Consider the following 57,671-nt stretch of genomic DNA (forward strand, 5'->3'; position numbering starts at 1 on the left):
TCTCTTAAACCATCTCTAATCAAATAATGTCTGTGAATGGTATTGTTAAATCCTTCTTTTTTAATAAGTGCAGCATAAGCGTTAACCGCTCTAAATAATCCAACATTTGGTGTGAATGGAGTAGAATTTTGTTCAATAGAATCAAAGTACTTATTTAAATTTAAATAAAAACGTGGTGTTTTAACTACTTTAAATCGCTCTTGTGCACGATGATTATAAGCAACAAAAGATAGGCCAGGCGGTAACATTAAAGCTTTCTGGCTACCTGACACGAGTACATCAATATTGTCTCTTTCTAAATCGACATCAACGGCACCAATACAACTTACGCCATCGACAACGAAGTAAATGTCTTGATTGAATGCTTTAATTACTTTTCCTAATTCGTGTATAGGGTGAAGTACAGCAGTAGAAGTTTCGCAAAATTGAGTGAATACAGCAGTAATATCATGATTAAGTGAATGTAAATATGTTTCAAATGCTTCAATGTCGACAGCTTTTCCCCATTCAACATCATAAACATGTACATTCTTATAATATGTTTCCGCAATTTGTTTAAAACGATTGCCAAATGCACCTGATACAATGACTACAAAATGGTCTTCAGGATTGACTATATTTAACATACTAGCTTCTAAAACACTAGTACCGCTTGAAGTAAGGATCATTACTTTGTTTTTAGTTCCAAACATAGGTTTTAAATGATTAAATGCTTCTTCTGCGACAGCTTCAAAATCTGAAGAACTATGACCTATCATTGATAAATTAAGTGCATGTGTGATTTCATCAGGTACAGGGGTTGGTCCAGGTGTTAATAATAAAGGTTCGTAATAATACATCGTAAATCTTCCTCCTGATATAAGATTTTTTAATTTTACCAAATATTCTGAAATTTTAAAAGTCTAAATAAAAAGCGGCAGTTTAATTGACCGCTTTTAGTTCTTATCTTGAATGGTTGCTTGAATTTCTATTTTAACGTTGTTTCGAATTGAGTTAGATATCATACAATGATGATCAGCAATATCTAATAGTTTAGGAAGTCGTTTATTAAGACGCGTTTTTTCTTCTTCTGTAAGAGATATTGTTGGATAATGAGTGATTTTTTCCATTTTAAATTTTCCATTTTCAAAAACTGCACTCCCAATTGACTTAATTTCTAAATGAATATTAGTAAATTTAGCTCGTTCAAGTGTAGCAGCTAAAGAGATAATATAACATGAGGAGGCTGCTGCAACTAACATTTCATCGGGATTTGTCCCAGTTCCATTACCCCCAAGTGAAGAGGGAATAGAAATTTGCTCAGAAATTACATCGCCTTTAACTTTACCGATTTCTTCACGACCCCCACGCCATGACGTATGAACTACAAAATCGTGTTTAACCATTATTATTGACCTCCTATATCATTATGGTAATTTAAGTGTAGTTGAACATATAACTAATTTAAAGGATGGTGTTTAAAAATGAAAATACAAAAGCCTAATACATCATTTCAAATCGTTGCACATCGTGGATTATCGCAGAAATATCCTGAAAATACGTTGGAAGGTTTTAAAGCAGCCCTTATGCAACATATTGATATGTTAGAAATTGATGTACATTTTACAAAAGATAAACAATTAGTAGTCATTCATGACGACTCCATTGATCGCACATCGAATCAAAAGGGTAAAGTAAAAGATTTTACTTTAGAAGAATTAAAACAATTTGATTTTGGAATCAAACATGGTGAATCTTTTAAAAATACCTGTATTTCTACTTTTAGCGAAGTACTTTCTTTATTTAAAAAGTATTCTAAAACATTACTTATTGAAATAAAAAAACCAGAACAGTATCCTGGCATTGAAAAAGCGTTACTTGAGGAACTAGATAAATTTCAAATTCCCTCTCATAGAGTCATTATTCAGTCATTTGATGTGGAAAGTGTTAAAAAAATGTCTGAATACACAAAGAAATATGCACTAGGTGTTTTAATAAGTAAAAAACAATACTGGTACAAACAACCTGATTATGAAAATATAGCTTCTTTTGCACAATTTATAAATCCTAATTATAAATTAATAAATAAAAAATTTATCAAGCGTGCTCATGAACATCATCTTAAAGTAATACCTTATACAGTAAATAACGTGAAAGATGTGAAGAAATTGATTCATTTAGGAGTAGATGGGATTATTTCAGATATACCAGATGATATATTTAAACTATAAATAAAAAACCACCCTGACCAAAATGGAAAGGGTGGTAAAATATTAACCAACTTATCTTGAGTAGTACTCAACGATTAATTGTTCATTAATTTCAGCTGGTAATTCACTACGTTCTGGTAAGCGAACGAAAGTACCTTTTAAGCTGTCAGCATCGAAATCTAAATATTCTGGTACGAAATTGTTGATTTCAACAGATTCTTTAATGATATCTAAGTTTTGTGATTTTTCACGAACTGAGATAACTTGACCTGGTTTTAAAGCGTATGATGGGATGTCAACACGTTTACCATCAACTTCAATATGACCATGACCAACTAATTGACGAGCTTGACGACGTGTACGTGCTAAACCTAATGAGTAAACTACTGCATCTAAACGGCTAGCTAATAAAATCATGAAGTTTTCACCGTGTACACCGTGTTGTTTACCAGCAATATCAAATGTGTTACGGAATTGTCTTTCAGTTATTCCATATAAATAACGTAATTTTTGTTTTTCACGTAATTGTAAACCATATTCTGATAATTTTTTACGTTGGTTTGGACCATGTTGTCCTGGTGCGTAAGGACGTTTTTCTAATTCTTTACCAGTACCACTTAATGAGATACCTAAACGACGAGATTTTTTCCAGTTAGAACCTCTGAATCGAGCCATAATAAGACTCCTCCTTTTTCTTTTTTGTTGGAATGAATAAACAAAAAAGAGTGTTATATGCTCATTAAGATATATTGTTTTATGTGTCTTCACCTTATAGCTACAGTTACGCGACACGTCCACATCGGGAACAACATAGAGCTTAATAATATACAACTGCTATTTTCGTTAATTCACACAAAATTCATTGTACCATTATTTTTTAAAGTGTCAAGGAATCATTTAAATTTATTATTTTGATAATTGGTGTTCTAAGATAGAAACGATCTCTTCAAGTCCTTGTTGATCGTCTTTACTAAATCGTTGTGTAATAGGCGCATCTATATCTAACACGCCGATGATTTCATTATTAACATGAATTGGAACGACAATTTCAGATTTACTATTAGCATCGCAAGCGATGTGACCAGGAAATGTATTTACATCATCTACAAGTTGTGTTTGGTTATTTGCAACAGCAGTTCCACATACACCTTTTCCTATAGAGATATGCATACAAGCAGGATGGCCTTGGAAAGGACCTAAAATAAGTTCATTATTTTCAATTAAATAAAATCCTAACCAATTGATTTGATCTAAATTGTCATTGAGTAAAGCTGAAGTATTACTTAAAATTGCGATTAGATTTGTTTCATCTTCAATAAGACTTGCAAGTTGTTTACCTAATAAGTTGTAATTTGTTTCTTTAATTGTCGGCATATAAAAACCTCTCTATCAATATTTTGATTATTAGTATAAAAGTAAAAAATTTTTCAATCAATTCTTTGAATTTTATTTTAATGACGAGATAAGATACGTTATAATAATGATAATATAGGAGGAGAATGAGATGGTTTTATACATTATATTAGCAATTATTATTATTATATTGATTGCTGTCGGTATTATGTTTTATTTACGTTCTAACAAACGTAAAATAGTTGAGCAAGCAGAAGAACGTAAATTAAAAGTTCAACAGTTACCTTTTGAAGATAATTTAGAAAAGTTATCAGCTTTAAATCTTAAAGGTGAAACGAGAACAAAATATGACGCGTTAAAACAAAACACATTAGATCACACTAATAACTATTTAGCACCAGTAGAAGAAAAAATTCATGACGCTGAGCTTCAACTTGATAAATTCCAATTTGCAGGAGCTCAAACTGAAATTGATGATGCTCATGAATTAATGGATAGATATGAAGCTGGTTATCAGTCACAAGTAGATGAAGTAAATGAAATTCTTTCTCTACATAAAGACAACGAAGCAATCTATGAAAAATGTAAAACAGATTATCGTGAAATGAAGAGAGATGTTTTAGCAAATAGACATCAATTTGGAGAGGCGGCAGCTCCTCTTGAAAAACGTATTGAGGCTTTTGAACCAGAACTTGATCAGTATGACATGCTGAAAGAAGAAGGTAACTATGTACAAGCTCATAATCATATTAATGGATTAAATGAATCTATTAATGAAACAAAAGAATACATGGATGAAATTCCAGATTTAATTAGAGAAACTCAAAAAGAGTTACCCGGACAATTCCAAGATTTAAAATATGGTTGTAGAGATTTAAAAGTAAATGGTTATGACTTGGATCATGTAAAAATTGATGGTACATTACAAAGCTTAAAAACTGAATTAAATTTTGTAGAACCTATGATTAGTCGTCTTGAATTACAGGAAGCTAATGATAAATTGCAACAAATTAATGATAAGCTTGATGAAATGTATGATTTAATTGAGCATGAAGTAAAAGCTAAAAATGAAGTTGAAGAAACAAAAGAAGATATTACAAATGAATTATTCAAAGCGAGAGAAATGAATTATACGCTTAGAACAGAAATCGACTATATTCGAGAAAACTATTTCATTAATGAAAGTGATGTTCATAGTATTAGACAACATGAAAATGAAATTCAAAATCTAGTTGTAGTATATGATGATATTCTAAAAGAAATGTCTAAATCTGCTGTGAGATATAGTGAAGTAAAAGATAATTTAGAATACTTAGATGAACATGTAAAAGTGATTAATGAAGAACAAGAAAAATTACAAAATCATCTGATTCAACTTAGAGAAGATGAAGCTGAGGCTGAAGATAATCTATTAAAAATTCAATCGAAAAAAGAAGAGATTTATCGTCGACTTCTTGCTTCAAACTTAACAAGTGTTCCAGAGCGATTTGTTATTATGAAAAATGAAATCGACCATGAAGTAAGAGCGGTCAGCGAACAATTTAACGAACGTCCGCTTCATGTTAAACAACTTAAAGATAAAGTTTCAAAAATCGTAATTCAAATGAATACGTTTGAAGATGAAGCAAATGATATATTAGTCAATGCAGTCTATGCAGAACGATTAATTCAATATGGAAATAGATATCGTAAAGATCATCATACTGTAGATAAAAGCTTAAACGAAGCAGAACGTTTATTTAAAAATAACCGTTATAAACGCTCAATTGAAGTATCAGAGCAAGCACTTGAAAGTGTAGAACCTGGTATAACAAAACATATTGAAAATGAAGTAATTAAAGGATAATACATTTTTATAGTTAGAGAATGACCTAGACATCCACATATTTCTAGGTTATTCTCTTTTATTTTAAAAAAAAATAGTATAATGCTTGAGTGTCTATTTTTAAGTCGAGAAAGTTAAAATATGTTTTAGATATGTTATTGATGAAAGTGAGTGTTCTATATATATGATTTATTTAGACAATGCTGCCACAACAAAACCGAACCAAGCGGTTTTAGATTCATTTCTAAAGGTAAGTGAGAAAGCTTATTATAATGCTAATAGTCCTCATCAAATGGGTTTACAATCAGAAAAAATATTATTACAGGCTAAGTCGCGTGTAAAAGAGATGTTAAACCTCAATAAAAATACTGATATCATTTTCACAAGTGGTGCTACTGAGTCTAATAATATTGCACTCAAAGGTATTGCATTAAGAAAAAAACAGTTTGCGAATGTAATCATTACCTCAGTCTTAGAACATCCATCAGTATTAGAAGTGATGCGTTATTTAGAAACACAAGGATTTATATTGAAATATGTGAATGTGACTCCAAATGGTCAAATAGATATTAATCATTTAGAACAATTAATGACGGATAACGTGGGCTTAGTTACATGTATGTATGTCAATAATGTTATGGGACAAATACAACCGATAAAAGAAATTGGATCATTATTAAAACAATATCCTAAGGCACATTTTCACGTAGATGGCGTACAGGCTTTAGGGAAAATTCCAATGCAATTAGAGGATGTAAATAGTATTAGTTTTAGTGGTCATAAATTTAATGGTTTAAAAGGTCAAGGCATATTAATTATCGATAATAAGGAAAAAATTGAACCGACAATATTTGGCGGTGGCCAAGAATATGGAATTAGAAGTGGCACGGTAAATTTAGCAATGAATGTTTCACTTGTGAAAGCAATGGAAATTGCAATTCAAAATTTAAATGAGATTAATCATCGTCTATCACGCTATAATAAAGTAATTAGAGAATGTTTAAGTCAATATAAGGGAGTGTATATTAATTCTCCAGAAAATAGTGCTCCGCATATTTTAAATATCGCTTTTCCAGGAGTAAAAGGAGAAGTGCTTGTTAATGCATTCTCAAAATTGGATATTATGGTGTCGACTACAAGTGCATGTTCGTCTAAAAGAGAAAAATTAAATGAAGTTTTGTTAGCAATGGGTATTAAGGATAACAGAATAGAGGGAAGTGTTCGCTTATCCATGGGTGAAACGACAACAGAAAAAGATATCGAACAATTTAAAGATAAACTTGAATTAATCTATGCTCAAATAAAGGAGTTGTTGAAATAAATGAAATATGATCATATTTTGGTTAGATATGGAGAACTTACGTTAAAAGGAACAAATAGAAGAAGATTCACAAATGTATTAAAAGAAAATGTTATTCAGTCATTACGTTCATTAGAAGGTACACGAGTTAAATGTGAGAGAGATCGCATGTTTATCTCGCTTTTTGAGGACGCAAATGTTAATGAAGTCATAAATCGTTTAACAAAGATATTTGGCATAAGATCTATTAGTCCAGTATTTAAAACAACACAAAATCTTGAAGATATGAAACAACTTTGTATTTCGTTAGCTAAAGACTTTGCAAATGGAGATACTTTTAAAGTTGATGTAAAACGTGTAGATAAATCATTTTCATTAGATACGTATCAACTACAAAGAGAACTAGGTGGCGCCATTTTAAAAGCAGTTGATCATTTAAAAGTAGATGTTAAACGTCCGACACATAATATTAAAGTAGAAGTACGTAAAAAAGGCGTGTATATCTATACTAAAGTTATCAATGGTGCTGGCGGATTACCTACCGGTACAGGTGGTAAAACACTTCTTCAGTTGTCAGGTGGAATTGATTCACCAGTAGCTGGTATGGAAATTATGAAACGTGGAGTAAAAATAGAAGCTATTCATTTTCACAGTCCACCATTTACAAGTGAAAAAGCGAAAGACAAAGTGATTGAATTGACACGCATACTATCTGAACGTGTAGGACCAATTAAATTACACATTGTTTCTTTCACAGCACTTCAAAAACAAATCAATAAGTCTGTGCATCCACGATATACCATGACATCTACTAGACGCATGATGTTACGAGTGACAGATATTATCTTAGAACGTATTGGAGCGAATGCTATCGTAAATGGTGAAAATTTAGGTCAAGTAGCTAGTCAAACATTAAAGAGTATGTACGCAATCAATGATGTTACATCTACTCCTATTTTAAGACCACTTATTTCTTTAGATAAAGAAGACATTATTAAAAAAGCAAAAGAAATAGGAACATTTGAAGTTTCAATACAACCTTATGAGGATTGCTGTACGATTTTCACGCCTGAAAACCCTGTAACTGAACCAAATTTTGATAAAGTTGTTAAATATGAAAGTGTGTTTAATTTTGATGATCTTGTCCAAGAAGCAGCAGACAATGTAGAAACAATAGAGATTAATAAAGATTATAAAACTGAAAAAGATAAACATACTGATGCGCTCATTGATGAATTATTTTAATATGAAAGTATTAAAGTCATTTAATAAGAGGTGGGCGTTATAGAACTAAGTTTTCATATTATTTTCATTATTATGAGTTTTGGTTTCTTGGCAGCATTTATAGATGCCGTTGTGGGTGGCGGTGGCTTAATATCAATTCCTGCACTCTTAGCTATAGGAATGCCGCCATCATTAGCATTAGGTACAAACAAATTAGCCAGTGCGTTTGGCTCATTAACGAGTGCAATCAAATTTTTAAAATCTGGAAATGTGGATAAAAAAATAGTATTTAGATTATTTCCGTTTGTATTTATATTTGCAGTTGGTGGAGCAAGTTTAGCAACTTTCTTACCATCAGAAGTTTTGAAACCACTCGTTATAGTCATATTGACACTTGTTTTAATTTACACCATTTTTAAGAAAGATTGGGGTAATGTCAGAACGTTTTCTAAACTTACTATTAGTAAAGCGATTGCCTTTATATCACTCCTGCTTTTAATTGGATTTTATGACGGATTCTTAGGCGGTGGTACTGGATCATTTATGTTATTTGTATTATTAATGTTTGGATTTGATTTTTTAAGTGCAGCTGGAAATGCAAAAGTATTAAACTTTGCTTCAAACGTTGGTGCATTAACATTATTTATTATTCTTGGCCAAGTAAATATAGCATATGGATTAATTATGGCAGTTAGTATGGTGATTGGGTCGTATACTGGTGCACATTTTGCAATCAAAAAAGGTGTAGGATATGTCAAAATTTTATTTATAATAGTCACCATTTTACTCATTTTAAAAAATACCTTTGATTATATCATGCAAATCATTTCAAATTAAAATAATAGTTAGCGTTTTAAATGATTGAAATAAGTTTAAATACTATCGTATCATTAAACTATAATTTAAATAACTAAAGGGAGGTCATATAATATGACAGAAATTACTTTTAAAAATAACCCTATACATTTAGAAGGAACTGAGGTTTCAAAAGGAGATGTGGCTCCTAATTTTAAAGTTTTGGATAATAGTTTAAATGAAGTTACTTTAGATAATTTTAAAGGACAAAAGAAATTGATTAGCGTCGTTCCTTCTATTGATACTGGTGTATGTGATCAACAAACTCGCAAATTTAATGAAGAGGCTTCTCAAGAAAATGGTGTAGTACTTACAATTTCAGCGGATTTACCTTTCGCTCAAAAAAGATGGTGTGCATCAAATGGTCTAGAAAATGTAATTACGTTAAGTGACCATAAAGATTTATCATTTGGTGAACATTACGGTGTTGTTATGAAAGAAATGAGATTATTAGCTCGTTCTGTTTTCGTATTGGATGAAAACAATCATGTAGTTTATAAAGAGTTAGTTCAAGAAGGTACTGATTTTCCAAATTTCGAGGCTGCTTTAGAAGCATATCGTAATATTTAAGTCACTACTAAACGATTAAATTAAAGATATAATACTAATATTGTCCATATGTATTTTAAAATGAATGATTTCGTTTTAAGACATTTGCATTATGGACATTTTTTTATTGGAAAGGAATTGAATATGACAGAAGAACAAACTATTATGGAAAGATTATTCCGAACTTTAGATGATAAAGCTAAGTCGTTAAATGAAGAAAATGGTCAAAGCTTTATAGAAAATTTAGGCTTGGCAATGGAAGATGTATATCGTAATCAACGTACACTGTTAGAACAAGCAACGCTTCAAGATCGTCGAAAAGCATTTCAATTTGCTTACTTAAGCTTATTACAAGAAGAAAATATTCAAGCAAATCATCAAATTACACCAGATTCTATTGGTTTGATTTTAGGTTTTTTAGTACAAAAATTTACAGAAAATAATAAAGAATTACAGATTGTTGATATTGCAAGTGGAGCAGGTCATTTAAGCGCTACAGTGAATGAAGTATTAAAAGATAGCGAAGTTATGCATCACTTAATTGAAGTAGATCCCGTTTTATCGAGAGTTAGTGTGCATCTAGCGAATTTTTTAGAAATACCATTCGATGTGTATCCTCAAGATGCAATTATGCCATTACCATTGGAAGAAGCTGATGTTGTTATTGGAGATTTTCCTATTGGATATTATCCTTTAGATGGACGTAGTAAAGAAATGAAACTTGGATTTGAAGAAGGTCATAGTTATTCACACTTCTTACTTATCGAACAAGCTGTCCATGCTTTAAAACAAAGTGGCTATGCTTTTTTAGTAGTACCTAGTAATATTTTTGAAGATGAACATGTGAAACAGTTACAAAATTTTATTACTACAGAAACTGAAATGCAAGCATTTTTAAACCTTCCTAAAACATTGTTTAAAAATGAAAATGCACGTAAATCAATTTTAATACTACAAAAGAAAAAAGCAAATGAAACTAAGCCTGTAGAAGTGTTATTAGCTAATATTCCGGATTTTAAAAATCCTAATCAATTCCATGGTTTTATTAACAAATTAAATGAATGGATGGACGCAAATCATTCACAAAAATAAACTGTGATATTCTTGAATTACTTCTGTATTAGTGGTTAAATAGATATGGATATTTAATATATAAATTGGAGGACAATGAATCATGTCTAAATTAGTTTTAGCGATTAATGCGGGAAGTTCTTCTTTAAAGTTCCAACTTATCAGAATGCCTGAAGAAGAATTAGTTACAAAGGGCTTAATTGAGCGTATTGGTATTAAAGATTCAATATTTACTATTGAAGTAAATGGTGAAAAAATAAAAAGAGTTAAAGATATTAAAGATCATGAAGAGGCAATTAATATCATGTTAGATAGCTTCAAAGAACATGGTATTATTAATGATATTAATGATATTGCTGGTACAGGGCATCGCGTTGTTCATGGTGGGGAATTATTCCCTAAATCTGCTTTAGTCACTGATGAAGTAGAAGAAAAAATTGAGTCATTAAGTGAATTAGCGCCATTACATAATCCTGCAAACTTAATGGGAGTTCGTGCCTTTAGAAAGTTATTACCTAATATTCCACATGTTGTAGTTTTTGATACTTCATTCCATCAAACTATGCCAGAAAGTTCTTATTTGTATAGTTTACCATATAACTATTACGAAGATTTTGGTATTCGTAAATATGGTTTCCATGGTACAAGCCATAAATATGTATCACGACGTGCGGCTGATATTTTAGAAAAACCTATTGAAGAATTACGTATTATTTCTTGTCATATTGGTAATGGTGCGTCAATTGCTGCAATTGATGGTGGGAAATCTATCGATACATCAATGGGCTTCACTCCATTAGCAGGTGTAACAATGGGTACACGCTCAGGAGATATTGATCCAGCTTTAATTCCATTTATTATGGAAAAAACAGGTAAAACTGCTGATGAAGTTTTAACAGTTTTAAACAAAGAATCTGGATTATTAGGTATCTCTGGTACTTCAAGTGATTTACGTGATTTATTAGGTGAAGCTGCAAATGGCGATGAACGAGCTGAACTTGCTTTAGATATTTTTGCTTCTAGAATTCACAAATATATTGGTTCTTATGCTGCTAGAATGCATGGCGTTGATGTTATTGTCTTCACAGCAGGTGTCGGTGAAAATTCATCACCAATACGTTCTAAAATTTTAGAAGGCTTAGAGTTTATGGGTGTTTATTGGGATCCTAAGAAAAATGAATCTACTCACGGTGAAGAAGCTTTCATAAATTATCCACACTCTCCAGTTAAAGTAATTGTTGTTCCAACTAATGAAGAAGTCATGATTGCAAGAGACACAGTAAAATTCGGTGAATTATAAGATAGATTAAAAAAACGATGAGATTAAACTTATCTCATCGTTTTTTTAGAACATAGCAGGGAAATAGGACAAAAGTCATGTTGAATTTGTTGTCCTACTCTGATGATGTATCTCTAACATATTAAAGAGGTCTGAGACAATTCCTTATGTCTCAGACCTCTCTATTTAAATACATTATTTTATTAAGAAAATTGTTTTCTAAATTCAGGAGTTGCAACTTCAGGTTGGAAATCATCTGGAATTTCTTCAGTACGCACGACAAGTACGTCACACGGTGCATGACGAACGATTGCTTCTGAAACAGAACCAACGATAAATCGTTCTACTGCATTCAATCCTGAAGTACCGCACATTATTAAGTCGACACCTAATTCATTTGCTAATTTTTTAGGTATAATTGCTTTAGGTGAGCCAAATTCTAGACGAGTTTCTACATTTGTAACACCAGCACGTGAAGCAACTTCTTTATAGCCTTTTAAAAGTTCATCAGAAAAACCTTTAGATTTTTCTGTGAATTGAGCATCGTACACTTCATAAGAAGAGTAAGTTCTTGAATCGATAATATTAACAATAGTTAATTGAGCATCATTACGTTTAGCAACGTCTAAAGCTTTGTTGAAAGCCCATTCTGCTTCATGTGAACCATCAACTGCGATTAAAATATTTTTATAAGTTAACATCTTAAGTCCCCCTTAACTTTTCTTAATTCAATTTTAACATAAATTTCTGAATATTTAATATTTATAATTCAACAATTATGTGGACGTTGTGCACCTTTGATGATTGCGCTTTCATTAATTTAGCGTTACCATAAGAAGTGGAGGTGGATGGAATGAAAATCGGTATTCCAAAAGAAATAAAAAATAATGAGAACAGAGTAGGTTTATCACCAAGTGGTATACATGCATTAGTTGAACAAGGACATACAGTACTTGTTGAAACAAACGCAGGTTCTGGTTCATATTTTGAAGACGAAGATTATAAACAAGCCGGTGCAGAAATAGTTAACGATGCAAAAACAACTTGGGATGTAGACATGGTGATTAAAGTAAAAGAACCATTAGAAGAAGAATATAAATATTTCAGAGAAGGTCTTATCTTATTCACATACTTGCATCTTGCCAATGAGGAAAAACTTACTCAAGCATTAGTTGATAATAAAGTAGTAAGTATTGCCTACGAAACAGTTCAATTACCAGATCGTTCTTTACCTTTATTAACACCAATGAGTGAAGTTGCAGGACGTATGTCAGCTCAAATTGGTGCAGAATTCTTACAAAAAATTAACGGTGGAATGGGTATTCTACTTGGTGGCGTGCCAGGTGTACCAAAAGGCAAAGTTACCATTATTGGTGGCGGGCAAGCAGGTACAAATGCTGCTAAAATTGCTTTAGGATTAGGTGCAGATGTAACTATTTTAGATGTAAATCCTAAACGTTTAGCGGAATTAGAAGATTTGTTTGACGGTCGTGTTAATACAATAATGTCTAACCCACTTAATATTGAAAACGCAGTTAAAGAAAGTGACTTAGTTATTGGTGCAGTATTAATTCCTGGAGCGAAAGCACCAAGTTTAGTTACTGAAGATATGATTAAACAAATGAAAGACGGTTCAGTAGTAGTCGACATTGCTATTGACCAAGGTGGTATCTTTGAAACTACTGATAAAATAACGACACATGATGATCCAACTTATGTTAAACATGGTGTTGTACATTATGCAGTAGCGAATATGCCTGGCGCAGTTCCACGTACGTCTACTATTGCTCTTAATAATGCTACTTTACCTTATGCACAGTTACTTGCTAATAAAGGTTATAAAGAGGCATTTAAAGCAAATGAGCCTCTTTCATTAGGTTTAAATACGTATAAAGGTTATGTAACTAATAAAGGTGTTGCAGAAGCCTTTGATTTAACTTATACATCTATTGAAGATGCATTAAAAGAATAATCTAAATTAATTCAATAAAAAGCGGAATAGCATTCTTTATGAGTGTCTATTCCGCTTTTTTGATATAAAAGAGAGATTTAAATTTTAAATTACTTATTATAATGTGTAAGTACTTCAAACCCAGTATCAGTGACTAAAATATCATCTTCAATTCGGACGCCAGCGACATTAGGCACATAAATGCCAGGTTCAATTGTAATCACCATACCTGCTTCAAGTAAATTTGTATTTGTACTTGATACATCTTGATATTCATGTTCTTCTAAGCCGAGTCCATGTCCCAATCGATGAGGGAAGAAATCACCGTAACCCGCTTCTGAAATAATGTCTCTAGCAATTTTATCAATATTTTGTAAAGGGATACCTGGTTTAATTGCTTCAATAGCACTTTGTTCAGCTTTTAATACAATATCATAAATTGTTCTTGCTTCTTTACTTGGTTCACCAAATTTTACAGTTCTTGTCATGTCACTACAATAATGATTATAGACTACACCTAAATCAAATAGTACATATTCATTCTTAACTAATGTTCGATCTCCAGGTGTACCATGTGGAGATGCAGCATGGTCACCAAATAGTACCATTGTATCGAAACTCATTTCACTGACGCCATATTTTTTAATTTCATTTTCGATATGATTTACAACTTCTCTTTCAGTTACGCCTTCAGATAAAAATGAAACACCAATATCTATACATTTATCTGCAAGTTCAGCTGCTTTTTTTATATTTTTAACTTCATTTTCATCTTTAATATTTCTTAGCTTTTTAATAGTTAAATCGATATCTTCATACGCTTTAACGTTAAAGTTATTCGTAAGTTCTCTTTGACGTTTAACAGTGAGGTGTTCACTTTCAATTAATAAGGTATTAAATGTATGGGGTGCTAAATCGAAAGGACTCTCAGTATCTAAATAGCCAACAATATTTCCATTAAAAGGTGAATGCTTAACTTCTTCAACTTCCATTTTAGGACAATATAATGTGCATTCACCATTTGAAGTTATAAGTAACGCAAACAATCTTTCATGAGGTTCACTTCTATAACCTGTAAAGTAGAATATATTAAGTGGAGTAGTAATCCATGCTGCATCAGCATTTTTTTCTTTTAATGTTGCAATAATTTCATCTGTTTTAATCATAATACGTATCCTCCTATAGTTTAATCAATTTAATTTTACGTCTAAATAGAAATGAATTCAAAGTGTTTCAAGTTATAAATATAATTATCAGGGTATAATAATAATATTAAAATATAGGAGGTTCTATATATGAAACTTTCATTTCATGGACAGTCAACGATTTTTTTTGAAAGTAATGGTAAAAAAGTAATTGTTGATCCATTTATTTCTGGTAATGATAAAAGTGATTTAGATGAGCAGACATTAGATGTGGATTATATTATTTTAACGCATGGACATGGTGATCATTTTGGTGATGTAGTTGAATTAGCTAATCGTAATCATGCTACAGTGATTGGTTCTGCAGAAGTCCAAGGCTATTTAACAACGTATCATGGAATTGAACACGCACATGGTATGAATATTGGAGGTAAATACAAATTTGATTTCGGTACAGTAAAATTTGTTCAAGCCTTCCACAGTTCAAGTTATACTAATGAAGATGGAATACCTATTTATTTGGGTATGCCAATGGGTGTTATCATTGAAGCAGAAGGTAAAACGATTTACCATGCAGGAGATACTGGTTTATTTAGCGATATGAAATTAATTGCTGAACGTCATCCGGTAGATGTATGTTTTATTCCTATTGGTGATAATTTTACTATGGGTATTGAAGATGCAAGTTATGCAATAAATGAATTCATTAAACCTAAAATTTCAGTGCCTATTCATTACAATACATTCCCATTAATTGAACAAGATCCAGAGAAATTTAAAGAAGCAGTATCTCAAGGAGAAGTACAAATTTTACAACCTGGTGATGAAGTGACATTTTAATGATATATAGAAAAGACGGCAAATATAGCATTTACCGTCTTTTTTTTATAAGATTAAAATTATTTAACTATTAAAACAGGGATAGTAGCACGTTTAGTAACTTTATGACTAACACTACCTAAAACAAATTTCTTTTGTTGTTCAGCTTTACGGTTACTTAATACGACAATGTCATATTTACCACTATTTGCATGTTTCACTAATTCATCTTTTGGATTTCCACGAACGATAATTTGATTATAATTAATACCATAATCATCTAAAGTATGACGTGTGTGTTCAAGACCTTGATCACGACGATGTGTCAATTGTTCGATGTGAGTACCTCCTTTAATAGAGGCTTGGATGTCTTGTTCACCAATCGCATTCATGATTGTAACAACGGTATCTGGGCCAGCTAATTTTGAAATTTCTTTCAATGCTTTGTCATTTTTTAATTGAGTATCTACACCTAGTAATATGTTTTTATACATAGGTCATCCCTCCTTATATTTAATTATATAATTAGTGATTTAATATTTCCATCAAATTTATATTTTTATTATTTAAATTAACTTCATTTATATACATTAAAAACAAAATGATACCGATATATCAGTTTTTGATACTTTTGTTACATTCAAATCGATTTTTATAAATAAAAAAGTTATAATATATTAGACATTGTCTAAAAATGAAGAGGGTTGAAAATGACTAAACATGAACAAATTGTATCCTATATAGAATCGTTAAATATAGGACAAAAAATTTCAGTTAGAAAAATAGCCAAAGTAATGAATGTTTCTGAAGGGACTGCTTATAGAGCAATTAAAGATGCTAGTCAACTTGGCTTTGTAACTACCATCGATAGAGTAGGTACGGTTCGGATAGATAAAAAGAGTCGTGAACAAATTGAACATCTTACTTTTCAAGAAATTGTGAATATTATTGAAGGTGACATCATAAGTGGCAAAAGTGGTTTAAATAAAACTGTTAGTAAATTTGCAATAGGAGCTATGGAACTAAAAGATGTAGTAAAGTATATTGGAAATCAAGCGTTATTAATTGTAGGTAACCGTCCTGAAGTTCAGATGGAAGCATTAAAAAGAGGAAGCGGTATACTTATTACCGGTGGATTTAGTACAGCTCAAAATATTATTGATTATGCAAATAAACAAGAACTACCTATTATTTCTTCAAATTATGATACATTTTTAGTAGCTAATATCATTAATAGAGCCATGTATAATCAAATGATAAGAAAAGAAATACTTATTGTTGAAGATATCGTAAAACCTATCAATGATATGACGGTAGTGTTCGATGAAATGGGTTTAGACGACTATATTTCTCGTGCAAAAGTCACAGGGCATTCTCGTTTTCCAGTAGTAAATAAAGATTGGAAACTTGTGGGAATTGTAACGAGTAAAGAAGTTATTCATATGAACGAAAATGATAGGATTAATAAAGTCATGACAAGACGACCTATCAATGTTGAATTAACAACTACAGTAGCGAGTTGTGCTCATATAATGATTTGGGAAGGAATTGAAATTTTACCTGTCACAACAAGAAATAAAAAAGCAATAGGTGTTATTACACGAAATGATGTGTTAAAAGCAATGCAATTAATTGGAAGACAACCTCAAATTGGAGAAACCATTATCGATCAAATTGCTAAACACATCTCAATAAATCATAATGAGACGTCTGTTAAAATTTCACCAGTTTTAACCAACCAATATGGTACGTTGAGTAAAGCAATATGTGTCGCAATTATTGAAGAAACAGTTAAACATGAATTGCGTAAGTATAAAAAAGTAGATGTTATGATTGAAAGCTTGAATATTATTTATATTAAAAATGTCGCAATTGAAAGTACGCTTGATGTAAAGTATAACATGTTAGATGTAGGAAGAAATTTTGCTAAATTAGAGGTCACTATGACTTGCAAAAATGAGAAAGTTGCAAATGCAATGATCATATGTCAAATGTTTGAAGATATTTAAAATAGTTTTTGAAATTAAAGGAGAAAAGAAATGGTAGAAATTTTTAATAAAATAATGAATGAAATTGATAAATATGAAACTGTTATTATTCATAGACACGTTCGACCTGATCCAGATGCATATGGTTCACAGTTAGGCTTAAAATATTATTTGCAACGTAAATTTCCAGAAAAGTCTATTTATGCAGTTGGACAACCAGAATCTTCTTTAGCATTTATAGGAGACTTAGACAGAGTTAGAGATGATATGTATCAAAACGCTCTAGTGATTGTTTGTGACACAGCAAATGCACCTCGTATTGATGATCAGAGATTTAATCAAGGTAAAGATTTAATTAAAATTGATCACCATCCTGCTACTGATCAATATGGCAGAATAAATTGTGTCGATACCAATGCAAGTTCAACCAGTGAAATTATTTTTGATTTTATTACACATTTTAATGATATTAATATTATCGATGAATCTGTCGCACGTGTTCTATATTTAGGAATTGTCGGAGACACAGGTCGTTTTTTATTTAGTAATACCACACCACATACTATGAATGTTGCTAGTCGTTTGCTAGAATTTCCATTTAATCATAATGATGTATTAAATCAATTGGGTGAGAAAGATCCAAAACTTATGCCATTTCAAGGATATATTTTGCAAAATTTCCAATTAAGTGAAAATCATCAATATTGTCAAATAAAGATTACTAAAGATGTCCTAAACAGATTTCAAATTGCACCTAACGAAGCATCTCAGTTTGTTAACACTGTAGCGGATATCAAAGGTCTAAAAATATGGATGTTTGGTGTTGATGAAGGTGATCAAATTAGATGTCGATTACGTTCTAAAGGAATTACTATCAATGATATAGCTAATCAATTTGGCGGTGGAGGACATCCAAATGCATCTGGAGTCTCTGTTGAAAATTGGGAACAATTTGAGATTTTAGGTGAAGCCTTGCGCCAAAAACTATAAATTACGAAAGGAAGTCATACATGTTTGTACATTTGAATATTCATTCAACATATGATTTATTATATTCAAGTTTAAAAATTAACGCTGTCGTATCAAAGGCAAAAGCAAATGGATATCAAGCACTTGCAATTACGGATACGAACGTATTATATGGCTTCCCTAAGTTTTATGACGCATGTATTAATGAGGGAATTAAGCCAATATTTGGAATGACTGTAATGGTTTCTGATGAAATTAGCACAATTGAAACCGTATTATTCGCAAAGAATAATGAAGGTCTCCATGCTCTGTATCAACTTTCTTCTGCAATTAATATGAAACAAAAGACTACGATACCCCTAAAATGGCTACAAAAATATAGTTACCATCTTGCTATTGTTTTTAAAGATGCTAATGCGTCTCATCAATCGTTAATTCAAACACTAAAGAATAATGAGTCAGTATTTATAAATCATACAAGTCAATTAGATTTTTCAGACGATAAAATTGTCTTTCTTAATAATGCAAGATATTTAAATCCTGAAGATGCAGATACAATACTTGCATTAAAAGCAATAAAAAACAATACAAAATTGGATTTAGTAAATGATATCAAGGATGCTCATGAATATTTTCCAACTAGTGAAAATATTAAAGAACTTCAATTGTCTGAAAAAATAATAGCTAATACAAAGGCTTTAGCTGATGAGTGTAACGCAGAAATTCAATACCATCAAAATCTATTGCCTAACTTTAAAACGCCCAATCAACAAAGTGCTAAATCCTATCTTTTAGAAAAGTTAAAATATAAGCTTAAAGAATTTAAATTAGATAAAGATCAGCGATATATTGACCGATTACATCATGAATATTCAATAATAACGAATATGGGATTCGAAGATTATTTTTTGATAGTGAGCGACTTAATACATTTTGCTAAAACGCATGATGTGATGGTTGGACCTGGACGTGGTTCATCTGCAGGATCTTTAGTTAGTTACTTATTAGGTATCACGACTATTGATCCAATTAAATTTGATTTATTATTCGAGCGCTTTTTAAATCCAGAACGTGTCACTATGCCAGACATTGATATTGATTTTGAGGATACGAGAAGAGAAAAAGTGATTCGGTACGTACAAGAAAAGTATGGTCAATTTCACGTATCGGGCATCGTCACTTTTGGTCACTTATTAGCGAGGGCTGTAGCGAGAGATGTAGGTCGTATTATTGGTTTTGACGAAAAAACGTTAAATGAAATATCGAATTTAATCCCACATCAATTAGGTATTACACTAGAAGAAGCCTATCAAAATGAAAAATTTAAAGCATTTGTTCATAAAAGTTATCGTCATGAAAAATGGTTTGAAATTAGTAAAAAACTAGAGGGCTTACCACGTCATACATCTACCCATGCTGCAGGAATAATTATTAATGATAAACCATTGTATCATTTTGCTCCTTTAACAATGGGGGATACAGGTATATTGACTCAATGGACAATGACTGAAGCAGAACGATTAGGTTTATTAAAAATTGATTTTCTTGGGCTTAGAAATTTATCAATTATTCATCAAATTATCACTCAAGTAAAAAAAGATTTAAATATTGATATCGATATAGAACGGATCCCTTTTAATGATCAAAAAGTATTTAAATTATTGTCTCTAGGAAACACTACAGGTATATTTCAATTAGAATCAGAAGGTGTTAGAAAAGTATTGATGGAATTACAGCCTGAACACTTTGAAGATATCGTTGCTGTAACATCATTGTATAGACCTGGTCCAATGCAAGAAATACCTACATACATATCAAGAAGACATCGTCAAAGTGACATTAAATACTTACATCCTGATTTGGAGCCTATTTTAAAGAAGACATATGGCGTCATTATTTATCAAGAACAAATCATGCAAATTGCTAGTCAATTCGCTAATTTTAGTTATGGTCAAGCAGATATATTAAGACGTGCAATGAGTAAAAAAAATAGAGCTATCCTAGAAAGTGAACGTCAACACTTTATTGAAGGGGCTGTAAGTAATAATTATGATGCATCAATTAGTGAACGTATTTTCGAACTAATATTAAAATTTGCAGATTATGGTTTTCCTAGAGCTCATGCGGTGAGTTATTCTAAAATTGCATATATCATGGCTTATTTAAAAGTGCATTATCCTAATTATTTCTACGCGAATATTCTTAGTAATGTTATAGGTAATGAAACAAAAACGGCAATAATAATAGAAGAAGCTAAAACTCAAAGTTTAAATATTTTACCTCCAGATATTAATAAAAGTCATTGGTTTTACAAAGCGACAGAAAAAAATATTTATTTATCGTTGGGTGCAATAAAAGGTGTTGGATATCAAAGTGTCAAATCTATAGTAGACGAACGAATTGAAAATGGATTGTATAAAGACTTTTTCGATTTCACCAGAAGAATTCCTAAAAGAATTAAAACTAGAAAATTATTAGAAGCATTAATATGTGTGGGCGCATTTGATTCATTTGGTAAAACTAGATCAACGCTATTATCTACAATTGACGAAGTTATTGATCAAGTTTCGAATGTTGAACAAGATGAATTTTTATTTAATATGTTAACACCAAAGCAATCCTATGAAGATAAAGAAGAATTCAGTGATCAAATCATTAGTGCTTATGAAAAAGAATACTTAGGATTTTATATTTCTAACCATCCAGTTGAAAAATTATTTTATATCAAACAATATTTAGGTATTTTTACGATTAAGAATAGTTTAGATTATCAACCTATACTTGTTCAGGTTAATCAATTTAAGCAAATAAGAACAAAAACTGGACAACATATGGCTTTCTTAGTTCTAGATGATGGTAGAACCACTATTGATGGTGTTTTGTTTCCAGATAAGTACAAACAATATGAGACAATGATTCAACAACAAAATGATATTCTAGTCGTTCATGGCAAATTTGAAGAACGAAATCAAAAGAGACAAATTATCATTCAAAATATGGATACAATTAACGACTTTGAAAATAACAAATTATCTCAAGCCAAACAAATAGTGATTAGAAACGTTAATCAATTAGAAGATATTAAATCATTTTTAATAGATCAAACTACACATAACGATTTAGAAGTAGTTTTATTTAATGAAATGCAACAACAAACTCAATCTTTAGGATTTTTAAAAAAAGAAATGAAACAAGTCGAAAGGTTTATAAAGTTGTTCAAGCCAAGGGACATCAGAATTATATAACTTTTATATGCAAAAAAATTATGATATAGTTAGTTGATGGTTATAAAGAAGAATTAATAATTTTATTGATTTTTTTATCTCTTGATTTAATAATATGTAGCATATAAAAATGATGTTTAAAATTGAACTTAATTGTTACAAAAATCCCTCTTTTCAAAAGTAATTTAATTATAAATCAATTAGAAGTTGATTGAATGTCTTTAAGAGACGATGCATTACAAATGCATAAAGAGAATCAAGGTAAATTAGAAATCAAACCTGATGATGCGAAAGAAGTAGTGCTAAAGTAGTAGGAACGAGACGACCTTATTTTTCAAATCAAGTTAATAAGGTATTAGCTTTTCTAGGTATTTTTAAAGATATCTTAGATATTGAAACTACTCCTTTCGATTAAAGAGTGGCACCAGCAGTGACACGAGATTTAACACGATCTGTTATAGAATTAGGTGTTGCATGTATTGAAGTAGATTTTCAATAAGTATATGATAAAACAATAAAGTTAATAGATTTAAAATAAAGTAAGCGAATTTAAAAGTAACTATTTAAAATAACGAAATTATTGTGTGAGTTATGCGGAGGTTTACGCATGTTTAAAGATTTTTTTAATAGAAGTAGTAAAAAAAAGAAATATTTAACGGTACCGGATTCTAAACAAAATGACGTACCAGCAGGTATTATGACTAAATGTCCTAATTGTAAAAAAATAATGTATACAAAAGAACTAACTGAAAATTTAAATGTATGCTTTAATTGTGATCATCATATTGCACTTCCTGCGTACAAAAGAATAGAAGCTATTTCAGATGAAAATTCGTTCAAAGAATTCGATAAAGAAATGATTTCTTCTAATCCTTTGGATTTTCCCGGCTATCAAGAAAAAATCGAAAAAGATCAAAAGAAAACGGGTTTAAATGAAGCCATCGTAACTGGTACAGCAGAATTAGATGGCGTAAAATATGGTATTGCAGTCATGGACTCACGATTTAGAATGGGAAGTATGGGTTCAGTCGTAGGGGAAAAAATCTGTAGAATCGTTGATTATTGTACTGAACATCGGTTACCATTTGTATTATTTTCTGCAAGTGGTGGTGCCAGAATGCAAGAAGGTATTATTTCATTAATGCAAATGGGAAAAACAAGTGTATCATTAAAACGACATTCTGATGCTGGATTATTATATGTTTCATATTTAACACATCCTACTACTGGTGGTGTATCAGCTAGTTTTGCTTCTGTGGGTGATATTAACCTAAGCGAACCTAAAGCTTTAATCGGTTTTGCTGGACGTAGAGTGATAGAACAAACAATTAACGAAAAATTGCCGGAAGATTTTCAAACTGCTGAGTTTTTATTAGAACATGGTCAATTAGATAAAGTTGTGCATAGAAAAGACATGAAAGCAACACTTTCTGAAATTTTAAAACTACATCAAGAGGTGAAGACGAATGCTTGATTTCGAGAAATCTTTATATGAGATTAAAGAAAAGATTAATTCATTGAAGGAATCTCAAGAAAAAAATGACGTCGACTTACAAGATGAAATTGACTTGTTAGAAGCCTCTTTGGAAAGAGAAAGAAAAAAAATATATACCAATTTAAAACCTTGGGATCGAGTACAAATTGCAAGACTTCAAGAAAGACCTACAACACTTGATTATATTCCATATATCTTCGACTCATTCATTGAATTACATGGAGATCGTAATTTTAGAGATGACCCTGCGATGATTGGTGGAATAGGATATCTCAACAATCAACCGGTAACTATCATAGGTCAGCAACGAGGGAAAGATACTAAAGATAATATTTATCGTAATTTTGGAATGGCTCATCCTGAAGGTTACCGTAAAGCTTTACGCTTAATGAAACAAGCTGAAAAATTTAAGCGTCCTATTTTTACGTTTATTGATACGAAAGGTGCATATCCGGGGAAAGCCGCTGAAGAACGAGGACAAAGTGAATCAATTGCGAAAAATTTAATTGAGATGGCTTCGCTTAAAGTACCTGTGATTGGTGTTGTCATCGGTGAAGGTGGAAGTGGTGGTGCGCTTGGTATTGGTATAACTAATAAATTATTAATGCTTGAAAATAGTACTTATTCTGTTATTTCTCCAGAAGGGGCGGCAGCATTACTTTGGAAAGATAGCTCTTTAGCAAAAATGGCTGCTGAAACGATGAAAATTACTGCAAAAGATTTACTGGAATTAAACGTGATAGATGAAGTTATTACTGAACCACAAGGTGGCGCTCATAAAGACATCGTTTTTCAAGCAAAACAAATTAAACAATCTTTTATTCATCAGCTTAATGAATTAAATAAATTAGATGGACAAGCTTTAGCGAATCATCGATTTAATAAGTTTAGAAATATTGGTACTTTTATTAATTAACACAGAATGACTAGAAATTTTAATTAAATTTCTAGTCATTTTTTTATATAAATTAAATTAAAAATTTAAAACGTTTACATATATATAATCTATCAATATTAATGGAATAGATAATAAAATTATGGTAATTTATACATGAAGATTATTATAGTTAGGAAAGGGTATGTCGCTATGAAGAGAATTGCGGTATTAACAAGTGGTGGAGATTCACCAGGCATGAATGCTGCTGTTAGAGCAGTCGTACGAAAAGCAATTTATAATAATATCGAAGTTTTTGGTGTTTATCAGGGTTATCAAGGTTTACTTGATGATAATATCCACAAACTTGAATTAGGAAGTGTTGGAGATACGATTCAACGAGGAGGAACTTTTCTATATTCTGCTAGATGTCCTCAGTTTAAAGATGAGAGTGTAAGACAAAAAGGGATTGAGAACTTACACAAGCATGGTATTGAAGGACTTGTAGTAGTCGGTGGAGATGGCAGTTATAGAGGTGCTCAACGTATTAGCGAGGAAACAACCGATATAAAAACAATTGGTATCCCTGGAACAATTGATAATGATATTAATGGTACTGATTTCACGATTGGTTTCGATACAGCATTAAATACGATTATTGACTGTGTCGATAAAATCAGAGATACTGCTTCAAGTCATGCGAGAACTTTTGTTGTAGAAGTAATGGGACGTGATTGTGGTGATTTAGCACTGTGGGCTGGATTGTCAGTAGGTGCTGAAACAATCTTAGTTCCAGAAGTGCACACAGATATTAAAGATGTTGCTGAAAAAATTGAAAGTGGTATTAAACGTGGAAAAAAACATTCTATCGTTATGGTAGCAGAAGGTTGTATGAGTGGCCATGAATGTGCAGAACAATTAACTAAATATATCAATGTTGATGCACGTGTATCTGTTCTTGGTCACATCCAACGTGGTGGTAGTCCATCTGGTGTAGATCGAGTGCTTGCTTCAAGATTAGGCGGTTATGCTGTTGAATTGTTAATGCAAGGTCAAACAGGATTCGGTGTAGGTATACAAAATAACCAACTTACAGCAACACCATTTGATGAAATTTTCAATAATGAAAGCCATAAATTCAACACTCGTATTTATGACTTAGCAAAAGAATTATCTATTTAATTTAGGAGGCTTTTATAATGAGAAAGACTAAAATTGTATGTACTATAGGACCTGCTTCAGAGTCTGAGGAAATGTTAGAAAAATTAATGAATGCTGGAATGAACGTTGCGCGTTTAAATTTCTCTCATGGTAGTCATGAAGAACATAAAGCACGTATTGATTCAATTCGTAAAGTATCTAAAAAATTAGGTAAAACTATTGGTATTTTATTAGATACTAAAGGACCTGAAATTCGTACACATGATATGAAAGACGGCTTAATTGTACTTGAAAAAGGTAAAGAAGTTATTGTGAGTATGTCTCAAGTTGAAGGTACACCTGAGAAATTCTCAGTCACATATGAAGATTTAATTAATGATGTTCAAATTGGATCATACATTTTATTAGATGATGGTTTAGTAGAATTACAAGTTAAAGATATTGATAAAGATAAAGGCGAAGTTAAATGTGATATCTTAAACACTGGTGAATTAAAAAATAAAAAAGGTGTAAACTTACCTGGTGTTAAAGTAAACTTACCTGGTATCACTGATAAAGATGCTGCAGATATTAAATTTGGTATTAAAGAAGATATTGATTACATTGCAGCAAGCTTTGTACGTCGTCCTAGTGATGTATTAGATATTCGCGAAATTTTAGAACAAGAAAATAATGATAATATTACTATCTTCCCTAAAATTGAAAACCAAGAAGGTATTGATAATATCGAAGAAATTTTAGAAGTATCTGATGGTTTAATGGTTGCTCGTGGTGACATGGGTGTTGAAATTCCACCTGAATCTGTGCCAATCGTTCAAAAAGATTTAATTAGAAAATGTAATAAATTAGGAAAACCTGTTATTACTGCAACTCAAATGCTTGATTCAATGCAACGTAATCCACGTGCAACAAGAGCTGAAGCAAGTGACGTTGCTAATGCAATCTATGATGGTACAGATGCAGTTATGTTATCTGGTGAAACAGCTGCAGGACAATATCCTGAAGAAGCAGTTAAAACAATGAGAAATATTGCAATTTCAGCTGAAGCTGCTCAAGATTACAAAAAATTATTATCTGATCGTACTAAATTAGTAGAAACATCATTAGTAAATGCGATTGGTGTGTCTGTAGCACATACTGCTCTAAATTTAAATGTTAAAGCAATTGTAGCTGCAACTGAAAGTGGTTCAACAGCGATTACAATTTCTAAATATCGTCCACATTCAGATATTATTGCAGTAACACCTAGTGAACATACTGCAAGACAATTAGCACTAGTATGGGGTGCATATCCAGTTGTTAAAAAAGGACGTAAAACAACAGATGATTTATTAAATAATGCAGTAGCAACAGCTGTTGCTACTGAAAAAGTTGGTAATGGTGATTTAATTATCATTACTGCTGGCGTTCCAACTGGTGAAAAAGGTACGACTAATATGATGAAATTACATTTAGTAGGTGATGAAATTGCTAAAGGTCAAGGTGTTGGTCGTGGATCAACAACTGGTAAAACAGTGATTTCTAAAACTGCTAGTGATTTAGAAGGAAAAGACTTAAGTGAATCAATTATTGTGACTAATTCAGTAGACGAAAGCTATGTTCCATTTGTTGAAAAAGCTGCAGGTTTAATTACTGAAGAAAACGGTATAACATCACCAAGTGCAATCGTTGGGCTTGAACAAGGTATCCCAACTATTATTGGTGTCGAAAATGCAACAAAAGAATTGAAAAATGACTTATTAGTTACTGTTGATGCAAATCAAGGTAGAATTTTTGAAGGATATGCACATGTCCTTTAATTAAACAACTGTATAAGTATGTTTAATTAAAAAGCTAGAAGAGCGAGAATAACCACGTTAGTGGATAAAATTCTCGCTCTTTTTTATGTTATTTAAACATATTAGAAAAAAGTGGGAAAGAGCCGTATTCGTCGTCCCAACTTGCATTGAACGTAGATTTTCATTAAGAAAATCTCTATGTTGGGAATAGTAGTGTTGAAAAAGCTTGTTACAAGAGTATTTCAATTCAGACATCGACTGCATTAACATAAAAATGACTGGGACATTATTAATTGTTCCAGTCATTTTTCATATTGATATTTTAATGTTATTTTGCTACTTTTTTATATCTTAAATACATAATACCTAAAATAATAAACCAAATAGGTGTTAAGAAAATAGCGTTTCTTGTTGTTGCATTTACAAATAGTAAACAAAACACAAATAAGAAGAATGCTAAAATAATATAGGCCATATATTTTCCACCAGGAAGTTTGAATTTTGCTTTTTTATGTAATTCAGGATTTTTTCTATGATAATTAATATAAGCCCAAATAATTAAAGCCCACACGATAATAAATAATACTGTTGAAATTGTTGTAACATATGTAAATACTAGCGTTGCATTTGGAAAAATATAGTTTAATAATGCTGTCACCAATAATAACGCAGATGATACAATAATTGCGATATGTGGTACACCTTGCTTGTTAGTACTTTTAAATATAGAAGGCGCTTGTTTTTGTTCAGATAATCCAAATAACATACGACTATTTGAGAAGATACCACTATTACAAGATGAAGCAGCAGCAGTTAAAACGACAAAGTTAATTAATCCAGCTGCAAATGGAATACCAATTAATGAGAACAATCTAACAAATGGGCTCTCATTTGGATCCACTTTGTCCCAAGGAATAATAGACATAATGACTGCTAAAGCACCTACATAGAAAATTAAAATTCTAATCGGTACTGCATCTATAGCTTTAGGTATTGTTTTTTCTGGATCTTTAGTTTCACCAGCAGTTACCCCAATCATTTCAATACCAACAAATGAGAATAAAGCCATTTGGAATGACATAAAGAAACCAGAAGTTCCATTGGTAAAAATACCATGTTTATAAAGATTAGTTAAACTTGCATGTCCAAATTGAGTTTTATAAGCAAATAAAATCATTATTGCACCAATGACGATTAAAGCTATAATAGTTATAATTTTAATAATAGCAAACCAGAATTCTAATTCTCCAAATAATTTTGCACTTAATAAGTTAAAAACCATTAATATTAATACGCAAAATAAAGCAGTAATCCAGTTTGGTATAGTTGGAAACCAGAAACTAACATATTTGGCAACTGCAGTTACTTCTGCCATTCCCGTTATAATCCAGCATAACCAATATGTCCATCCAGTAACGAATCCTGCAAATGGTCCAATATACTCGTTTGTTACATCAGCAAATGATTTAAAACGAGTATTTTGAATAATGATTTCTCCAAGGCCTCTCATAAACATAAATAGCATGAATCCAATAATGATATAGGTTAATAGAATAGAAGGTCCAGTCATAGCTATAGTTTGACCTGCACCTAAGAATAATCCAGTTCCGATAGCGCCACCAAGAGCAATCAATTGTACATGACGATTACTTAATCCTCTTTGTAATTTTTCTTCTGCCATAAGACAACTCCCTTACATTTAATTAATATTAATTATGCACTTATATATTAAATTCGACAATTATTTTTCTAAATTTTTTCTAAAAATTTTATTAACATTGAGTTAATAAAAGATAATCATTATTGATAAATAATTAAAATATTCATTATTTTCACATAAGTCAACCTTGTCTTAATTCTTATAAATAGCTTTATAACAATTTTTATAATCATTATAATTAAAATTAATATATAAATAATTTACCAATGAAAATTTAAACCACATATATCATGATTCACAAAACTTATAATTTTAGATATACTATTTATGAAAGCCATTACATTATGTAAAAGAAAAGGGGAATTACTTATGGCAGAATTACAAAAAGGTTTAGAAGGGGTTATCGCAGCAGAAACTAAAATCAGTTCAATTATTGATAGTCAATTAACTTATTCAGGATATGATATTGATGATTTAGCTGAAAATGCTCAATTTGAAGAAATCATGTTCTTATTATGGAATTATAGATTACCAACACAAGAAGAACTTGAAGAATTAAAAGAGAAACTAAAACAATATATGACATTAAGTCCAAGGGTATATAAGCATTTTGAAGAATATGCTACAGATGATGTACATCCAATGACTGCATTACGTACCTCTGTTTCTTATATTGCACATTTTGATCCAGATGCTGAAGAGGAAACAGATGAAAGTCGAAAAGATCGAGCTATTCGTATCCAAGCAAAGATTGCATCATTAGTTACAGCGTTTTCACGCGTACGAGAAGGAAAGGAACCTGTTAAGCCTAACTCTGATTTAAGCTATGCAGCAAACTTCTTGTATATGTTAAAAGGGGAATTGCCATCTGATACTGAAGTTGAAGCTTTTAATAAAGCTTTAATATTACATGCCGATCATGAACTCAATGCTTCAGCATTTACAGCAAGATGTGCAGTATCATCTCTATCTGATATGTATTCAGGTATTGTAGCAGCAATTGGTTCATTAAAAGGGCCTTTACATGGTGGAGCAAATGAACAAGTAATGAAAATGTTATCAGAAGTTAAATCACTTGATGAAGTAGATAATTATTTAGATAAGAAACTTGCTAACAAAGAAAAAATCATGGGATTCGGTCATCGAGTATATAAAGAGGGAGATCCACGTGCTAAGTACTTAAAAGAAATGAGTCGAAAAATAACTTCTGAAACCGGACATAACGAATTATATGAAATTTCTCTTGCAATTGAAAAGCGTATGCACGATGAAAAAGGCTTAATTCCAAATGTAGACTTCTTTAGTGCAACTGTTTATCATAGTATGGAAATTCCACACGATATTTTTACACCTATCTTTGCTGTGAGTCGTACTGCAGGATGGACCGCGCATATTTTAGAACAATATCGTGATAATCGAATTATTCGTCCGCGTGCAAAATATGTTGGAGAAACAAATCGTAAATATGTACCAGTTGAAGAAAGATAAAATATTTTAAAATTTAATTTATGGAGGCTTTTATAATGGCAGCTGAAAAAATTACTAGAGCAAATGATGAATTATTAAATGTACCTAATGAACCAATTATTCCATTTATTATTGGGGATGGTATCGGTCCTGATATTTGGAAAGCAGCTAGTCGTGTTGTTGATGCGGCGGTTGAAAAAGCATATAACGGTGAAAAGCGTATTGAGTGGAAAGAGGTATTAGCTGGTCAAAAAGCGTACGATGAAACTGGTGAATGGTTACCACAAGAAACTTTAGATACTATCAAAGAATACTTAATCGCAATTAAAGGACCATTAACTACACCAATTGGCGGAGGCATTCGTTCTTTAAATGTAGCATTAAGACAAGAACTAGATTTATTTACTTGTCTTCGTCCAGTACGTTGGTTTAAAGGTGTACCTTCACCAGTTAAACGTCCTCAAGATGTTGATATGGTTATCTTCCGTGAAAATACTGAGGATATTTATGCAGGAATTGAATTTAAAGAAGGGACAGAAGAAGTTAAAAAAGTTATTGACTTCTTACAAAATGAAATGGGTGCTACAAATATTCGTTTTCCCGAAACTTCTGGTATTGGTATTAAACCAGTTTCTAAAGAAGGGACTGAACGTTTAGTAAGATCTGCTATTCAATATGCAATTGATAATAATCGTAAATCAGTAACATTAGTTCACAAAGGTAATATTATGAAGTTTACAGAAGGATCATTTAAACAATGGGGTTATGATTTAGCTCATAATGAATTTTCTGATAAAGTATTTACTTGGCAACAATATGATGAAATTGCTGAAAAAGATGGTAAAGATGCTGCAAATGACGCACAACAAAAAGCTGAAAAAGATGGTAAAATTATTATTAAAGATTCAATAGCAGATATTTTCTTACAACAAATTTTAACACGTCCAGCAGAACATGATGTAGTAGCTACAATGAACTTAAATGGCGACTATATCTCAGATGCACTTGCTGCACAAGTAGGAGGAATCGGTATTGCTCCTGGTGCTAATATTAACTATGAGACAGGGCATGCTATTTTTGAAGCAACACATGGTACAGCACCAAAGTATGCTAACTTAAATAAAGTGAATCCATCATCTGAATTATTAAGTTCTGTATTAATGTTAGAACATTTAGGATGGCAAGAAGCGGCTGATAAAATTACTGATGCTATTGAAGCTACAATTGCTTCTAAAATTGTAACATATGATTTTGCTCGTTTAATGGACGGGGCTACTGAAGTATCAACTTCAGAATTTGCCGATGAACTTATTAAAAACTTAAAATAAACATAATATTTATTTTGATAAAACAGTCTAAGATGGATTTTGATGTCTTAGACTGTTTTTTTGTTCATTATTAATAAATATCATAGAAAGATTAACAAAAATATCCTTAACAAATAGAAAATAATAAGTAAATGTTAAGTTTATGTAAATTCAATATGTTGTATGTTATTTTTATTTAAATTTCAGTTATAATAAAATTGAAATTGTTAATTCTATTTAGGGAGGCAAATCATGTCACAAAAAGTATTAGTGGTTGATGACGAGCAATCAATAGTAACGTTACTAAAATATAACTTAGAAACAGCAGGTTATATTGTAGAAGTAGCGTATGATGGTGAAGAAGCACTCAAAAAAGTTAAAGAGGTTAAACCTGAACTGATTGTATTAGATGTCATGTTACCTAAAAAAGATGGAATAGAAGTATGTAAAACGATTCGATCTGATAAAAATCTTGTACCTATTTTAATGTTAACAGCTAAAGATGATGAGTTTGATCGTGTGTTAGGCTTAGAATTAGGTGCTGATGATTACATGACTAAACCATTCTCTCCAAGAGAAGTTGTAGCGAGAGTAAAAGCTATTTTAAGACGCTCTCAAATTGCTAATGAGGTCGTAAAAGATGACGTGGATGATGAAGATATTGTAATTGATAATATTAGAATTCGTCCTGAATTCTTTGAAGTCTATAGAGATGATACCTTGCTTGAACTTACGCCTAAAGAATTTGAGTTACTACTTTATCTTATTGAACGTCAAGGACGCGTAATTACTAGAGAACATATGTTAAATTCAGTGTGGAATTACGAGTTTGCAGGAGATTCAAGAATTGTAGATGTTCATATTAGTCATTTAAGAGATAAATTAGAAGAAAATCCTAAACAACCTAAGTTGATAAAAACAGTGCGTGGATTGGGTTATAAATTAGAAAGACCTAAAGCTTAATGATTAAATTTCATCATAGATTATTACTTCTACTATGTACAATAACAATTATTAGTTTTATAGGTTTAGGTGCAATTCTTCATCATACGATTTATCAAATATTATCAGATACTCAAACTAGAGAATTAAATCATCTATCAGAAAATATCGTAAATTTAAATAATCGAAATAAACAAGCAGACATTCAGCGTATAGCACAAAATCAAAACTTGGTTGTTGAAATTTCTGAAAATGGACATGTGTTATATCAAACTGGTAATCAACATCAAATTAATCATACTATTGATAATGCAGCTAATCCTTCGAATATTATATATCATAAAAATAAGGATAAAGTGGATTACACATTTAAAAATACTGTAAGTAATAAAACAATATACATAAGTGGTATTAATACTGAAATTTTAAATTTACAAAAAAATATGTGGAAGTACTTATCATTAATTGGAATCATTGTGTTAATTGCTATTTATTTAGCTGTAAGAAGCATTAATCGCACCTATATAAGACCAATCAACGAAGTTACTTATGCGACATCTTTAATTGCAGATGGATATTATCATGTTAGAGTACCTGAAAGTAATGTGAAAGAAACAAAAGCATTATTTGTCACTACCAATGATTTAGCAAGACGATTGCAAAAATTAAATAATAAACAAAAAATGCAATCTAATCGTCTTAAAACAACATTAGAAAATATTCCTAGCTCGGTATTAATGATAGATAAGCAAGGTGAAATTGTTATTGCAAACCATGCTTATTACGAGGTATTCAAACCAGATAGTAAAGTCGAAAATAAAGATTATACTGTACATTTAGATAAAGAAATTCAACATCTTGTTATTGAAAGCTTTAAAACTGAAAAACCGTTGCATGAACAAATTGAGTTATACATTAATGATGTTCATCAAAAATATTTTGATGTTTCTTGTATTCCCATTTTAAGTAAAGCAAAAAAGAAACTTCAAGGTATGGTTGTAGTATTACATGATATCACTAATCTGAAAAAATTAGAAAATTTGAGACGTGAGTTTGTTGCAAATGTTTCACATGAACTTAAAACTCCAATTACTTCAATTAAAGGATTTGCAGAAACCTTAATTGAAGGTGCAAAGAATGATGAACAATCTCTTGAGGTGTTTTTAAATATTATTTTAAAAGAATCAAATCGTATAGAATCACTTGTCATGGATTTATTAGATTTATCTCATATTGAACAACAAACTGAGATTGAGACTACTTATGTTAATCTTTCAGATTTAGCACATAATACAATCCATAATCTACAAACTCAAGCTAAGTATAAAAACATCGCTATTAAATCTGAAATAGAAAATGATGTTATTATTGAAGCGCATGAAGGAAAGTTGTCTCAAGTTATCACAAATTTACTTTCAAATGCCATTAACTATTCGTACGAAAATAATAAAGTTATTGTTAGAGTTTACAGAGAAGATATAAAAGTTAATCTAGAAATCCAAGATTATGGCATTGGGATAGACAAAAAAGATCAAAAGCATATTTTTGAGAGATTTTATAGAGTAGATAAAGCAAGAAGTCGTGACTCTGGTGGAACAGGTTTAGGATTATCGATTACAAAACATATTGTAGAAGCACTTCACGGTACAATTATGGTCGAAAGTGAACTGAATAAAGGATCGCTATTTAGAGTCTCATTTATAGATAAAATCGAATAACTATTTTGTCCTACATTTTTAGGTCATCCACACTTTAAAATACTTTTTTATGTTTTTAGAATTTTAAAGGGACCTAAACTTGTAGGACTTTATTTTTTAAAATTCGTAAAATATCGTTCAGTCGTTATGACCAAAGGTTTATGCTAAAATATAATTAAACTCATTCTGGAGGTTTAAAATTTGAATAAATTAGTATTGATAGATGGCAATAGTTTAAGTTTTAGAGCTTTTTACGCATTGCCACTTTTATCTAATAAAGCAGGTATTCATACAAATGCGATTCTTGGGTTCGCCAAATTACTCGAAAAAATTATCAGAGAAGAACAACCTACACATTTCTTAGTAGCCTTTGACGCAGGTAAGACTACTTTTAGACATTCTAAATATAGTGAATACAAAGGTGGACGTCAAAAAACACCACCCGAATTAAGCGAACAATTTCCATATATTCGACAATTGTTAGATGCTTATCATATTAAACATTATGAATTAGAAAACTACGAAGCAGATGACATTATTGGTACGCTAAGTAAAGAAGCAGATCAAAATGATTTTAAAACTATTATTGTAACTGGAGATAGAGACTTAACACAGTTAGCAACTCAAAATGTGACTATTTATTATACTAAAAAAGGGGTCACAGACGTTGATCACTATACTCCAGAATTTATAGCAGAAAAATATAATGGTTTAAAACCAATACAAATTATTGATATGAAAGGTTTAATGGGAGATAGTTCAGACAATATACCCGGTGTATCTGGAGTAGGAGAAAAAACAGCAATTAAACTTTTAAATCAATTTGATTCTGTAGAAGGTGTCTATGAGAATATTGATAAAGTATCTGGTAAAAAATTAAAAGAAAAGCTCGAACTTAGTCATGAAGATGCATTAATGAGTAAAGAGCTTGCTACAATTAATCGCTATAGTCCAATAGAAGTCACTTTAAATGATACTAAATTAAGTGATATCAAGGATAATCATGAAAAAATTGAACTTTTTAAGAAATTAGAATTTAAACAATTATTAGCAGATATAGATAATAAAGCATCTGAGTTTGAGCAAGAACAAAAACAAGTTTCTTTTGATATGTTACCTACTTTTGAATATGTTGATTTTAATCATCTTGATGAAGCAGTGATTCATTTCGAAATAGATGGTTCTAATTATTTAAAAGATGATATTTTAAAGTTTGGATTTTATGATAAAGAACGTTATATCGTAGTTGATGCAGATAATATTAAAGATTATCCAGAACTTATTAAATGGTTAGAAAATGAAAATTCTAAAAAGGTAGTTTATGATGCAAAGAAAACATTTGTTATAGCACACAGATTAAATATCAACATTCAAAATATCGTTTTTGATGCGATGTTAGCAAGCTACATTATTGATCCATCACGAACGATTGATGATGTCTATTCGGTTGTAACAAATTATCATCAAACGTATGTTAAAGAAGATGTCTCTATTTATGGGAAAGGTAAAAAGCGACAAGTTCCTGATACTGAAATTTTAAATACGCATATTGCATCTATTACTAAATCTATTGATGCTGTTAAACCGTTAATGGAAAAAGAACTAGAATCACATCAACAAATGAATTTATTAAAAGATTTAGAACTTCCGCTAGCACGTATTTTAAGTAAAATGGAAGAAATTGGTATTTATACAGATGTAAATGATTTACAACGCATGCAACAAGAATTACAAGAGAAGTTAGAGTTGTTAGTTCAACGTATTCATGACGCAGCAGGTGAAGAATTTAACATTAATTCACCAAAACAACTCGGTGTGGTTTTATTTGAAACATTAAAACTACCTGTCATTAAAAAAACAAAAACTGGTTATTCTACAGCAGTCGATGTTTTAGAACAGTTACAGAATGAACATCCTATCATTAATGATATTTTAGAATATCGTCAATTAGCTAAATTACAATCTACTTATGTGGAAGGTTTACAAAAAGTCATTAGTAATGATAAGCGTATACACACTCGTTTTAATCAAACATTAGCACAAACTGGACGATTATCTTCAGTTGATCCTAATTTACAAAATATACCTATTCGACTTGAAGAAGGGCGTAAAATACGTAAAGCCTTTAAACCTTCATCTGAAGACAGTGTTATTTTATCTGCAGATTATTCTCAAATTGAATTACGTGTCTTAGCGCATATTACACAAGATGACAGTTTAAAAGAAGCCTTCATTCATGGACAGGACATTCATACTGCTACAGCACGAAAAGTATTTGGTGTTGAAGCGGAGGAAGTCACTGATTTAATGCGTAGACAAGCCAAAGCTGTAAATTTTGGAATCGTTTATGGTATTAGTGATTATGGCTTAAGTCAAAGCTTAAATATAACACGTAAAGAGGCAAAAATATTTATTGATGATTATTTAGCAAGTTTCCCTGGAGTTAAGCAATATATGAGTGACATTGTAAAGGATGCTAAAGCAAATGGCTATGTTGAAACATTATTGCATCGTAGACGTTATATTCCTGACATCACTAGTCGTAATTTTAATTTAAGAGGTTTTGCGGAACGTACAGCAATGAACACTCCAATTCAAGGAAGTGCAGCCGATATTATTAAACTTGCTATGGTGGAATTTGATAAGCAAGTTCAACATACGTCTTACAAAGCTAAATTACTTTTACAAGTACACGATGAATTAATATTTGAAGTGCCTAAGTCTGAAGTTGAAGAATTTAGTTTATTTGTTGAAGATATAATGGAGCATGCATTAGACTTAGATGTTCCATTAAAAGTAGACTCTAATTATGGTCCTACTTGGTATGATGCGAAATAGAAAGAGGAATGAATAATGCCAGAATTACCAGAAGTTGAACATGTTAAAAGGGGAATAGAACCTTTTATTGTAAATGCTACAATTAAAAGTATTTCATTTTCTAAAAAAGTAATTGAAGGTAAAAGTCAGAATAAAGAAACGATTATCAAAGGAATGAATTTAGATGGTTTTCGTTTGAATTGCGAAGGCTATAAGATAATTAAAGTCGAACGAAGAAGTAAATATATTGTTTTTCATATTGAAAAACATAATCGTAAACGTGTGTTACTTAGTCATTTAGGTATGGCTGGTGGATTTTTCATTGTCAATCACCTATCTGAGATAGCAATTCCCAACTATCGTAAACATTGGCACGTGATTTTCCATTTAAATAATGGAAAAAAATTAGTGTTTTCAGATATACGTCGATTTGGTGAGATTAGAAACCTAAATTCATTTGAAGATTATCCTTCATTTTTAGAAATAGCGCCTGAGCCTTTTGACGAAGAAGCGTTACAACATTTTAATCACTATTTATCTCAAAAAAAAGTAGCCAATAAACCTATTAAACAGATGCTACTGGATCATAAAATCATAGCAGGATGTGGAAATATCTACGCTTGTGAAGCATTGTTTAGAGCAGGTATCCACCCTGCTAGAAAAGTAAAAGATACGTCTCATCAAGAAAGACAAATGCTCTTTTATTATGTACAAGAAGTGTTAAAAGAGGGTATTGATAATGGTGGAACAAGTATTTCAGATTATCGTCATGCTGACGGAAAAACTGGAAAAATGCAATTACATTTAAATGTATACAAACAAAAGACATGTAAAGTATGTGGCCATGATATTGAACAAAAAGTTATAGCATCTAGAAACAGTCATTTTTGCCCATATTGTCAGAAATAAATAAAGTGAGCGGTGATACAAATGCCTAAAGTAATTGGATTAACAGGTGGAATAGCTACCGGAAAGTCAACAGTTTCTAAATTATTATCAGAATATGGATTTAAAATTGTCGATGCAGATATAGCTTCAAGAAAAGCAGTAGAGAAAGGATCAACTGCTTTGGAACAAATAAAAGAAACGTTTGGTGACGAAGCAATCACAAGTGACGGAGAAATGAATCGACAATACATTGGAGAATTAGTATTTAATCATCCAGAAAAACGATTAGAACTTAATGAAATTATTCATCCTATTGTAAGAACGATTATGGAACAAGAAAAACAACAGTATTTACAACAAGGGTATGATGTGATTATGGATATTCCGCTTTTGTTTGAGAATGATTTACAAGATACTGTGGATGAAGTCTGGCTGGTCTACACATCTGAAAGTGTACAAATTGAACGTTTAATGAAACGTAACAATTTAGACTTGGATCAAGCAAAAGCGAGAGTTCATAGTCAAATATCAATTGATAAAAAAAGCAGAATGGCTGATCATGTTATAGATAATTTAGGAAGTAAATCTGAATTAGAAACCCTTCTTAAACAACTATTGATTGAAAAAGGATACATTCATGAATAATATGAAAAAAAGAGTTTAGGGCTTTATTTTAAGTCTTAAACTTTTTTTATTTATATAATAAATATATTAGTTATATAAACTTAAGATGTAAAAAATATTACATTATTTTCGGTAAACGCTTTCAATCGGGCTCTATTATGTTATACTAATTTTATAAAGTATAACATATAAAACAAGGGGTGCTTTAAATGTCAACAAATATTGCAATTAATGGAATGGGTAGAATAGGAAGAATGGTTTTAAGAATTGCATTACATAATGAAAATTTTAATGTGGTTGCGATTAATGCAAGCTATCCATCTGAAACAATTGCACATCTAATTAACTATGATACAACACATGGACGTTATGATAAAAAAGTAGAACCAATTGAGGATGGTATACGTGTTGATAACCATAACATTAAGTTAGTGTCAGATAGAAATCCTGAAAATTTACCATGGAAAGATTTAAATATAGATATCGTAATTGAAGCAACTGGAAAATTTAATCATGGTGATAAAGCAGTTGGACATATTCGTGCTGGAGCTAAAAAAGTATTACTAACTGGCCCATCTAAAGGTGGAGAAGTCCAAATGATTGTAAAAGGGGTAAATGATGACAAATTAGATATTGAAAAGTATGACATTTTCAGTAATGCTTCGTGCACGACAAATTGTATAGGACCAGTTGCTAAAGTTTTAAATGATCAATTTGGTATTGTAAATGGATTAATGACTACTGTTCATGCAATTACTAATGATCAAAAAAATATTGATAATCCTCATAAAGATTTACGTAGAGCACGTTCATGTAATGAAAGTATTATTCCAACTTCTACTGGAGCAGCAAAAGCATTGAAAGAAGTTTTACCAGAACTAGAAGGTAAACTTCATGGGTTAGCTTTACGTGTGCCTACAAAAAATGTTTCTTTAGTTGATTTAGTTGTAGATTTAGAAAAACCGGTAACTGTTGACGAAATTAATAATGCATTTCGTCATTCAGATTTAGATGGTGTTTTAGAAGTGGAAAATGCACCTTTAGTATCTGTCGATTTCAATACAAATCCACATTCAGCTATTATCGATGCTGAGAATACAATTGTAATGGCTGATCATAAGGTGAAAGTGATTGCTTGGTATGATAATGAATGGGGTTATTCTAATAGAGTAGTAGAAGTAGCTGAAATGATGGGTGAACAACTAGTAGAAAAGTCTACCGTGACTGCAGTTTAAGCTTTTAATAAGTAAAAGATTGTTAATTTTAGAGTTGATATTCTAATATAATGTCATTGATTTTATAGATTAAAAAATTATAAAACATTAAATAATTTTTTTAATGAGTCATATGTAGGAAAGTGAAAAAAGAATTTATATTGAATTCTATTTCACTTTCCTTTTTATATTTTATTATAGGTTTAGACAGCTAAGTTGTATCAATTTATTATCAATGCATATGAGTTCTTTTGTCATAAATCGTTTTTATAGTATAATGAAGCATAATCTATTCAAGAGGGTGACAGATATGAAATGCCCAAAATGTAGTGCCACACATTCACGTGTGGTAGATTCAAGACATGCTGATGAAGCTAACGCAATACGTAGAAGACGTGAATGTGAGAATTGTGGGACAAGATTTACAACATTTGAACATATTGAAGTGAGTCCACTTATTGTGGTCAAAAAAGATGGCACACGTGAACAATTTTTAAGAGAAAAAATATTAAATGGTCTTGTAAGATCTTGTGAAAAAAGACCGGTTAGATATCAACAATTGGAAGACATTACTAATAAAGTAGAATGGCAATTACGCGATAAAGGTCATACAGAAATTTCATCTAGAGATATAGGTGAACATGTAATGAATTTGCTCATGCATGTAGATCAAGTCTCTTATGTACGATTTGCGTCAGTATATAAAGAGTTTAAAGATGTGGATCAATTATTAGCATCGATGCAAGGTATTTTGGATGATAACAAACGGAGTGATTCATAAATGAGTTTTAAATCTTATGAGTATGGTTTAAGTCCACACGATGGATTTAAAGTATATCGACATTTTTTCTTTAATCATCAACAATTAGAGATATTAAATCGATTGTACATACCGTTAATTGGCTTTAAAGCTATTGGTGTATATCATTTCATGAACCAATTTATCGATGAAGTTGAAGATACTATTCTCACACATTACACTATCATGAATGAGCTTAAAATAAATTTATTAGAATTCCGTGAATATATGGATTTACTTGAAGGCATTGGGTTAATTAAAACATTTGTAAAACATGATAGTAATCAGTCATTGTTTATATATGAATTGATTCAACCTCCAACGGCATACCAATTTTTTAATGATCCAATGTTATCTATATACCTATACAATGAAGTTGATAATCGAAGATATAAAGATTTAAAAGCGTATTTTGAAAAAGATGAACCAGATTTAAAAGAATTTCAGCAAGTAACGCGCAAATTTACTGATGTATTCAAAGTTCCACATAAAAATATATCTATTGATGCTTCAACAATTCAAAAGGAAAATCATTCAGCTACTATAGATTTAGATAATGAATCATTTGACTTTGATATGTTGCGAGATATGTTACAACATCATTTTATAAGTGGAGAAATTATTACTAAAGAGGCAAAACAATTAATTTTACAATTGGCTACTTTATATGGGTTAACGCCTACTTCTATGAAACGAATCATTCTTAACTCTATCACACAAAATCAAACGTTATCATTTGAAGAGATGAGAAAACAAGCAAGGTCTCATTACTTAATTGAGCATCAACAACAGCTTCCTAAGTTACAAACTAAAGCTAATCCTTCTAATCATTTAGAACAATCACAGCGTTCAAATGAGACTACTGATGATATAAAGGAAAGTGATAGTTGGTTTAAGTTATTAGAAGACACAAGTCCTATTGATATGTTAGCGTCTTGGTCAGAATCAGAACCAACTTTAAAACAAAAAAGAATGGTAGAAGAGTTAATAGAGCGTGAAAAATTGTCATTTGGTGTAATTAATATTTTATTACAATTTGTAATGCTTAAGAATGAGATGAAACTTCCTAAATCCTATATATTTGAAATCGCTTCAAATTGGAAAAAGTTAGGTATTAAAACTGCACAACAAGCATATGATTATGCGCTGAAAACAAATCAACAAATCAATGATAATATAACTAAAAAAACAAAACGTCAATATAAACAACGTGACGTTGCATCAATAGAAAAAACACCAAAATGGTTAAAAAATAAAAATCAACAAGATGAAAAACCAAACAATAATGATGCGCAATTTGAAAAAGATAGAGAAGCGTTTCGTGCTCAATTAGAACAAGATTGGGAGGATTAGATGAAACCATTTAGTAAACTTATAAAAAATCAAGATAATTTAAACAAAAGAATTGCTAAAATAAAACATCAAGTCATTAATGATTCTGATGTTAAGCAATTTTTAAATCAACACCAGTCAGAACTTACTAATGAAATGATTGATAAAGATTTAAATGTACTTCAAGAATATAAAGATCAACAAAAACACTACGATGGTCACGATTATGCACACTGTCCAAACTTTGTTAAAGGTCATATTCCAGAATTATATATAGAAAATGAGCGTATTAAAGTTCGTTATCGATTATGTCCTTGCAAAATTAAATACGATGAAGAACGTTTAAATTCACAACTCATTACTGCTCATCACATGCAACGAGATACGTTAAATGCAAAAGTTAAAGATATTTATACCAACGATAGAAGTCGACTTGAAATAGCTATGGAAGTTAACGATATTTGTAAAAAGTTAGTTAACGGTGAACGCGTTAAGGGTCTTTATATACATGGCCCTTTTGGAACAGGCAAATCTTTTATTTTAGGAGCTATCGCAAACCAGCTTAAGTCAAAACATGTGCCATCTACAATAGTATATTTACCTGAATACATTCGTATACTCAAAAGTGGTTTTAAAGATGGAAGTTATAATGAAAAGTTAGAGCGTATACGAGAAGCAAATATATTAATGTTAGATGATATCGGAGCTGAGGATGTCACAACGTGGGTAAGGGATGAGGTGATAGGTCCCTTATTACATTATCGTATGGTTCATGAATTACCAACATTCTTTAGTTCAAATCTAAATTTGGAAGAATTAGAACATCATTTATCTATATCAAACAAAGGGGCAGAAATAACGAAAGCTGCTCGAATTATCGAACGTATCAAAAGTTTAGCAAATGAATTTTATTTAGATGGAAAAAATTTACGAAATAATTGAAATTTACAATGTGTGATGTATAATAAAGATAAATCTAAATCGTTGAAATAAATGAAGATATGATAATTTAATCTCTATCATACAGCAAGCCAACAATTGATGAGAATTTGGTTGATATATTAAATTATTACTCCTTCATATTTAGATGCTGGTAATCAGTATCCGGCTCAAGACCGTTATCTTATGAAGAGATATCTAGAATACATCTAGATAACTAGGGTGGTACCGCGACGAACTCGTCCCTTTTATAGGGAGGAGTTTTTTTATTTTCTTCAGCGATCATAGAATAAAATTTATGGAGGGTTTCGATATGGAACAAATTAATATTAAGTTTCCAGATGGCAATTCAAAATCATTTGACAAAGGAACTACTACAGAAGGCATTGCACAATCAATTAGTCCTGGACTTCGAAAAAAAGCAGTAGCAGGAAAATTTAATAATCAACTCGTTGATTTAACTCGTCCACTTGAAGAAGATGGGGCAATTGAAATTGTTACACCTGGTAGTGATGAAGCTCTAGAGGTATTACGTCATTCAACTGCTCATTTAATGGCTCAAGCATTAAAACGAATTTATGGAGATGTTAAATTCGGTGTTGGTCCAGTGATTGAAGGCGGTTTTTACTACGACTTTGACATGGATAAAAAAGTATCATCAGATGACTTTGAAAAAATCGAAAAAACAATGAAACAAATTGTTAACGAAAATTATAAAATTGAACGTAAAGTGGTTTCTCGTGAAGAAGCAAAAGATTTCTTTAAAGATGATCCATATAAATTAGAATTAATAGATGCAATTCCTGAAGATGAGAATGTAACATTATATACTCAAGGTGAATTTACAGATTTATGCCGTGGTGTTCATGTGCCATCAACTTCAAAAATTAAAGAATTTAAACTTCTTTCTACTGCAGGTGCATATTGGCGTGGGGATAGCGACAATAAAATGTTACAACGTATATATGGTACTGCTTTCTTTGATAAAAAAGATTTAAAAGCACATTTAGACATGTTAGAGGAACGTCGTGAACGTGATCATCGTCGTATTGGTAAAGATTTAGAATTATTTACAAATAATCAACTTGTTGGTGCTGGTCTTCCACTATGGTTACCAAATGGTGCAACAATTCGCCGTGAAATTGAACGTTATATTGTAGATAAGGAAGTAAGCATGGGATATGATCATGTATATACTCCAGTTCTAGCTAACGTTGAACTTTATAAAACTTCAGGTCATTGGGATCACTATAGAGATGATATGTTCCCACCAATGAAATTAGATGAAACTGAAGAAATGGTATTACGTCCAATGAACTGTCCACATCATATGATGGTTTATAATAATAAACCACATTCTTATCGTGAATTACCAATTCGTATTGCTGAATTAGGTACTATGCATAGATATGAAGCAAGTGGTGCAGTATCAGGCTTACAACGTGTAAGAGGTATGACTTTAAATGATTCTCATATCTTTGTACGTCCTGACCAAATTAAAGATGAATTCAAACGCGTTGTTCATATGATACAAGATGTTTATGAAGACTTTGGTTTTGAAGATTACACATTCAGATTAAGTTACAGAGATCCTGAAGATAAAGAAAAATATATGGACGATGATGACATGTGGAATAAAGCTGAGTCTATGCTTAAAGAAGCAGTAGATGAAATGGGCTTACCATATGTTGAAGCTATTGGAGAAGCAGCATTCTATGGTCCTAAATTAGATGTTCAAGTTAAAACTGCAATGGGTAAAGAAGAAACTCTTTCAACTGCACAACTTGATTTCTTACTACCTGAACGATTTGATCTTTCTTATATTGGTAGTGATGGTGAAAATCACCGACCTGTTGTTATTCATCGTGGCGTAGTTTCAACTATGGAACGTTTTGTAGCTTTCTTAACTGAAGAAACTAAAGGTGCTTTCCCAACATGGTTAGCTCCAAAACAAGTTGAGATTATTCCAGTAAATGTAGATTTACATTACGACTATGCGAGAAATTTACAAGATGAATTAAAATCTCAAGGTGTTCGTGTAGAAATTGATGATCGTAACGAAAAAATGGGCTATAAAATTCGAGAGGCACAAATGCAAAAAATTCCTTATCAAATTGTAGTAGGAGATAAAGAAGTTGAAAACAACGAAGTAAATGTTCGTAAGTATGGCTCACAAGATCAAGAAACAATAGAAAGAGATGAATTTATCTGGAACTTAGTAGATGAAATTCGTCTAAAAAAACGTAGATAGTCTTGATAAAATAATATCCTTAATGTATATTACAAAGTAGTTAAATAAAAATGAGTTAGAGGTTGCATCTTTAAAAAGTAATACTTCAGAAGTTGATATGGAACGTATGTTGAAAGTATGAAAGGTAAAGATGCCGAAACAAATGATAACCATACTTATGATTTGTTGGGACAGTTATCGAATAGAAACTGTACTGTCACAGTTTGTGATGTGCTACCGATATAGATTAAGTAATGGGTGCATATCTTAACGGTATGTACCTATTTTTTAATTTGTAATTTGATTTACATATCATTTATAAAAATTAAATATGTTAATTATCTTCACATAACAAATAAATACTTAGCTAACCTCTACATTAAGAAAGGGAGCTTATATGAGTAAAGTTGAAAATCAAGATAGCGGCATGAAGAGAGGGTTAAAAGATCGTCATATCTCTATGATTGCAATGGGAGGCTGTATTGGTACAGGCCTATTTATGACATCAGGTGGTGCTATTCACGATGCTGGTGCATTAGGTGCGCTTATTGCATATGCAATTATTGGAGCTATGGTATTCTTTTTAATGACTTCTTTAGGAGAAATGGCTACGTATTTACCTGTTTCAGGTTCATTTAGTACCTATGCAACACGATTTGTAGATCCATCATTAGGATTCGCATTAGGTTGGAACTATTGGTTTAACTGGGTAATTACTGTAGCGGCAGATGTAACTATTGCAGCGCAAGTCATTCAGTATTGGACACCTATGGCAGGGATACCAGCATGGGTATGGAGTTGTATCTTTATAGTTATTATTTTCGCATTAAACTCTTTATCTGTAAGAGTATATGGTGAAAGTGAATATTGGTTTGCACTTATAAAAGTGATTACAGTAATTATTTTTATAATTATTGGTATTTTAACTATATTAGGAATTATGGGTGGACATTTTGTAGGATTTGAGACATTTACTAAAGGTGATGGGCCAATCCTAGGTGGAAATCTTGGCGGTAGTTTACTTTCAATCCTAGGTGTATTCTTAGTTGCTGGTTTCTCATTCCAAGGTACTGAATTAATAGGTATTACTGCTGGAGAATCTGAGAATCCAGAACGTGCTGTCCCAAAAGCAATTAAACAAGTTTTTTGGAGAATATTATTATTTTACATCTTAGCCATCTTTGTTATTGGTATGTTAATTCCTTATAATAGTAATGCTTTAATGGGTGGAGATAACGATGTTGCAACATCTCCATTTACGCTTGTCTTTAAAAATGCAGGCTTAGCATTCGCTGCTTCATTTATGAATGCAGTTATTTTAACTTCAGTATTATCAGCTGGTAATTCAGGGATGTATGCATCAACACGTATGTTATATTCAATGAGTAAAGATAAATTAGCATTCGCTTCGTTTGGTAAAACGAATAAACACGGCGTGCCATATTTATCATTGATTGCTACTGGTGTACTTGTAGTCGTTATTTTCTTAGTACAAAAATTAAGCGGAAATGCTTATGAATACATTGTAGCTGCCAGTGGTATGACAGGCTTTATTGCTTGGGTAGGTATTGCAGTAAGTCACTATCGCTTTAGACGAGCATTTAATGTTCAACATCATCGCAAATCAGAATTGAAATATAAAGCAAAATGGTTCCCATTCGGTCCAATATTTGCAGGTATATTGTGTGTGATTGTGATTGTTGGACAAGATGTGGATTTCATTAAAACAGGGCACTTTGATCTTAATCGATTTATTATTACGTATATGGGTATTCCAGTATTTTTAGTATTCTTTATTTATCATAAATTAAGATATAAAACTAAAAAAATACCTCTTGAAGAAGTTGATTTAAGCCAAGATGTCTCAATGAATGAAGTAAAACATCACTAATTTCAAAAAACAATTGACATGCTTAATAAAACTTGATATGATTAGTATCGTTGATTACGAAACGAACCAAGTAGAAACACCCGTTTCTCACCTGTAGCGACGCAAAAAGCTGTTGGCAGGTTAATCATGTCACACAATTATTGTGTATGAGTGAAGAGCGGGCAAATATTGTCCGCTCTTTTTGCTTGGGAAAATTTCGTAAAATTTTGGGAGGTGTCAACCATAGCAAAAAATCAAACGCAAGTTAACGAAAAAATTCGCGCAAAAGAATTACGTTTAATTGGCCAAAATGGTGACCAAATTGGTGTTAAATCTAAAAGAGAAGCTCTTGAGATGGCTGAAAGAGTTGAATTAGATTTAGTAGTTGTTGCACCAAATGCTAAACCGCCTGTTGCAAGAATTATGGATTATGGTAAATATAAATTCGAACAACAGAAAAAAGAAAAAGAAATGAAGAAAAAACAAAAAGTTATCAATGTTAAAGAAATTCGTTTAAGTCCAACTATTGAGGAACACGATTTCCAAACTAAGTTGAAAAATGGACGTAAATTCTTAACTAAAGGTGACAAATGTAAAGTTTCTATTCGTTTCAGAGGTCGTGCAATTACACACAAAGAAATTGGTCAACGTGTTTTAGAAAAATTTGCAGACGAATGTAAAGATATTGCCACTGTTGAACAAAAACCTAAAATGGAAGGGCGCCAAATGTTTATTATGTTAGTGCCTGTAAACGAAAAATAATTTACTTTTATTAGGAGGAAATGAATCATGCCAAAAATGAAAACTCACCGTGGAGCAGCTAAACGTGTTAAAAGAACTGGTTCAGGTCAATTAAAACGTTCTAGAGCTTTCACATCTCACTTATTTGCAAATAAAAATACTAAACAAAAACGTAAATTACGTAAAGCTAAACTAGTATCTAAAAGCGATATGAAACGCGTAAAACAATTATTAGCTTACAAAAAATAATTAATATTACTTTCGAACGATGATAAAGCGATATATTTAAGGAGGAATTTAACATGCCACGAGTTAAAGGTGGAACAGTAACAAGAGCACGTCGTAAAAAAACGATTAAATTAGCTAAAGGTTACTTCGGTTCAAAACATACATTATATAAAGTAGCAAAACAACAAGTGATGAAATCAGGTCAATACGCATTCCGTGACCGTCGTCAACGTAAACGTGATTTCCGTAAATTATGGATTACACGTATTAATGCAGCTGCACGTCAACATGACATCAGCTATTCTCGTTTAATGAACGGCTTGAAAAAGGCTGACATTAACATTAACCGTAAAATGCTTTCTGAAATTGCTATTTCAGACGATAAAGCTTTCGGTGAATTAGTATCAAAAGCTAAAGATGCTTTAAAATAATTCATATTTAAAAGCCAATAAGGTAACTATAAAACCTTATTGGTTTTTTTTATTTACTTTTATTCATCAAATATTCTTTAATAGAATTATGATAAGTAAACGAACCAGTTAAATATCATTGTGATTTAAATCATTGGTTTGTTAAACTATTAAAAAAAGAATATTAATTTCAAGGAGTTAACTATGTCTAAATTTGATGAACAAATCATCGTCGTATCAAGAGAATTATTATTTGATAATGAAAAAAATGCATTTAATGGATTCTTATCGAAAAACGATGGTCAAGGTGAAGAAATATTTAATACGTTTAAAAATTATGAAGTAAAAAGACGTGGAGATATGGAAGAAGATCCATCTTATAAACAACTTATTTCATATTGTCTTTTAGAAAATGAAAATGATGAAATCTTAGTATATCAACGTTTAAGTGGTGGCGGAGAAGAACGCTTACACGGACAGTCTTCAGTGGGTGTTGGTGGACATATGAATAATGTTGTTGGCGCAGATTCAATTAATGAAGTTTTAAGAGTGAATGCACAAAGAGAACTTAATGAAGAAGTAGGATTATCTGAAGATAGATCTCAAAATATGGAATATATTGGTTTTATTAATGATGATACTAATGCAGTAGGTAAAGTTCATATAGGTGTTGTTTTCAAAATTAAGGTGAAATCTAGTGATGTAGAAGTTAGAGAAACCGACACTTTAAAAATTAATTGGGTATCACAAGATGAAATAAATGATTTAAATCATTTTGAATCATGGAGTGCGTTAATTTTAAAAGATTTAAAATAAAGGGGGCTCAATATGTCTGATATTATCCCTTTTCCTCAATCAAAGCAAAAATTATATCATAATATTTTAAATGCACAACAACAAAATAAATATAAAGAAATGTATCAATTGTTTGATATATATGAAGCCTCATTCGAATTAGATAATCAATTATCTTTGATTAAATGTGACATGTTAAATGAATTAGGGTTATATTTAGAATTAAGAGAAGAAGCAATTATTTTCTTAAAAAAAGGTATACCTCATTACGACGAACTGATTATTTTCTATATTAAAGCATTAATAGGTTTAAATCAGAATTATGAAGCAATTGAAGTCATTAATCAAATCATTAACGAAGTGAAAGAACATAAAACTAGAATGGCACTCTTTCCATTAAAAGAATATGCACAATCTAAATTAGATGAAGACAAGAAACTTTCTAGTCAATTATTATCAGAATTTACTAGTTTAGATTTAAATTGTCAAACTAAATTAATGATTAAACTCATTGATAACGGACATTATGAATTCAGAAAGACGGTTGCTTTTTTATTATCTAATCAAGTAGAATCTTATAATTTGAAAAGTCTCATGCTTGAGTATTTACGTTTTTCAAATTATGATAGTGAAATAAAAATTGAGAAGTATGGTTATGAAGTCAACATCCTACCTACAACATTAAAAGGTTTAGAACACACAGATATGAAAACTACTGTTATTCCCAAAGTTCTCGATAGATTAGAAAATGGAGCTTTGAATATACAAAATGAAGCTCAGTATGTGATGAATAATCATTCAATAAAACTATATCCACTTGATATATTTTCACTTTTTAATGAAGAAGATTGGATAATAGCTTATGATGTTTATTTTAAGTCAATGATTGGTATAGAAGTAAGTGAAGCAAATCAAGAATTATTAGCATTAATTTATCAGTTAGATAATTAAATGTGAGCAAATCATTTTAGTTTACTTAAATGATTCTGTAAAGTTGAATTATTATTTAAAATCGCCTATAAAACATTGTTTGTGTCCATATTGGACCTATGATATAATAGGGAAGTTGAAAAAATTAAAAATGTAAGCATGGAGGTATTTATACATGACAGCAACTTGGGAAAAAAAAGAAGGTAACGAAGGTTTATTAAAAGTTACTGTTCCAGCAGAAAAGGTAAATAAAGCATTAGATCAAGCATTTAAAAAAGTGGTTAAACAAATTAACGTGCCTGGTTTCCGTAAAGGTAAAGTGCCTCGTCCAATTTTCGAACAACGTTTTGGCGTTGAAGCATTATATCAAGATGCAGTAGATATTCTTTTACCTGAAGCTTATGGTGAAGCCATTGAAGAAACTAAAATCAATCCAGTCGCTCAACCTGAAATTAATGTAACTCAAATTGAAAAAGGTAAAGATTTCGAATTTGAAGCAACAGTGACTGTTGAACCTGAAGTTAAATTAGGAGATTATAAAGGTCTTGAAATTGAAAAACAAGATTCTGAATTAACTGATAAGGATTTACAAGATGCAATTGATCATAGTTTAGGTCATTTAGCTGATATGGTTGTTAAAGAAGATGGTGCAGTTGAAGAAGGAGACACTGTAAATATTGACTTTGATGGTTATGTAGATGGCGAACAATTTGAAGGTGGCCAAGCTGATGGTTATGATTTAGAAATTGGTTCAGGTTCATTTATTCCAGGATTTGAAGATCAATTAGTAGGTGTTAAAACTGGAGAAGAAAAAGATGTTGTTGTAACATTCCCAGAAGAATATCACGCTGAAGAATTAGCTGGTAAAGAAGCTACATTCAAAACTAAAGTAAATGAAATTAAATACAAAGAAGTACCCGAATTAACTGATGAAATTGCAAATGAATTAGATTCAGATGCTAATTCAGTAGATGAGTATAAAGAAAACTTACGCAAACGTTTATCAGAAGAAAAAGCACAAGATGCTGAAAATGTGGAAAAAGAAGAAGCAATTAATAATGCAACTGAAAATACAACAATTGATATTCCACAAGCTATGATTGACACTGAATTAGATCGTATGGTTCAAGAATTTGGTCAAAGAATCCAACAACAAGGTTTAGACTTACAAACTTACTTCCAAATTTCTGGTCAAGATGAATCTCAATTAAGAGAACAAATGAAAGACGATGCAGAGCAACGTGTTAAAACAAACTTAACATTATCAGCAATTGCAGATGAAGAAAATATCGAAGTCACAGATGAAGATATTGATAAAGAATTAGAAAAAATGAGCAGTCAATTTAATATCTCAGTAGAAGATATTAAACAAACTCTTGGTAATACTGATATCATTAAAAATGATGTACGTATTCAAAAAGTAATTGATTTATTAAGAGACAATGCTAAATATGTTGATTCAGCTAAAGACGATAAAAAAGAAGACAAATAATAAACTTTTAAATTGATATAAAGTTTAAAAAATAAGTAGCAGGTGCATCATTATATGTATCTGCTACTATATGTTTTAAGCATTTTAGTTGTTAACTATCAATTTGCATTGTAGAATGCTATCTAGTACAGTCGTTTAAGGATAGAGGTGTAAATGAATGTTTAAATTTAATGAAGATGAAGAAAATTTAAAATGTTCTTTCTGTGGTAAGGACCAAGATCAAGTTAAAAAATTAGTAGCAGGCAGTGGTGTATATATTTGTAATGAATGTATCGAACTATGTTCTGAAATTGTTGAAGAAGAATTAGCTCAAGCTACTTCAGAAGAATTTACTGAATTACCGACGCCTAAAGAAATTATGGACCATTTAAATGAATATGTTATTGGCCAAGAAAAAGCTAAAAAATCTTTAGCAGTGGCAGTTTACAATCATTACAAACGTATTCAACAATTGGGCCCAAATGAAGATGATGTTGAGTTACAAAAAAGTAATATCGCCTTAATTGGACCAACGGGTAGCGGTAAAACTTTACTTGCACAAACACTTGCTAAAACATTGAATGTACCATTTGCTATTGCAGATGCAACAAGTTTAACTGAAGCAGGTTATGTTGGTGATGATGTTGAAAATATTTTACTACGTTTGATTCAAGCTGCTGATTTTGATATTGATAAAGCAGAAAAAGGAATTATTTATGTAGATGAAATTGATAAAATTGCTAGAAAATCTGAAAATACATCAATTACGCGTGATGTTTCTGGTGAAGGTGTGCAACAAGCATTACTTAAAATCTTAGAAGGTACAACAGCAAGTGTACCCCCTCAAGGTGGCCGTAAACATCCTAACCAAGAATTGATTCAAATTGACACAACTAATATTCTATTTATATTAGGTGGTGCGTTTGATGGTATTGATGAAGTAATTAAACGCCGTTTAGGTGAAAAAGTTATTGGTTTTGCTAGCAATGAAGCAGATAAGTATGATGAAGAAGCTTTATTAGCACAAATTCGTCCTGAAGATTTACAAGCATATGGTTTAATTCCAGAATTTATTGGACGTGTACCAATTGTTGCTAATTTAGAAACATTAGATGTTGAAGCGCTTAAAAATATTTTAACGCAACCTAAAAACGCGTTAGTTAAGCAATATACAAAAATGTTAGCTCTTGATAACGTTGAATTAGAATTTACTGAAGAAGCTTTGGCAGCAGTCAGTGAAAAAGCAATTGAACGAAAAACTGGAGCACGTGGATTACGATCAATTATAGAAGAATCTTTAATTGATATTATGTATGATGTACCTTCAACAAGTGATGTTGCTAAAGTTGTAGTAACTGCTCAAACAATTAATGAGGAAATCGAGCCTGAAATGTATGATTCAGAAGGGAATTTATTGAACGGTACTAAAACTTCAGCTTAATTATCAACCATATAATAAGGAAGTGGTGATAGAATTCATTTGAGTTCGAAACTGCTTCCTTATTTTTATACATATCATTTTTTTAAAATTTTAGATTTTTAAACATTTATATTATAATAAAGCAGCTATAACAATGAAGAGGTGTTTGAATATGAATATTAACCCAAATAATATAGAATTAATGATTAGTGCAGTGAAAGAAGAACAATATCCTGAAACCAATTTAACTGAAATCGCTTTAAGTGGACGTTCTAATGTGGGTAAGTCCTCTTTTATTAATAGTATGATTGGTAGAAAAAATATGGCTCGTACTTCACAACAGCCTGGAAAAACGCAAACTCTAAACTTCTATAATATTGATGAACAACTTATTTTTGTTGATGTTCCTGGATATGGATATGCAAAAGTAAGTAAATCACAGCGTGAAAAATTTGGAAAAATGATAGAAGAGTATTTAACTAAACGAGAAAATCTAGGTTTAGTCATTCAACTTGTAGATTTACGACATAATCCTACCGAAGATGATGTATTAATGTATAATTATTTAAAACATTTCGATCTGCCAACACTAGTCATTTGTACTAAGGAAGATAAAATTGCGAAAGGTAAAGTTCAAAAACATATAAAAAATATAAAACAAAAATTAGATTTAGATCCAAACGATACAATTATAAGTTACTCTTCTATTCAAAATTCTAAACAGCAATATATTTGGGATATTATTGCTAATTATATAAATTAAAAAACATATCTTATAATTAAGTGACAAAATTTTGACTTCATATTAGAATGTTTCTAATTTATTTGAGCATCAAACTTAAATTCATTCTAAAATGTGTTATACTAACGATATTGTTAGTATATGGAGGGCGTTATAAATGCATTTTATTGCTATTAGCATAAATCATCGTACTGCTGATGTAGCTTTAAGAGAGCAAGTTGCTTTTAGAGATGATGCCTTACGATTAGCCAATGAAGATTTATTCGAAACTAAAGCAATTTTAGAAAATGTAATATTATCGACATGTAATCGTACAGAAGTATATGCTGTAGTGGATCAAATTCATACAGGACGATATTATATTCAACGATTTTTAGCTCGTTCATTTGGATTTGAAGTAGATGATATTAAAGCAATATCTGAAGTTAAAGTGGGGGACGAAGCAGTAGAACATCTATTGCGTGTAACTTCAGGTTTAGATTCAATTGTGTTAGGAGAAACACAAATTTTAGGCCAAATGCGTGATGCATTTTTCTTAGCGCAAGATTTAAAAACAACTGGAACTATCTTTAATCATCTATTTAAACAAGCAATTACTTTTGCTAAAAAAGCACATAATGAAACAGATATCGCAGATAATGCTGTAAGTGTTTCATATGCTGCTGTGGAATTATCAAAAAAAGTATTAGGTAAATTAAAAAATAAACATGCTGTTATTATTGGTGCAGGCGAAATGAGTGAATTGTCGTTATTAAATTTACTCGGCTCAGGCATTAATCATATTACAATTGTAAATCGAACAGAAAGTAAAGCTAGAATTTTAGCTGAAAAACACCAAGTTAGTTATGATAAGCTAGAATCTTTACCTAGTTTATTAACTTCAACTGATATTGTTATTAGTTCTACTAGTTCACCAGATTATATTATTACTAAAAGTATGATTAATCAGGCACTATCATATAGAAAATCTAAATTATTATTATTAGACATTGCAGTACCACGAGATATTGAACCATGTCATAATTTAAGTGATGACGTATTTAATTATGATGTAGATGATTTAAAAGGTTTAGTTGATGCTAATTTAAAAGAACGACAAATAGCGGCTGAAGCTATTTCTAATGAAATTCCTACTGAAATTAAAGTACATAATGATTGGGTAAATATGTTGGGTGTAGTTCCTGTAATAAGAGCTTTACGTGAAAAAGCAATGACTATTCAAGCTGAAACAATGGATAGTATCGATAGAAAATTACCGAATCTATCTGAACGAGAACGAACAGTCATTTCTAAACATACTAAAAGTATTATTAATCAAATGTTGAAAGATCCAATTAAACAAGCTAAGGAATTGAGTAACGATAAAAAAAGTAATGAAAAATTAGAGCTATTTCAAAATATATTTGATATTGAAGCCGAAGATCCTTACAAAGCAGTGAAAGAACGTAAAAAAGAAAAGGAACTTTCAGTACGACATATCTTTAGTTTTGAATAAGCATATTAAAATGGTGATAATATGCAAGAAACGCTATTTATTAGATTTCATGAAATTATATTAATTGTATATTTAATTAGCATTCTTTGTTATTTTATAGACTTTGTTCGGAAGAGTCATAAGATTAGAGTACTTGGAATTTATGCCTTAGGGATTGTTTGGTTTTTACAAACAATCTCTTTGTCTATGTATATTACTTCGCATAGTGATGTATTGTTTAATTCCATATTTGATGTTTTTTTCTTCTTGTCATGGATGATTATTTCTATTTCTTTAGTTTTAAATATTATTAAAGTTCTAAGTTTTTCTGTGTTTTTTTTGAATGTAATTGGATTTATCTTATTAACGATGAATACATTTAGACCTGAACACTATACAAACAGTATACAAAGAGTACAAGTTATAAATGAATTATTACTTGTACATGTAGGGCTTGCAGTATTGAGTTATGCTTTTTTTGCACTTGCATTTGTAAATGCATTGCTATATATCATTCAATATAAAAACCTTAAAGAAAAAAACTTTAATCAGAAATATTTTAGAATTGGCAGTGTAGCAACTCTTGAGAAAATTATATTTTTTTCAACTTTGGGTGGTTTAGTGATATTAATATTGAGTGTAATTTTAATTGCTCAATGGGGGATCTATGCGGTTGGTGTATCAATATTTAAAGATCCGAAGGTTATGTTGTCTGTCATTATTACGCTTCTTTATACAGGATATATCGTTATGTATTTAAAAAAGAAAATCATCTCAATTAATTTAATTTATTTTAATATTATGATATTTTGCCTATGTATGGTGAATTTATTCTTCACTACTCATTTTAATTAAAAGAAAACTTATGTAGGAGGCCTTGTTTATGCGTAAATTAGTTGTGGGTTCACGTAGAAGTAAACTTGCTTTAACACAAAGTAAACAATTCATTGATAAATTAAAAGCCATTGATCCATCTTTAGAAATCGAAATTAAAGAGATTGTCACAAAAGGAGATCGAATTGTGAATCAACAACTATCTAAAGTTGGAGGAAAAGGCCTATTTGTTAAAGAGATTCAAAATGAGCTATTTAACAACGATATCGATATGGCAATACACTCATTAAAAGATGTTCCTAGTATTATTCCAGAAGGTTTAACATTAGGTTGTATTCCTGATAGAGAAATACCATTTGATGCCTATATTGCCAAAAATCATGTACCATTAGAAGAACTTCCTAAAAATAGTATAGTTGGTACAAGTTCATTAAGAAGAGGGGCACAAATATTATCTAAATATCCTCATCTAAAAATTAAATGGATTCGTGGTAATATTGATACACGTTTAAATAAATTAGAAACAGAAGATTATGATGCGATTATTTTAGCAGCAGCAGGACTCAAACGTATAGGTTGGTCTGATGACGTAGTAACAACTTATTTAGATAAAGACACATTACTACCTGCAATCGGTCAAGGTGCTCTTGGTATTGAGTGCCGTAGTAACGATATTGAACTTCTCGAGTTACTTCAAAAAGTTCACAATAATGAAGTTGCAAATTGTGTAACGGCCGAACGAACATTTTTAGCTGCTATGGATGGAAGTTGTCAAGTTCCAATTGGTGGATATGCGAATTATAACAATAACAATGAAATTGAGTTTACAGGCTTAATCATGACACCAGATGGTAAGGAACGTTATGAACATACTGAAGTAGGAACTGACCCTGTAAAATTAGGGAACAAAGTAAGTGAGATACTTAAAGAACAAGGTGCGTATGAAATTATAAGAAAATTAAACGAAGAAGCATCACATTAATACTAAATCTTAGTAGAGGTGTTACAGTTAGATGAAACCAGTGATAGTTATGACGCAAACGAGTAAAGTACAGAGTGATATGGTAGAAGTCATTCATAAGCCATTTATTAAAATTCAATCACTTGAATTTGATACTCAACTCTTGCATGATAATTATGACTGGCTTATTTTTTCTTCAAAAAATGCCGTACATTTATTTTATAAATATTTAGAGTACGTGAATGTAAAACATATTGCAGTAGTAGGCGCTAAAACTGCGCAGTTATGTAAACAATTAGGTATAAATATAGACTTTATACCTAACGATTATTCTCAAGAAGGTTTATTAGAAGGATTAAATCTAGAAAAATCTTCTATTTTAATTCCGAGCAGTGCACAGGCAAGACCAAAATTGCAACAAACACTCGCTGAACATAATAATGTAGTGAAAATTGACTTGTATACGCCTATAGCGGATAGAGAGAATATTATTGAAGTTATCAATCTAATTCAACATAATCAAGTTGAAGCATTAACATTTTCAAGTTCATCTGCAGTGCGTTATTATTTTAGTGAGGCATTTCCTAAGCATTTTAAAAATTACTATGCTATAGGTCAACAAACTGCAAATAGCATTAGAGCCTATGGTTATGAACCTTATATTGCAGATAAACAAACTTCTGAAGCATTAATAAACACATTTTTAGAAAGTAGGAATAAATAATGAAATTCGATAGACATAGAAGATTACGCTCTTCAGCTACAATGAGAAGTTTAGTAAGAGAAAATCATGTTAGAAAAGAAGATTTAATTTATCCAATCTTTGTAGT

51 protein-coding genes, 1 riboswitch and 1 other annotated feature (1 of these 53 running past the window's edge) are annotated in these 57,671 nt (G+C 30.9%); of the genes, 43 read left to right on the plus strand and 8 right to left on the minus strand.

Annotation, left to right across the window (positions count from 1 at the left end):
- A partial coding sequence (locus tag HMPREF2953_RS04915; protein ID WP_070672101.1) for a pyridoxal-phosphate-dependent aminotransferase family protein occupies positions 1-839 on the minus strand: 839 nt, incomplete at its 3' end.
- A gap of 96 nt (positions 840-935) precedes the next feature.
- A complete protein-coding gene (locus HMPREF2953_RS04920; RefSeq protein ID WP_070672103.1) occupies positions 936-1,385 on the minus strand; it encodes an OsmC family protein in 450 nt (149 codons plus the stop codon).
- Positions 1,386-1,463: 78 nt separating this feature from the next.
- On the opposite strand from HMPREF2953_RS04920, the gene HMPREF2953_RS04925 reads away from it, so the two are divergent.
- The gene (locus HMPREF2953_RS04925; protein ID WP_049335919.1) at positions 1,464-2,210 is read left to right on the plus strand and encodes a glycerophosphodiester phosphodiesterase; all 747 of its coding nucleotides are present in this window, start codon (positions 1,464-1,466) and stop codon (positions 2,208-2,210) included.
- Positions 2,211-2,261: 51 nt separating this feature from the next.
- Here HMPREF2953_RS04925 and rpsD read toward each other — a convergent pair whose 3' ends face one another.
- Both rpsD and HMPREF2953_RS04935 read right to left on the minus strand, forming a co-directional pair.
- Complete coding sequence (rpsD, locus tag HMPREF2953_RS04930) at positions 2,262-2,864, minus strand: 30S ribosomal protein S4 (RefSeq protein WP_002487986.1); 603 nt, start codon at positions 2,862-2,864, stop codon at positions 2,262-2,264.
- A 231-nt stretch (positions 2,865-3,095) separates the two neighbouring features.
- Positions 3,096-3,563, minus strand: coding sequence for a GAF domain-containing protein (locus tag HMPREF2953_RS04935; protein WP_049335921.1), 468 nt, complete (start codon positions 3,561-3,563; stop codon positions 3,096-3,098).
- Between the two features lie 130 nt (positions 3,564-3,693).
- On the opposite strand from HMPREF2953_RS04935, the gene ezrA reads away from it, so the two are divergent.
- From ezrA to HMPREF2953_RS04970, 7 genes are all read left to right on the plus strand, one after another.
- Entirely contained in the window at positions 3,694-5,388 is a 1,695-nt protein-coding gene (gene ezrA, locus HMPREF2953_RS04940; RefSeq protein WP_002448287.1) for a septation ring formation regulator EzrA, read from the plus strand.
- Between the two features lie 163 nt (positions 5,389-5,551).
- Positions 5,552-6,688, plus strand: a complete 1,137-nt coding sequence (locus HMPREF2953_RS04945) for a cysteine desulfurase family protein (protein WP_070672104.1) — start codon at positions 5,552-5,554, stop codon at positions 6,686-6,688.
- The gene (thiI, locus tag HMPREF2953_RS04950) at positions 6,689-7,912 is read left to right on the plus strand and encodes a tRNA uracil 4-sulfurtransferase ThiI (RefSeq protein WP_070672106.1); all 1,224 of its coding nucleotides are present in this window, start codon (positions 6,689-6,691) and stop codon (positions 7,910-7,912) included. It abuts the gene before it with no gap.
- A 72-nt stretch (positions 7,913-7,984) separates the two neighbouring features.
- Positions 7,985-8,728: a sulfite exporter TauE/SafE family protein gene (locus HMPREF2953_RS04955; RefSeq protein WP_371091001.1), complete on the plus strand. Its 744-nt coding sequence runs from the start codon at positions 7,985-7,987 to the stop codon at positions 8,726-8,728.
- 93 nt (positions 8,729-8,821) lie between these two features.
- Positions 8,822-9,316, plus strand: a complete 495-nt coding sequence (gene tpx, locus HMPREF2953_RS04960) for a thiol peroxidase (RefSeq protein WP_002448307.1) — start codon at positions 8,822-8,824, stop codon at positions 9,314-9,316.
- A gap of 123 nt (positions 9,317-9,439) precedes the next feature.
- Entirely contained in the window at positions 9,440-10,387 is a 948-nt protein-coding gene (locus tag HMPREF2953_RS04965) for a class I SAM-dependent methyltransferase (protein ID WP_070672108.1), read from the plus strand.
- An 82-nt stretch (positions 10,388-10,469) separates the two neighbouring features.
- Positions 10,470-11,666, plus strand: coding sequence for an acetate kinase (locus tag HMPREF2953_RS04970; RefSeq protein ID WP_070672110.1), 1,197 nt, complete (start codon positions 10,470-10,472; stop codon positions 11,664-11,666).
- A gap of 182 nt (positions 11,667-11,848) precedes the next feature.
- Here the strand turns inward: HMPREF2953_RS04970 and HMPREF2953_RS04975 are convergent, their stop codons facing one another.
- A complete protein-coding gene (locus HMPREF2953_RS04975) occupies positions 11,849-12,346 on the minus strand; it encodes a universal stress protein (RefSeq protein WP_002448964.1) in 498 nt (165 codons plus the stop codon).
- A gap of 152 nt (positions 12,347-12,498) precedes the next feature.
- Here HMPREF2953_RS04975 and ald point away from each other — a divergent pair, with 152 nt between their 5' ends.
- Complete coding sequence (gene ald, locus HMPREF2953_RS04980; protein WP_017176116.1) at positions 12,499-13,617, plus strand: alanine dehydrogenase; 1,119 nt, start codon at positions 12,499-12,501, stop codon at positions 13,615-13,617.
- 89 nt (positions 13,618-13,706) lie between these two features.
- Here ald and HMPREF2953_RS04985 read toward each other — a convergent pair whose 3' ends face one another.
- The gene (locus HMPREF2953_RS04985; protein ID WP_019835451.1) at positions 13,707-14,762 is read right to left on the minus strand and encodes a M24 family metallopeptidase; all 1,056 of its coding nucleotides are present in this window, start codon (positions 14,760-14,762) and stop codon (positions 13,707-13,709) included.
- Positions 14,763-14,891: 129 nt separating this feature from the next.
- Here HMPREF2953_RS04985 and HMPREF2953_RS04990 point away from each other — a divergent pair, with 129 nt between their 5' ends.
- On the plus strand, positions 14,892-15,581 hold the full coding sequence (locus HMPREF2953_RS04990; RefSeq protein ID WP_070672111.1) for a metal-dependent hydrolase: 690 nt from the start codon (positions 14,892-14,894) through the stop codon (positions 15,579-15,581).
- Positions 15,582-15,640: 59 nt separating this feature from the next.
- Here the strand turns inward: HMPREF2953_RS04990 and HMPREF2953_RS04995 are convergent, their stop codons facing one another.
- Complete coding sequence (locus HMPREF2953_RS04995) at positions 15,641-16,054, minus strand: universal stress protein (protein WP_049335939.1); 414 nt, start codon at positions 16,052-16,054, stop codon at positions 15,641-15,643.
- Between the two features lie 216 nt (positions 16,055-16,270).
- Between HMPREF2953_RS04995 and HMPREF2953_RS05000 the strand changes: the two genes are divergently transcribed.
- From HMPREF2953_RS05000 to pyk, 7 genes are all read left to right on the plus strand, one after another.
- Positions 16,271-17,569, plus strand: a complete 1,299-nt coding sequence (locus HMPREF2953_RS05000; RefSeq protein ID WP_070672113.1) for a DRTGG domain-containing protein — start codon at positions 16,271-16,273, stop codon at positions 17,567-17,569.
- 30 nt (positions 17,570-17,599) lie between these two features.
- On the plus strand, positions 17,600-18,538 hold the full coding sequence (locus tag HMPREF2953_RS05005) for a DHH family phosphoesterase (RefSeq protein WP_070672115.1): 939 nt from the start codon (positions 17,600-17,602) through the stop codon (positions 18,536-18,538).
- A 20-nt stretch (positions 18,539-18,558) separates the two neighbouring features.
- The gene (locus HMPREF2953_RS05010) at positions 18,559-21,762 is read left to right on the plus strand and encodes a DNA polymerase III subunit alpha (RefSeq protein ID WP_070672118.1); all 3,204 of its coding nucleotides are present in this window, start codon (positions 18,559-18,561) and stop codon (positions 21,760-21,762) included.
- 586 nt (positions 21,763-22,348) lie between these two features.
- Entirely contained in the window at positions 22,349-23,215 is an 867-nt protein-coding gene (gene accD / locus HMPREF2953_RS05015) for an acetyl-CoA carboxylase, carboxyltransferase subunit beta (RefSeq protein ID WP_070672120.1), read from the plus strand.
- Entirely contained in the window at positions 23,208-24,152 is a 945-nt protein-coding gene (locus HMPREF2953_RS05020; protein WP_002448930.1) for an acetyl-CoA carboxylase carboxyltransferase subunit alpha, read from the plus strand. The genes accD and HMPREF2953_RS05020 overlap by 8 nt, the downstream gene beginning before the upstream one ends.
- Before the next feature lie 171 nt (positions 24,153-24,323).
- Complete coding sequence (pfkA, locus tag HMPREF2953_RS05025; RefSeq protein ID WP_002448931.1) at positions 24,324-25,292, plus strand: 6-phosphofructokinase; 969 nt, start codon at positions 24,324-24,326, stop codon at positions 25,290-25,292.
- A 17-nt stretch (positions 25,293-25,309) separates the two neighbouring features.
- Complete coding sequence (pyk, locus tag HMPREF2953_RS05030) at positions 25,310-27,070, plus strand: pyruvate kinase (RefSeq protein WP_070672122.1); 1,761 nt, start codon at positions 25,310-25,312, stop codon at positions 27,068-27,070.
- 307 nt (positions 27,071-27,377) lie between these two features.
- On the opposite strand, the gene HMPREF2953_RS05035 is transcribed toward pyk, so the two are convergent.
- Entirely contained in the window at positions 27,378-28,730 is a 1,353-nt protein-coding gene (locus HMPREF2953_RS05035; RefSeq protein ID WP_049335951.1) for an amino acid permease, read from the minus strand.
- 348 nt (positions 28,731-29,078) lie between these two features.
- Here HMPREF2953_RS05035 and HMPREF2953_RS05040 point away from each other — a divergent pair, with 348 nt between their 5' ends.
- The 26 genes from HMPREF2953_RS05040 to hemB all read left to right on the plus strand — a co-directional run.
- On the plus strand, positions 29,079-30,197 hold the full coding sequence (locus HMPREF2953_RS05040; RefSeq protein WP_070672125.1) for a citrate synthase: 1,119 nt from the start codon (positions 29,079-29,081) through the stop codon (positions 30,195-30,197).
- A gap of 35 nt (positions 30,198-30,232) precedes the next feature.
- Positions 30,233-31,504, plus strand: coding sequence for an NADP-dependent isocitrate dehydrogenase (gene icd / locus HMPREF2953_RS05045; protein ID WP_002448978.1), 1,272 nt, complete (start codon positions 30,233-30,235; stop codon positions 31,502-31,504).
- A gap of 231 nt (positions 31,505-31,735) precedes the next feature.
- Positions 31,736-32,446 carry a response regulator transcription factor gene (locus HMPREF2953_RS05050; RefSeq protein WP_049335957.1) on the plus strand — a complete coding sequence of 237 codons (711 nt, stop codon included), beginning with the start codon at positions 31,736-31,738 and terminating at the stop codon, positions 32,444-32,446.
- Complete coding sequence (gene pnpS, locus HMPREF2953_RS05055; RefSeq protein WP_070672127.1) at positions 32,446-34,143, plus strand: two-component system histidine kinase PnpS; 1,698 nt, start codon at positions 32,446-32,448, stop codon at positions 34,141-34,143. Before HMPREF2953_RS05050 ends, pnpS begins: the two co-directional genes overlap by 1 nt.
- Before the next feature lie 180 nt (positions 34,144-34,323).
- Positions 34,324-36,960 (plus strand): DNA polymerase I, encoded by a 2,637-nt coding sequence (gene polA / locus HMPREF2953_RS05060; RefSeq protein WP_070672129.1) that lies wholly within the window; start codon positions 34,324-34,326, stop codon positions 36,958-36,960.
- A gap of 15 nt (positions 36,961-36,975) precedes the next feature.
- The gene (gene mutM, locus HMPREF2953_RS05065; protein WP_002449011.1) at positions 36,976-37,848 is read left to right on the plus strand and encodes a bifunctional DNA-formamidopyrimidine glycosylase/DNA-(apurinic or apyrimidinic site) lyase; all 873 of its coding nucleotides are present in this window, start codon (positions 36,976-36,978) and stop codon (positions 37,846-37,848) included.
- 21 nt (positions 37,849-37,869) lie between these two features.
- Positions 37,870-38,472 carry a dephospho-CoA kinase gene (gene coaE / locus HMPREF2953_RS05070; RefSeq protein ID WP_002487989.1) on the plus strand — a complete coding sequence of 201 codons (603 nt, stop codon included), beginning with the start codon at positions 37,870-37,872 and terminating at the stop codon, positions 38,470-38,472.
- Positions 38,473-38,660: 188 nt separating this feature from the next.
- Entirely contained in the window at positions 38,661-39,686 is a 1,026-nt protein-coding gene (gap, locus tag HMPREF2953_RS05075; RefSeq protein ID WP_070672131.1) for a type I glyceraldehyde-3-phosphate dehydrogenase, read from the plus strand.
- 289 nt (positions 39,687-39,975) lie between these two features.
- Positions 39,976-40,446 (plus strand): transcriptional regulator NrdR, encoded by a 471-nt coding sequence (nrdR, locus tag HMPREF2953_RS05080; RefSeq protein WP_017176137.1) that lies wholly within the window; start codon positions 39,976-39,978, stop codon positions 40,444-40,446.
- Positions 40,447-41,817, plus strand: a complete 1,371-nt coding sequence (locus HMPREF2953_RS05085) for a replication initiation and membrane attachment family protein (protein WP_070672133.1) — start codon at positions 40,447-40,449, stop codon at positions 41,815-41,817. It begins immediately after the preceding gene.
- A complete protein-coding gene (gene dnaI, locus HMPREF2953_RS05090) occupies positions 41,818-42,738 on the plus strand; it encodes a primosomal protein DnaI (RefSeq protein WP_070672135.1) in 921 nt (306 codons plus the stop codon). It abuts the gene before it with no gap.
- Between the two features lie 310 nt (positions 42,739-43,048).
- The gene (gene thrS, locus HMPREF2953_RS05095; protein WP_070672136.1) at positions 43,049-44,986 is read left to right on the plus strand and encodes a threonine--tRNA ligase; all 1,938 of its coding nucleotides are present in this window, start codon (positions 43,049-43,051) and stop codon (positions 44,984-44,986) included.
- Positions 44,987-45,034: 48 nt separating this feature from the next.
- A riboswitch (Lysine riboswitch) is annotated at positions 45,035-45,210 on the plus strand.
- A 152-nt stretch (positions 45,211-45,362) separates the two neighbouring features.
- On the plus strand, positions 45,363-46,856 hold the full coding sequence (locus tag HMPREF2953_RS05100; protein ID WP_002448996.1) for an amino acid permease: 1,494 nt from the start codon (positions 45,363-45,365) through the stop codon (positions 46,854-46,856).
- A gap of 62 nt (positions 46,857-46,918) precedes the next feature.
- Positions 46,919-47,046: a sequence feature (ribosomal protein L20 leader region), on the plus strand.
- Between the two features lie 23 nt (positions 47,047-47,069).
- The gene (infC, locus tag HMPREF2953_RS05105; protein WP_070672436.1) at positions 47,070-47,597 is read left to right on the plus strand and encodes a translation initiation factor IF-3; all 528 of its coding nucleotides are present in this window, start codon (positions 47,070-47,072) and stop codon (positions 47,595-47,597) included.
- Positions 47,598-47,624: 27 nt separating this feature from the next.
- On the plus strand, positions 47,625-47,825 hold the full coding sequence (rpmI, locus tag HMPREF2953_RS05110) for a 50S ribosomal protein L35 (protein WP_002448990.1): 201 nt from the start codon (positions 47,625-47,627) through the stop codon (positions 47,823-47,825).
- A gap of 53 nt (positions 47,826-47,878) precedes the next feature.
- A complete protein-coding gene (gene rplT / locus HMPREF2953_RS05115) occupies positions 47,879-48,235 on the plus strand; it encodes a 50S ribosomal protein L20 (RefSeq protein ID WP_002448983.1) in 357 nt (118 codons plus the stop codon).
- 183 nt (positions 48,236-48,418) lie between these two features.
- A complete protein-coding gene (locus tag HMPREF2953_RS05120) occupies positions 48,419-49,030 on the plus strand; it encodes an NUDIX domain-containing protein (RefSeq protein ID WP_070672138.1) in 612 nt (203 codons plus the stop codon).
- A 12-nt stretch (positions 49,031-49,042) separates the two neighbouring features.
- Positions 49,043-49,960 carry a hypothetical protein gene (locus HMPREF2953_RS05125; protein WP_070672140.1) on the plus strand — a complete coding sequence of 306 codons (918 nt, stop codon included), beginning with the start codon at positions 49,043-49,045 and terminating at the stop codon, positions 49,958-49,960.
- A gap of 154 nt (positions 49,961-50,114) precedes the next feature.
- Positions 50,115-51,431, plus strand: a complete 1,317-nt coding sequence (gene tig / locus HMPREF2953_RS05130) for a trigger factor (RefSeq protein ID WP_070672142.1) — start codon at positions 50,115-50,117, stop codon at positions 51,429-51,431.
- Between the two features lie 157 nt (positions 51,432-51,588).
- Positions 51,589-52,851: an ATP-dependent Clp protease ATP-binding subunit ClpX gene (gene clpX, locus HMPREF2953_RS05135; RefSeq protein WP_002448985.1), complete on the plus strand. Its 1,263-nt coding sequence runs from the start codon at positions 51,589-51,591 to the stop codon at positions 52,849-52,851.
- Positions 52,852-53,002: 151 nt separating this feature from the next.
- Positions 53,003-53,593, plus strand: coding sequence for a ribosome biogenesis GTP-binding protein YihA/YsxC (yihA, locus tag HMPREF2953_RS05140; RefSeq protein WP_002448982.1), 591 nt, complete (start codon positions 53,003-53,005; stop codon positions 53,591-53,593).
- Between the two features lie 136 nt (positions 53,594-53,729).
- On the plus strand, positions 53,730-55,067 hold the full coding sequence (gene hemA, locus HMPREF2953_RS05145) for a glutamyl-tRNA reductase (RefSeq protein WP_070672143.1): 1,338 nt from the start codon (positions 53,730-53,732) through the stop codon (positions 55,065-55,067).
- Positions 55,068-55,088: 21 nt separating this feature from the next.
- The gene (ccsA, locus tag HMPREF2953_RS05150; RefSeq protein WP_049335976.1) at positions 55,089-55,901 is read left to right on the plus strand and encodes a cytochrome c biogenesis protein CcsA; all 813 of its coding nucleotides are present in this window, start codon (positions 55,089-55,091) and stop codon (positions 55,899-55,901) included.
- 28 nt (positions 55,902-55,929) lie between these two features.
- Positions 55,930-56,862, plus strand: coding sequence for a hydroxymethylbilane synthase (gene hemC / locus HMPREF2953_RS05155; RefSeq protein WP_049335978.1), 933 nt, complete (start codon positions 55,930-55,932; stop codon positions 56,860-56,862).
- A gap of 31 nt (positions 56,863-56,893) precedes the next feature.
- Entirely contained in the window at positions 56,894-57,565 is a 672-nt protein-coding gene (locus tag HMPREF2953_RS05160; protein ID WP_002448958.1) for a uroporphyrinogen-III synthase, read from the plus strand.
- Positions 57,565-57,671, plus strand: partial view of a porphobilinogen synthase gene (hemB, locus tag HMPREF2953_RS05165; protein WP_002455232.1) — the 5' end (the start) only. It continues 868 nt past the right edge of the window; only the first 107 of its 975 coding nucleotides appear in the window; its start codon is at positions 57,565-57,567; the stop codon falls past the right edge of the window. Before HMPREF2953_RS05160 ends, hemB begins: the two co-directional genes overlap by 1 nt.

Origin of the sequence: Staphylococcus sp. HMSC072E01, assembly GCF_001814125.1 — a bacterium.
In the GTDB taxonomy this organism is placed as follows: domain Bacteria; phylum Bacillota; class Bacilli; order Staphylococcales; family Staphylococcaceae; genus Staphylococcus; species Staphylococcus hominis.

What these genes read in the sequence shown, in the direction of transcription:
- HMPREF2953_RS04920 (WP_070672103.1), bottom strand. Translation starts at nt 1,385, where the DNA reads ATGGTTAAACACGATTTTGTAGTTCATACGTCATGGCGTGGGGGTCGT.
- HMPREF2953_RS04925 (WP_049335919.1), top strand. Translation starts at nt 1,464, where the DNA reads ATGAAAATACAAAAGCCTAATACATCATTTCAAATCGTTGCACATCGT.
- rpsD (WP_002487986.1), bottom strand. Translation starts at nt 2,864, where the DNA reads ATGGCTCGATTCAGAGGTTCTAACTGGAAAAAATCTCGTCGTTTAGGT.
- HMPREF2953_RS04935 (WP_049335921.1), bottom strand. Translation starts at nt 3,563, where the DNA reads ATGCCGACAATTAAAGAAACAAATTACAACTTATTAGGTAAACAACTT.
- ezrA (WP_002448287.1), top strand. Translation starts at nt 3,694, where the DNA reads ATGGTTTTATACATTATATTAGCAATTATTATTATTATATTGATTGCT.
- HMPREF2953_RS04945 (WP_070672104.1), top strand. Translation starts at nt 5,552, where the DNA reads ATGATTTATTTAGACAATGCTGCCACAACAAAACCGAACCAAGCGGTT.
- thiI (WP_070672106.1), top strand. Translation starts at nt 6,689, where the DNA reads ATGAAATATGATCATATTTTGGTTAGATATGGAGAACTTACGTTAAAA.
- HMPREF2953_RS04955 (WP_371091001.1), top strand. Translation starts at nt 7,985, where the DNA reads ATGAGTTTTGGTTTCTTGGCAGCATTTATAGATGCCGTTGTGGGTGGC.
- tpx (WP_002448307.1), top strand. Translation starts at nt 8,822, where the DNA reads ATGACAGAAATTACTTTTAAAAATAACCCTATACATTTAGAAGGAACT.
- HMPREF2953_RS04965 (WP_070672108.1), top strand. Translation starts at nt 9,440, where the DNA reads ATGACAGAAGAACAAACTATTATGGAAAGATTATTCCGAACTTTAGAT.
- HMPREF2953_RS04970 (WP_070672110.1), top strand. Translation starts at nt 10,470, where the DNA reads ATGTCTAAATTAGTTTTAGCGATTAATGCGGGAAGTTCTTCTTTAAAG.
- HMPREF2953_RS04975 (WP_002448964.1), bottom strand. Translation starts at nt 12,346, where the DNA reads ATGTTAACTTATAAAAATATTTTAATCGCAGTTGATGGTTCACATGAA.
- ald (WP_017176116.1), top strand. Translation starts at nt 12,499, where the DNA reads ATGAAAATCGGTATTCCAAAAGAAATAAAAAATAATGAGAACAGAGTA.
- HMPREF2953_RS04985 (WP_019835451.1), bottom strand. Translation starts at nt 14,762, where the DNA reads ATGATTAAAACAGATGAAATTATTGCAACATTAAAAGAAAAAAATGCT.
- HMPREF2953_RS04990 (WP_070672111.1), top strand. Translation starts at nt 14,892, where the DNA reads ATGAAACTTTCATTTCATGGACAGTCAACGATTTTTTTTGAAAGTAAT.
- HMPREF2953_RS04995 (WP_049335939.1), bottom strand. Translation starts at nt 16,054, where the DNA reads ATGTATAAAAACATATTACTAGGTGTAGATACTCAATTAAAAAATGAC.
- HMPREF2953_RS05000 (WP_070672113.1), top strand. Translation starts at nt 16,271, where the DNA reads ATGACTAAACATGAACAAATTGTATCCTATATAGAATCGTTAAATATA.
- HMPREF2953_RS05005 (WP_070672115.1), top strand. Translation starts at nt 17,600, where the DNA reads ATGGTAGAAATTTTTAATAAAATAATGAATGAAATTGATAAATATGAA.
- HMPREF2953_RS05010 (WP_070672118.1), top strand. Translation starts at nt 18,559, where the DNA reads ATGTTTGTACATTTGAATATTCATTCAACATATGATTTATTATATTCA.
- accD (WP_070672120.1), top strand. Translation starts at nt 22,349, where the DNA reads ATGTTTAAAGATTTTTTTAATAGAAGTAGTAAAAAAAAGAAATATTTA.
- HMPREF2953_RS05020 (WP_002448930.1), top strand. Translation starts at nt 23,208, where the DNA reads ATGCTTGATTTCGAGAAATCTTTATATGAGATTAAAGAAAAGATTAAT.
- pfkA (WP_002448931.1), top strand. Translation starts at nt 24,324, where the DNA reads ATGAAGAGAATTGCGGTATTAACAAGTGGTGGAGATTCACCAGGCATG.
- pyk (WP_070672122.1), top strand. Translation starts at nt 25,310, where the DNA reads ATGAGAAAGACTAAAATTGTATGTACTATAGGACCTGCTTCAGAGTCT.
- HMPREF2953_RS05035 (WP_049335951.1), bottom strand. Translation starts at nt 28,730, where the DNA reads ATGGCAGAAGAAAAATTACAAAGAGGATTAAGTAATCGTCATGTACAA.
- HMPREF2953_RS05040 (WP_070672125.1), top strand. Translation starts at nt 29,079, where the DNA reads ATGGCAGAATTACAAAAAGGTTTAGAAGGGGTTATCGCAGCAGAAACT.
- icd (WP_002448978.1), top strand. Translation starts at nt 30,233, where the DNA reads ATGGCAGCTGAAAAAATTACTAGAGCAAATGATGAATTATTAAATGTA.
- HMPREF2953_RS05050 (WP_049335957.1), top strand. Translation starts at nt 31,736, where the DNA reads ATGTCACAAAAAGTATTAGTGGTTGATGACGAGCAATCAATAGTAACG.
- pnpS (WP_070672127.1), top strand. Translation starts at nt 32,446, where the DNA reads ATGATTAAATTTCATCATAGATTATTACTTCTACTATGTACAATAACA.
- mutM (WP_002449011.1), top strand. Translation starts at nt 36,976, where the DNA reads ATGCCAGAATTACCAGAAGTTGAACATGTTAAAAGGGGAATAGAACCT.
- coaE (WP_002487989.1), top strand. Translation starts at nt 37,870, where the DNA reads ATGCCTAAAGTAATTGGATTAACAGGTGGAATAGCTACCGGAAAGTCA.
- gap (WP_070672131.1), top strand. Translation starts at nt 38,661, where the DNA reads ATGTCAACAAATATTGCAATTAATGGAATGGGTAGAATAGGAAGAATG.
- nrdR (WP_017176137.1), top strand. Translation starts at nt 39,976, where the DNA reads ATGAAATGCCCAAAATGTAGTGCCACACATTCACGTGTGGTAGATTCA.
- HMPREF2953_RS05085 (WP_070672133.1), top strand. Translation starts at nt 40,447, where the DNA reads ATGAGTTTTAAATCTTATGAGTATGGTTTAAGTCCACACGATGGATTT.
- dnaI (WP_070672135.1), top strand. Translation starts at nt 41,818, where the DNA reads ATGAAACCATTTAGTAAACTTATAAAAAATCAAGATAATTTAAACAAA.
- thrS (WP_070672136.1), top strand. Translation starts at nt 43,049, where the DNA reads ATGGAACAAATTAATATTAAGTTTCCAGATGGCAATTCAAAATCATTT.
- HMPREF2953_RS05100 (WP_002448996.1), top strand. Translation starts at nt 45,363, where the DNA reads ATGAGTAAAGTTGAAAATCAAGATAGCGGCATGAAGAGAGGGTTAAAA.
- rpmI (WP_002448990.1), top strand. Translation starts at nt 47,625, where the DNA reads ATGCCAAAAATGAAAACTCACCGTGGAGCAGCTAAACGTGTTAAAAGA.
- rplT (WP_002448983.1), top strand. Translation starts at nt 47,879, where the DNA reads ATGCCACGAGTTAAAGGTGGAACAGTAACAAGAGCACGTCGTAAAAAA.
- HMPREF2953_RS05120 (WP_070672138.1), top strand. Translation starts at nt 48,419, where the DNA reads ATGTCTAAATTTGATGAACAAATCATCGTCGTATCAAGAGAATTATTA.
- HMPREF2953_RS05125 (WP_070672140.1), top strand. Translation starts at nt 49,043, where the DNA reads ATGTCTGATATTATCCCTTTTCCTCAATCAAAGCAAAAATTATATCAT.
- tig (WP_070672142.1), top strand. Translation starts at nt 50,115, where the DNA reads ATGACAGCAACTTGGGAAAAAAAAGAAGGTAACGAAGGTTTATTAAAA.
- clpX (WP_002448985.1), top strand. Translation starts at nt 51,589, where the DNA reads ATGTTTAAATTTAATGAAGATGAAGAAAATTTAAAATGTTCTTTCTGT.
- yihA (WP_002448982.1), top strand. Translation starts at nt 53,003, where the DNA reads ATGAATATTAACCCAAATAATATAGAATTAATGATTAGTGCAGTGAAA.
- hemA (WP_070672143.1), top strand. Translation starts at nt 53,730, where the DNA reads ATGCATTTTATTGCTATTAGCATAAATCATCGTACTGCTGATGTAGCT.
- ccsA (WP_049335976.1), top strand. Translation starts at nt 55,089, where the DNA reads ATGCAAGAAACGCTATTTATTAGATTTCATGAAATTATATTAATTGTA.
- hemC (WP_049335978.1), top strand. Translation starts at nt 55,930, where the DNA reads ATGCGTAAATTAGTTGTGGGTTCACGTAGAAGTAAACTTGCTTTAACA.
- HMPREF2953_RS05160 (WP_002448958.1), top strand. Translation starts at nt 56,894, where the DNA reads ATGAAACCAGTGATAGTTATGACGCAAACGAGTAAAGTACAGAGTGAT.